The following is a 57,067-nucleotide window of genomic DNA, read 5'->3' as shown; positions in this document are numbered from 1 at the left end:
ATAGGACATGTGGTCACGGCAGCCATGCAAGCCATTACCATCATTGGTATTCCCTTGGCGATCGCCAATATCAAGATGATTCCGGTGACCTGTTTCCCATTCGGCAAGCGGATCGTGCCGTCCGACGCCATCCCATTCGGCTACCGGCCGATGGTGTCGATGTAGGGGTCACCGGCGACGCAATGCCCGAAGGCGATTCAATTTTTCAACTCGCGCACCGGCTGCAATTCATGGTGGGGCGAGAAGTCCTAGGCACCGACATTCGGGTACCCCGATTTGCCACAGTTGACTTCACCGCCACCACCTGTACCCGGGTGTGGCCTTATGGCAAGCACCTCTTCATGCAGTTTGGGTCGACCATCTTGCACACGCACCTGAAAATGGAAGGGTCGTGGTCGATGCACCGGCTTGGCGCGAAGTGGCGCAAGCCCGGCCACACGGCGCGGGTGGTGTTGCGCTTGGCTGATGCGGCAGGCCCGATCGAATTGGTGGGTCATTCCTTAGGCTTCGTTCGGGTCTTTCCCGCCATAGAATACGCCAACCACATCGCGCATCTCGGGCCGGATATTTTGAGCCCGGACTGGCCGGACTCCGGTGCCGCCGAAGCGTTACGACGCATCACGGCCGTCCCGGACCGGACGATCGGAACCGCGCTGTTGGATCAACGCAACGTGGCGGGCATTGGAAATGAATATCGGGCAGAAATCTGTTTCATCGCGGGCATCCATCCCGCCACCGTGGTGGCGGATACCGATGTCGCTGCGGTGCTTGGCATCGGGCGGAAGCTCATGTGGGCCAACCGAATGTCGCCGCTTAGGGTGACGACCGGGGTTCGGCGGGCAGGGGAATCCGCCTATGTGTTCGGCCGAAACGGAAAACCTTGCCGCCGATGCGGCACCAGCATCAAGAAAGGCGAATTGGGCGGGGATTATAACGATCTTGAACGCATCATCTGGTGGTGCCCTCATTGCCAACCGCAACAGGGTTTAGGACCAGCCGACCTGTAGGCGAGCGAGATCATGTTTCTTTTTATCTGGCGTTTCTGCCAGTTTGTTATCCAACGACACCAGGTACTTTCACGCATTCCGCCGGAATTGCGCCACCCGGCCTGCCGCGAACTAATCCAGCCACATAACCGCTGGGGGTTGTGGTATTTTCGAAGATTTCGAAACGCCGCCACCGAACCGATCCCACACGTGCAGCTGACCGAGCATGCGATCAATAGCGTCGGGGCAGAAATCACCGTAACCCAATACACCCCGGAATCGGTTCCTGTGGCAATGTCCGGTTCGCCGGTGGTGCTATGGATCCACGGTGGCGGTTTCATCATGGGGCGGGCAGCGGTCGATCATGCCTATTGCTCGGAAATGGCGCGGGATTTAGGCTGCGTGATTGTAAGCGTGGACTATCGGCTCGCCCCGGAACACCCCTATCCGATTCCCCTTGATGATTGCTACGCGGCACTTCAGTGGATACACTCCCACAACCCCAGCAAGATTATCATCGCGGGTAGCTCCGCTGGTGGTGGCCTGGCTGCGGCGGTGGTCCACCGGGCGGTTGACACCACCATCACCATCGATTTCCAGGCGTTGATATACCCAATGCTGGATGACATGACCGGCAGCACCCCGGGGAAGAACTCATTCGCACCTCTGTGGTGGCCAAGCGCGAACCGCTACGGGTGGCGCTGCTACCTGGGGGCGAACAGAAACCACGATTCAACCGGCACCTATGCGGTACCAGCGCGTCGCGATGATCTCCACGCAATGCCGCCGACATGGATAGGGGTTGGAACCCTCGACCTGTTCTATGACGAAGACGTGGCTTATGCGATGCGGCTACCGGAATGCGAATTAGTGACAGTACCGGGAATGTATCACGGTGCCGATATTTTAAACCCAGCTAACAGCCGCATGATCGCGTTTAGGGATTCGCTTCTTACAGCCATCCGGAGTTATCTGCACTAACGCACTGGTGGCAGCCTGCTCAGGACATTAGCAGACTGCCACCAGTGCGATTGCGTGATTAGTTCCGGTGAGCGCGGAACCACTTAATCAGCTCATCGGTGGAGCCGTCACCGGAATTGACATCTTCGGCGCCGGAAACCGCAGGGGCCAAATCATTGGCTTGCTGCTTGCCCAGCTCCACGCCCCACTGGTCGAAGGAATTCACGTCCCAAATGACACCCTGAACGAAGGTGATGTGCTCGTACAGCGCGATCAAAGCGCCGAGCACGGCTGGGGTGAGTTCTTCGGCAAGGATGGTGGTGGTCGGGCGATTGCCCGGCATGACCTTATGATTCACCAATTCTTCCGCCACGCCCTCGGCGGCGATTTCTTCGGCGGTCTTGCCGAAGGCGAGCACCTTGGTCTGGGCAAAGAAATTGCTCATCAGTAGATCGTGCATGCTGCCGGTTCCGTCAGCGGTGGGTAAATCCTGCTTTGGACGGGCAAAACCAATGAAGTCCGCCGGAATGAGTTTCGTACCCTGGTGCATCAACTGGAAGAACGCATGCTGACCGTTGGTTCCCGGTTCACCCCAGTAAATCTCGCCGGTGCCGCAGGTCACTGGGCTGCCGTCGTGGCGTACGGACTTGCCGTTGGACTCCATCGTCAACTGTTGCAGATAGGCCGGGAACCGACCGAGGTCCTCGGAATAGGGGAGAACCGCGTGGGTTTCTGCACCGAAAAAGTCGTTATATAACACTCCCAAAAGGCCCATGAGGACTGGGATGTTCTTTTCCAGGTCGGCGGTGCGGAAATGGACATCCATGGCGTGGAAACCCTCCAAAAACCGCATGAAATCCATAGGCCCAATGACAGCCATGAGCGACAAACCGATGGCGGAATCCACCGAATAGCGGCCGCCTACCCATTCCCAGAACCCAAACATGTTCTTGGTATCGATACCGAACTCCGCAACTTTTTCTGCATTGGTCGAAACCGCCACGAAGTGCTTCGCCACCGCATCTTCCGAACCGAGCTTTTCCACCAACCAGCGCTTCGCCGCGTGGGCATTCGCGAGGGTTTCCTGGGTGGTGAACGTCTTGGAAGCCACCACAAAAAGTGTCGATTCTGGATCGCACTCATCCAAAACAGACACCATATCTGCCGGGTCGACATTGGACACAAACTTCGCGGAGATACCCGCGGTGGCATAAGCACGCAGCGCCTTGACCGCCATTGCTGGGCCAAGATCGGAACCACCGATACCGATGTTCACCACGGTCTTAATGGTGCGACCGGTGTAGCCAAGCCACGAACCGGAACGCAGGGCGGTTGCGAAATCCCGCATCCGACCAAGCACCTCATGAACATCGGCGGCGACGTCTTGACCATCAACTACCAAATCGGCGCTCACCGGCAACCTCAGGGCGGTGTGGAGAACAGCTCGATCTTCAGTGTCGTTTATGTGAACACCGCTGTACATGTCTTCGATGCGGTCAGGGAGCTGGGCCGCCTGCGCGAGCTCCACCAACGCCGCGCGGGTGGCGTCGTCAAGCAAATTTTTGGAGAGATCAACATGCAACCCTGCGGCATCCAGGCTGTATTTCGTCGCACGATCAGGATCAGCTGCAAAAAGATCACGCAACGTGGTGGTGCTCAGTTGCTTCTGCGCTTGCACAACCTTGTGCCATTGGGGAGTTGAAGTGATGTCGAGGGACATAGTGAAAGAATCTCCATTTCTAAACAACGGTGCGTACGTGGCCGTAAGAAACCACAAACCTCTTCTAACGGTAGTCAATTATGCCGCCAGTTTCCGGCGCAGAACTTCGCAAGGTGGCAAAGGCCATAGTTTTCCCTGCCCAGGACGTGGCATGTGGGATCAACCACAGCCAACGGTGGGGCGGACGAATGTTAGCCTAACCGGCCGCGCCCCATTCGCAGCAGAATCTGCGCCAAGCCGGGGCCTTCGTCGCCCAATTCCTCCCGAAACTGATTGATAATCGCAACCTCGCGGGTGTGCACCAACCTCGTGCCACCGGAGGACATCCGGGTTTTACCAATCGCCTTCGAGATCTCCGTACGGCGTTTAACGGCGTCCAAAATAACCCGATCCAACCGATTGATTTCTTCCCGATATTGCTGGATTTCTGCATCCGACAACGGATCGTCGGTGCCCGATGGGGACCGAATATCAAAGTTTTCCGGCAAGGGCTGCGCATCAGTGCTCATGGCTGTTATTGTGCCAGAATTCACCTACGATCAGGTAGCGCATTCAACCAGTTAGGGGGAGTACGAACACCAGATTTTTAGCTGGCACAACGAGAACTTCAGAGGTGTTAGCCGCTCATGTCAGGGCGACGTTGTAAGTTGGAAGAACCATGAGTGAAAACAGCGCCTCCCCATTCCTGCCACACAACAACTCTGCCGCCGAACAGCCCGACCTTTTCTCCGCATTAGGCGGATTCGGCGAATTCACTACCGCGCCGAAACCCTCCGAAACGATGGCGGCGGAAAAGCCACCGCTGCCGGAAGAACCACCCGCACCGGAAGAACCATTTCCGGCCGTCCCGCCACCGCCGGAAGAACCACGCGACAGCGAAGCGTCATGGCACCAACCCAGCTATCCGGTTACCCCGCCGAACGTCGGCGCGCCCGCCCAGGATTCGCCGTTTAAACCAGCGAACCTGCCGCGCAGCCCGCTCGTGCCTGCCGAAGAACTGATCGCCGGTTTAAACCCCGAACAACGCAAAGCGGTGGAACACATCGGCACCCCGCTTCTGATTATCGCTGGCGCAGGCTCCGGAAAAACCGCCGTTTTGACACGGCGCATCGCGTACCTCATGGGTCAGCGAAGCGTCAGCCCCGGCCAAATTCTCGCCATCACCTTCACCAACAAGGCGGCCGCCGAAATGCGAGAACGCGTCACCGGGCTGGTCGGACCCGTCGCCAACCGGATGTGGGTGGCAACGTTTCACTCCACCTGTGTGCGGCTGCTTCGGGAACAAGCGCACCTTGTGCCCGGGCTAAACACCAATTTCACCATCTACGACACCGACGATTCCAAACGCCTGTTGGCCATGATCGCCAAAGACCTGGAATTAGACCCAAAGAAATTTCCGCCACGGCTGTTTGCAACCGGAATTTCGGCGCTGAAAAACGAATTAATCGACCCCGATTCCGCACGTGAGGAGGCCGAAACCACCCGCAACCCATACAATAAAGCGATCGCCTCGGTCTACCAGGAATACCAAAAGCGACTCCGGGCGGCTAATTCCCTCGACTTCGATGACCTCATCGGCGAGGTAGTGACAATATTCCGCAGCCATCCGGAGGTCACCGCCTATTACCGGCGCAGATTCCGCCACGTCCTCATCGACGAATACCAGGACACCAACCACGCCCAATACGTCCTCATCAACGAACTTGTCGGAACCGGCGAAGACGCCGCCGAATTATGCGTTGTCGGCGATTCCGACCAGTCGATCTACGCCTTCCGGGGTGCCACGATCCGCAACATCGAAGAGTTCGAACGCGACTACCCGCAGGCACGCACCATCATGCTGGAACAAAACTACCGTTCCACCCAAACAATCCTGTCGGCAGCCAACGCGGTGATCGCCCACAACGAAAACCGACGCGAAAAGAAACTCTGGACCGACCAAGGCGCTGGCAACAAAATCATCGGATACGTCGCCGACAACGAACACGACGAAGCACGATTCGTGGCACAAGAGATCGATCAGCTGATAGAGGACGGCACACACTTCGGCGACATCGCCGTCATGTACCGCACCAATAATTCCTCCCGCGCGGTCGAAGACGTCTTCATTCGCACCGGCATCCCCTACAAAGTTGTTGGCGGCACCCGATTTTACGAGCGCAAGGAAATCCGCGACATCATCGCCTACCTGCGGGTACTCGATAACCCCGACGATGAAGTGTCGATCCGCCGCATTATTAACACGCCGCGCCGGGGGATCGGGGACCGAGCTTTAGCGTTTATCCAATTGCATGTGGACAATGCTGGCGTGAGTTTCAGCCAAGCGCTTATCGACGCCAGCGCGGGCGAGATTTCGATGCTCGGCGGCCGGGCCAAAAACGCGGTCGCTGGTTTCGTCGAATTGATGGATAACCTGCGGGCCGAATCGCGCGAACTGGTCAATGACGTTACCGGGCTACCGGACATCGGAGCAGTGGTGTCGCGGATTTTGGATGCAACCGGCTATAAGGCTGAGCTGGAAGTGAGCAATGACCCGCAGGACGGTGCCAGGTTGGATAACCTCAACGAGTTGGTGTCCGTGGCTCGGGAATTTAGTTCCGAAGCCGCGAACCAATTGGCCTATGAGCAGTCAGAATCAGGCGACGACATCGCCCTATCCCGCGACATTGGTGAGCCGCAACCAGGATCTTTGCAGGCGTTCTTAGAAAAGGTATCGCTGGTGGCCGACGCCGACCAGATCCCAGAGAACGACCAAGGTGTTGTCACACTCATGACGTTGCACACCGCCAAAGGCTTGGAGTTTCCGGTGGTATTCCTACTGGGCTGGGAAGATGGGCAATTCCCACACCTACGCTCCCTGGGCAATCCGCGCGAGCTGGCGGAAGAACGTCGGCTAGCGTACGTGGGTATTACGCGGGCCCGAAAAACCCTCTATATCACCCGGGCGATGCTGCGCTCGTCGTGGGGCAATGCGGTGACCAACCCGGCGTCGCGGTTTTTGGAAGACATCCCAAGCGACCTGATTGATTGGCGTCGGGAAGAACCAACTGCGTCCTCGATGTGGGGTGAAGACTACAGCTACGGCGGGCTGAGCCAATCGGGGTATTTCTCCGGCGGTTCCGGCTCCCGCTATGGTTCGTCCAAACCGGCAACCCAGCGTTCGGGAATACCGAAGAAACCACTGAATCGCAGCGATGTGGAACTCGTCGCGGGCGATCGGGTCAACCATGCAAAATACGGGTTGGGAACGGTTTTGAGCGTGGATAATGCCGGGCCCTATCCTTCGGTGATGATTGACTTCGGCTCCGCTGGCAAGGTGCGGCTGATGCTCATCGGCGGGGTGCAGATAGAAAAGCTGTAACTGAAAAACCCACAGCGCCTTCCGGTAACCGGCTAGGCGCTGTGGGCATAACGGGGGTCGCTTGTCGACGCTCCTAGTCGTGCCGATAGCTTAGATACTTATTGCTTCTGGTTGCGAAGTACCCCATCAGCGCTGCGATGAGTGGCACAACCAGGCACAATATCGCCACTAGTTGCCATTGGATGTGCCAGAATTCCACACTTCCGACAGTAATGATCTCGCCATTTTCGTCATATTCTGAGGGATCGAGTAAGAAGAATGCCGCGATATGCCCCAGGATGACGGCTGGCACTGTTCCCGCCAACGCCATCATTCCCAGATAAAAGGCACCAACGCGACGCATGAGCTTCGTTGGGGCGCCCAGTGCGTATAGCTGCTCGTTTTGGGCACGTACCTGGGCAATGGAAAGCACGACGATGAGCCCTAGGATGGCGAGGATTATCGCGCTGATGATAAGGAGCGGAATAAGTGGAGACGGCATCGGGTTATTGAGCGCCCACGCTTCGACGAAATTGTGACGAGCATTGATGCGTTCCGAAATTTCGGTCATATCGTCATACGTGATTGCTCGGTCGCCAATGACGGCGTGGCCGATATAGCTTGCGGATAATTCGAGTTTCTTTGCAGCCTGTGGGCTAATGATCCAACCACCGAATTCTTCGGGTAACGCGGCGCTAAACGGTACCGTGGCTTTGACGGCAACTTTTGGTTCCGCATCATCGCTGGCGGGAAAAGTAGTCACAATGAAAGGCTGATCACCGCTAAGTGGGATAGCCGACGATCCGACGACACCACCGGCTTCGAGCACCTTGGTTGCTTCCGCCAGTTTGTCCTCAGACATGGCGGTTGGGTCGGTGTTTATTAACTGCAAGAGTTCCACCCCGCCGATAAGAACCGAGTCGCCACTCGGTAACCACGACGGAGTATAGCGGGTACTTAAGCGGTGATACCGACATTTACGTGCGGTTTCTGAATCGAGTTGCGCGTAAGGGTCAGTGGATTGATAAAATTCGTCGAGCTTTTTCGAGCAGCCATCATCGAGGCTAAAGTACAAAAGGTCGAGATCGGGAGACGGGAGTTCGTTCTCACTCATTGTGTAGAGCGGAATGGTGGGGAGGTTTTCGTCTCCTGGCGCAATCACTTTAGAAACGATGTCCAGTGCTTCCTTGATCTGCGGCGACGGTGTGTTGTTTTCATCGGCGGCGAGCTTTTCAGCAGGCACGGACGGTGCTGTTTCTTGGAACCTGCTGCTGGGCTTGGCCACGATAGCTTTTTCATTGAACGATGCTGAAGCATGTGCGTGATTGTCCAATGAGTACGTCGAATCCACAACAATGCTGGTAGTGGCGACAAAGACTATGCCTATGATCGCTGCGACGATCGATGAGGATTTTAGCGCTTGTCGACGTATCAGCCGTCCGGCAAGCTTCGCCGCCAGCGGTTTCCGCACGGTGCCCAAGGCGAAAATTAGCGCAGGGACGCTAGCGATAAGAAACGCAACAGTTCCTACGATGCCCAAGGATGATGCAATCGAATAAAGCGAAAACAGGATTTCATCGAATGTGGAGTGGAAATCCCAATCGTAGGTGATGGTGTTTTCCGCTACCTTGCCAATTGCAATGACCACTAAACCGATGGGCCCAATGGCCATCCACTTACGCCACCTGCGCAATCGGTCCGGTTGACTTCCTTCCACACCAGACATGATGCTGCCTCGGGCTGCGAGGATCGCTGGTACTGCAGCCGCAATGGTGGAGCCTACGACAGCAAGGACGAAACTCAGAATCAACCAACCAACGTTAAAAGCCATCGGCCATCCGACAAAGGCGGTCTTCCACCGGATCACTGCGGCGAGAACGCCAAGCATCACGCCGATGGCACCACCGATAAGACCGGAGATTGTGCCATACGCCATCACGGCTAACCGGATGTGCCGTCGGCTTGCGCCCTGGGAACGCATAAGCGCATACACCGCGGTTTGTCGGGACGTCGCAACGGCGAATACCGGACTGATCGCCGCCAAAATAAGCAGGCAGGCGATCGCGTAAACGGAAAGCATGAAAAGCGCAACTGTGAGGGTGAACGCGAATGGATCGTCCGGCACGAAATCGGTTTGGTCAGATTCCAGGGATGCCCGATACTGTTCGTACATGTCAGCAGGGTCGATGCGGTTCGGGTGCTGGGATACATCCTGAGATTGAACCACGAGCCCTAACCGGTTGAGAGCCTTGACATCCTGCCAAGTGAAGTCAGGTGCGCCGGAAATGCTCCACTTCGCCTCGTGCGCGGCGGAAACCTGTGCATCTGATACTAGTGTCGGTGCTAAAACGTAGTTATGCCAGCCTGGGCTGATGGCGGCGACGGTTAACGTTGTCGGTACGTTGGACTCAATGGCGTTATTGTCTTTATTATTGCCCCAGACAAGTGAAGCAATCCGGACCTTGTCACCGATGTGTGCACCTAGTCGATGGGCAGTTTCTTCGGTAAGAACGACGCCGTCGGCGGGGATATGTGGATTCCCCGGCAGAAGATGTGCACCATCTAATTGGGTCACCGTTTCCTGGATGGAACTATCACCAGCTTCAAAAACAGCGTTAGCTGTGGCGCGTAATTCCACATGAAAGTCCTCGCCCAACGCGGCAGCGATTTCGTCCCGGGATATTTTCTGGTTCGCTAACTCAGGGTCGGAGACTCCTTGCCGCGTCGTCTGAGCCCCGTGCCCCCGAGAATCACTCGAAATCCCGTTTTCGCAGGTGAAATCCCAACCCCTGTAATTCTGTTCGCAGCTAGATCCGTATTTGGTGGCGACCGTCTCAAGCGACGTCAATTGATCGAACTGGTTGCTTGATGCGTGAGAAACCAACAGAAATGACGCCAGCGCGACGGGAATAGCGATCAAAATGATCGCGGCTAGGCTGCTGAATGGGTGTTTTCGCACATCGCGTATGGTGGGGCGAATAGCGGCGGTGAGCGAACTCATGGTTGACTCACCTCCCGTGAAGTGATTTTTCCGTCACGAACGTGGATGACGCGGTCAGCCCAGCCCGCGAACCGGGGTTCGTGGGTAACAAGGATTCCGGCAGCGCCTTGGTCGATGCGATCGCGCAGTATGCGCAGGACTTCGTCGCCGGTGGCGGTGTCCAACGCGCCGGTTGGTTCGTCGGCAAGCAAAAGCCGACGCGGTCCGATGAGCGCCCGCGCGATAGCGACGCGTTGGGCCTGACCGCCCGAGATTTCGTCGGGGAAGCGGTCGGCTAATCCCGCTAACCCAACTGAGGCAAGAGCTTCTTCCACGTCGTCTCGTAGCTTGTCGACGTCGTGGCCGTCGAGTTCAAGCGGGAGCGCGATGTTCTCACCGACGGTGAGCGTCGGGACCAAATTGAAGCGCTGAAACACGACGCCGATGTGGGTGCGTCGTAGCTGTGCTGTCTTGGCGTCACTCATGGTCGATGTATCAATGCCATCGATGAGTACGCGACCTGAGGTGGGTGGTTGCAGCAAACCGGCAACGTTAAGCAGGGTGGATTTTCCGGAGCCGGATGGACCCATGACCGCTACCAGCTCGCCGGGTTGTACCGCCATGGATACGTGGTCGAGAGCCGTAACCGTGTGTGGTTCGGTGCCGAATACACAGCAGACATCTTGTAATTCAACGGGAAAAGTGCTCATTGTTGTTCTCCGTCACGATGAGAATTGGCGGGATTGGCTGTGTCAGCGGCAAGTGATTCGACGCGGTCGAGCCACCGTGCTTCCGCTTCAAGATCAAAGATCCTGCGTTCAATATGCAATCGTTCAGCGTTGCGGGTGTGGGGGAGTGTGCGGCTGTGAGCGTTGAGCGTGCGTAATTGCCCCAGGATGGCGGCGCGCTGGGTATCGAGAATATCGAGAAAATTGAGTTCTGGATTGGTGGTGGCGAGGATGATTTTTGTGACTAGTTCGTCGCGGTCGCTCAACGCCCTGGTTACCGGATCATTCCACCAATTCTGTAAAGCTTGGGTGCCGACTTCGGTGAGTGTATAGCTGTCGGCGTGATGGCCGTTTGGTCCGGTGATGGAACCTGCGGTTTGGATGAGTAAGTCGCGTTCTAAGCGGCTTAAGGTTTGCGACACTTGTCCAATATTGAGCTTCTGGGTTCCGGCAGTGCGCTCCAAAAATTCCTGTTGCAACCCGCTGGCGGTGCGCGGCTCATTGGATAGTAATGCTAGCAACGCAAATTTTATTGACATTTCTAGCTCCTAGCTGGGGAGATATGCGAAATGGGGTGATGGTTACTGGGTAACTTATCCTAAAGATTACTCGGTAACCATTTCCCTGTAAACGCCCGCGGAAAAAGTTAAGGTTTTTCTCATATTGCGGGATGGTGGGGGTGGGGACCGGGTGAACTCGCGCGGGGGTATTAGCTATTTTGCAGCAAATGCCCTGGTGTTGGGGCTGCGGCAAAAATAAAAACCTCGACACCTAAATGGGCGCCGAGGTTTTTGGAAGTTTAGGGCGTTAAGAAATCGTGATTCCGCGTTCTGCGAACCAGGAAACGGGGTCAACTGCGCCGTTACCGGTTGGGTGAATTTCGAAATGAAGGTGCGAACCGGTGGAGTAGCCACGGTTGCCCATACCTGCAATGTTCTGGCCTGCCTGGACCCGCTGGCCAACGGCAACAGCGAGGGTCTCCATGTGGCCGTACACGCTCATAGAGCCGTCATCGTGCTTGATGCGGATCCAGTTGCCGTAACCGGACGCTGGGCCGGAATCGATGACGGTGCCGTCCATAACGGCGAGGATTGGGGTGCCCACTGCGTTGGCGATGTCGATGCCAGCGTGGAAGCTGCCCCAACGGGGGCCGAAGCCGGAGGTGAATACGCCTTCTGCTGGGCGAGCGACGGAAACCTTAGGGGTGCGTGCCGCTTCGTCTGCCTGAGCAAGTTCTTGCGAGTAGGCGATAGCCTTGTTGAGCTGGTCGTGGAGGTTAACTACCGGCTTAAACTCGGCGATGGCTAGGATCTGCGGTGCTGATGAGCCTATCGCTGGGAGATCGTTAGATGCGAGTTGAATGCCTACGGTTTCGGCTTGCGCGGTGTGAGCCAGTGCGGCTCCTGTTGCGCCTGCGGTAGAAACAACACCGGTTGCTGCTGCTACGAAAGCGACCCGGCCCTTAATTGGGGTGGTCTGCTTGCGGTGCTTGCCACCATTGTTTGGTCGCGTCTGCTGCATGGAGCCCTACTTCCCTTACATTTATCAATCTTGGTTACGATCCGTTCGCGTTACGCTCCGAATCAGTTTGTAACCATCTTGTTATCTTCCGAGAGGTAACACTAGCGGGTTCTTTCAACTCAAGCAAGCCGTTTTGGAGACTCTATATGAATCTCCTTAACGTTTCCCATGGTTAAGCCTCAATGAAAATAGGTTACTACATGGCAGTTTGTTGATATGTAAAAAATTTACAAAAAGGTAATTTTTTCTTTAAATTCTTCCTCATTCGTACCCGCGTCACACCCAATTGAGTGGAGCGCTGTCGCTAGAGTGTAAAGAATGAGTAAAAAGTCGAACCTGAACATTGGAATGAGTCGACGTCCCCGGCGGGGGCCATCGGGGCAAGCTTCGGGTTCGACCGCGCGACCCGGTGGGGGGTTGCGGAAAACCGGCCGGAAAAATCCCACCGCCAGCGTTGATATCGTCGACCCGACGCTGGGTCGACGGTTGCGGCGCTACATTCCGGTTGTGTTGTTTCCGCTTGGCGTGGTGATTCTCCTCATTATTGCGCTGTCTATTGTGGGCTTACTGTTGGCTTCGGCGCCGATGTCGGCGTTGCCTGCAACTATTGCGCAATCGTGGCTGGCTGTTAATGGGTTGCCGGTCGCTGGTGGTGGTTATGTTGTCGGGGTAATGCCGTTGGTGCCATGTATGGTGCTGATCGCCGTGCTTTCCCGCCGAGTGCATGATGTTGTCAAAGACCGGGTGAGCATCGCTGATCTGGCTGTTCTGGGCGGCTGTGTTGTGGGTATTCCGCTGTTGCTCACGCTCACGGCGATTGCGATGTTATATGACGCTTCTTATGTCTTTGATGTAGCGGTACCACCGCTTCTTCCGACGCTGTTGAAGACCGTGCTCGTGCACTCGGTAGTGATGGCGTTCGGTATGGGGCGAAGGCTATGGAAGGCGATCGCTCGTCGACTCGGGGTGCCGTTATGGGTGGTGGACCAAGCTGTTTCCGCAGGCTGGATCATTATTATCGGGCTGATTCTGGCTGCCGTGGCTTATCTGGTTTCTATCGGTGTCCACCACGGAACCTTGCAACAGATTATGGATAATTACCACGGTTGGGGGCTGTTCGGCGCGCTGTTGCTTTCCGTTTTGTATCTGCCCAACGCCGCGATTGTCACGTTAGCTGTCACGGCCGGTTCGGAATTTGCTATGGGTGATGCCGTGGTGGGTTTGTTTGGCGTGACTTTGGTTCCGCTGCCGCCGTTGCCGCTTCTGGCAGGGGTGCCAGCCGCGCCCCATCCGCTCGGGGCAGGGTTGCTGGCGCTGCCTGCGGTGGCCGTCGTTATCGCGGTGTTTAAGTCGGTACCGCGTTTTACTGAATTGCCGGCGTTAATCACGTTCTCGGCGTTATGGATGCTTTTGTTAACGGTGATGACCCACGGCGACGTGGGGGTTTACGGCGTTACGGGCCCTAAAATTTTCTTGTCGACGGGGCTCTACGCCGCGTGGGTCGCCGTCGTGGGAGTCATCATGGCGACCGTCGGTTACATTATTCAAAAACCGCTGTTAGCGGCTGTACAATCGGCCGAATCGGAAGAGCACACCGCCGTTTCGGTGGAACCCGAAGGGATATCAGAATCCGACGATATCCCCGAGGGTGACGAATACGCAGAGTTTGACGAGGCGTTGGCTGTCGATGAGATAACGGCTGCTGAAGAGATGTCGGAGGTCGGCGTTTCTTCGCAGATTGAGACAATCTCTGCTCCAGACTTCGAAGAGGAAATGGCCGAGCCGGAAGATTTGAAGCCTCGTGATGTGCTTTTCGACGAAGTAGAATCCGGCCCCCTTATGACAAATGCCAAGGGTGAGGATGGCGAACTGGCGGATGTGGTCGAGCTAAGAACCTTTGAACAAGCTCAAGAGGGCGACAAGGAAGCTTCGGACGAACCTGTGACCAATGTTGAAAATGTGACTAAAGATAACAGTGTTACTGAAGGTGCAATATATATAAGGAATGAAACGGAGTCGGGGGAACCTGAAGTAGAAGGTTTAGAGGATAGGAACTAAAGTAAGTGGGCGTGACCCGCACCCATGCATCCCAACCCCATAATCACCTTTTGCCCATTGTCGTACTGGTTTCTGGTTCCGGCACCTTGCTGCAGTCCATTATCGATAATCAGGGAACCGGTTACACGGTAGTTGGGGTGGTTGCTGATGGTCAGTGCCCGGCGTTAGGGCGTGCCGAAGCTGCCGGAATACCCGCCGAATGTGTTCCGCTCACCCCTGGTGCGGACCGGGCGGAGTGGAACCGTCGGCTCGCTGGTGTCGTCGAAAAGCTGCAACCGCAATTGGTGGTATCGGCCGGTTTTATGAAAATTCTCGGCCCAGATTTCCTGGCAGTTTTCTCCGGGCGCATCATTAACACTCACCCCGCGTTGCTACCTGCGTTTCCGGGGGCGCATGCGGTACGAGATGCATTGGCATACGGCGTCAAAGTCACAGGCTCCACGGTTCATTTCGTTGACGAAGGGGTCGATACCGGGCCGATAATCGCCCAGGAACCAGTGAAGGTTATGCCCGGGGAGAGCGAAGCGGACCTGCACGAACGTATCAAACAGGTCGAACGTCAACTCATCGTGACAGTACTTAACTCCGCTACCTTAGGTCATGGCAGCGGAGGGAATCAACAAGGAGAGGTTAACTTCCGCCTATGAGCGATCGCAAGGAAATCAAACGCGCACTTATCAGCGTTTACGACAAAACCGGATTGGAAGAACTCGCCCGCACTTTAGATAACGCAGGCGTAGAAATCGTATCCACCGGCTCAACCGCCGCGAAGATCCAAGCGCTTGGGATCAACGTAACCCCAGTGGATAAGCTCACCGGTTTCCCGGAATGCCTAGAGGGGCGGGTAAAGACCCTCCACCCACGCGTACACGCCGGAATCCTTGCCGATACCCGCAAAGACGATCACCTGGAACAACTAGATAACCTCGAAATCGAACCATTCCAGCTGGTCGTCGTGAACCTCTATCCATTCTCTGAGACCGTTTCATCCGGCGCGGATTTCGACGCTTGCGTGGAACAAATCGACATTGGCGGCCCCTCTATGGTGCGGGCAGCAGCCAAAAACCACCCGTCGGTTGCGGTCATCGTTGATCCGAACCGCTATGGCGACGTCGCTGCGGCCATCGCTGCCGGTGGCTTCAGCCGCGCGGAACGCACAGCGCTTGCTGTCGACGCATTCCGCCACACCGCCAGCTACGATGTTGCCGTCGCGTCCTGGATGGGGGCGCAGATCGCCGACGACGCCGAGGTCTTCCCAACTTGGATCGGTGAAACCTTGGAGCGTAGCAACGTGCTGCGCTACGGCGAGAACCCGCACCAACAAGCTGCTCTTTATTCCACTGGCACCGGTTTGGCGGGGGCGAAGCAGCTGCACGGAAAAGAAATGAGCTACAACAACTACACCGATTCCGATGCTGCATGGCGGGCAGCGTGGGACCACGACCGCCCCTGCGTGGCGATCATCAAGCACGCGAACCCCTGCGGTATCGCCGTTTCCGATTCCTCAATCGCGCAGGCACACCGCAACGCTCATGCCTGCGACCCGGTGTCGGCCTTTGGCGGGGTAATCGCCGCGAACCGCGAAGTGACAACCGAGATGGCGCAGCAGGTCACCGACATTTTCACCGAGGTCATCATCGCCCCTAGCTACGAAGCCGAGGCGGTGGACATTCTCACGCAAAAGAAAAACATCCGGATTCTTCAGGCCCAGGCCCCGACCGGCCAGCAGCCGGTGGAACGCCGCGAAATCTCCGGTGGACTTCTGGTGCAACAACGCGACGTGATCGATGCCGACGGCGACAACCCGGCGAATTGGACGCTGGCGGCCGGAACCGCAGCCACACCAGAAGTATTGGCGGAACTCGAATTTGCTTGGCGGGCGGTGCGTGCGGTGAAATCCAACGCCATCCTGCTGGCCAAAGACGGCGCAACCGTTGGCGTGGGCATGGGGCAGGTAAACCGCGTTGATGCGGCGAAATTGGCCGTTGAACGCGCCAACACCCTTGCCGGTGACGCCGAGCGCGCAGTCGGTGCGGTTGCCGCCTCCGACGCCTTTTTCCCATTCGCAGATGGGTTCCAAATCCTCGCCGATGCTGGTGTCACGGCAGTGGTTCAACCCGGCGGCTCCATTAGGGACGCCGAGGTTATCGCCGCCGCCGAAGCTGCCGGTGTCACCATGTACTTAACAGGTGCACGCCACTTCGCCCACTAAAATGTGACGCTTCTTAACCGAACACCACTACAAAACAACTAAGATGTGGTGGTCTACAACGAGATAGCCCGTGTTGTAATGAACAAACCGTAGTTCATTACAACACGGGCTATCTTTGTCGTTAGTACTGGAGGTTTGCCGCCACTCCTGCCGAGTAGCGCGCCACCGGTTGGGGTGCTCGTGGCTTTTATTTGGTTGATTCCCACTTGAACAATACGGTTCCCAGGCCGCCGAAGACGACCGTGACGCCTAAAAGAACCACGACGGACACCCATGGCCAGGAGGTGCCAGACCATGATGCGCGAATGATTTCGGCCAGGTGGTAGCCCGGTGAGAACTTCATTACCGTGGACAATCCGTCCGGCATGACTTCGGTGGGAACCATGATCCCGGACGTCATGATGAGCGTGATAAGCAGCCCATTGCTGATGCCTGTTGCCGCGGCCACGCTGGGATAAACCGCCGCCAAGAAAGCGCCGATGGCTAGGAACGTGATTAAACCGAGCACTAAACCGCACAGTACCAAGAAGAAGTGCTTGGGCCAGTCAACGCCGAACGCCACAATTCCCAGGAGTAGGGTCACGATCGCGCCGATGAGTCCCAGCGCGAAATTCACCGTGAGATCTGCCGCCACGTAGGTACGTGCCTTCAGTGGGGTGGCACGCAGCCGGGTGAGGGCGCCGGTGGACCGCAACATGACCTGATTGAGCGGTGCGGAGGAGACACCCAAAATGAGGATTGACATTATGGTTAGCCCAGGCAGCATATTGTCGATGAATCCCCGATTGCCGAAGGCTGGGTTCGGGTCATTGCCAAAGATCAAGCCCAGGATTATTAACAACATGGGGGACAGGATGAGGAGGAAGAAAAAGCCGACCGGTTCGCGAAGCTGCGAGAGCAAAAACGCCCGGGTGAGGTGACCATAGCCGCGCATTGTTACTGCTCCTTCCGTGGGGTTAGAGGACGTCCAGTGAGGCCAAGGAAAACATCTTCCAAGGTGGCCTCGGTAAACGTCATGTTTGTTGCTGTGATGTTTTGTTCCGCCAGTGCTGTGATGACTGCTGGCGCAAAGTCCGCAGTGCCGGTTGCGGTGACCACGTTGTCGGTGCATTCAATGCGACGCAGTCCAGGGATTGCGGAGAGTAATTCGATTTGTGGTGGGGCTGAGACCTCTAGCCGTAGTGCGGAGCCGCCAGTGTGGGCCGCTATCAGCGCCTGAGGGGTATCTTCGGCGATGATTTTCCCTGCTTCCATGATTGCCACCCGGTCGCATAGCGCTTCCGCCTCGGCCATGGAGTGGGTGGTGAGCATAATGGTTCGACCCTCAGCCTTGAGGTTGCGCAGGATCTCCCAGATGGTCAGCCGCGACTGTGGGTCCAATGCGGAGGTGAGCTCGTCGAAAAATAGCAATTCGGGGTTGTGGATGAGGGCAAGGGCAATAAAGACCCGTTGCCGTTGGCCGCCGGATAGCTTATCGACGCGTCGGTTTTCAGTTCCCGCCAAGCCCACCGCAGCTAACAATTCCGAAGGGTCCGTTGTTGCTTCGCTGTAGAACGAGGCGTAGGTGCTTAATGCTTCACGCACCTTCAGTCGGGGGATGACTGCGGCTTCCTGTAGTTGGGTGCCAATCCGCGGCATGAGTTCTTCGCGTTGGTTTCGTGGATCTAGACCCAATACCGAGACGCTGCCTGCGGTGGGGGTGTCTAACCCTTGAATCTGGTTTAACAAGGTTGTTTTCCCGCAGCCGTTCGGGCCAAGGAGCCCGAAAATTTGATGCTTTTCGACGGTTAAAGTGACGTCGTCTACCGCACGTAGATCTTTAAACTTTCGGCTGAGGTTGGTGCACGATATTGCGGTCATGATTTTTGCTCCTTCACTACTGCTTAAGGGATGGGGACGTTGGGCAGGAAAGAATCAATGGCGGAGGCGGGCAGGATGACTATTCCGCGTTCTTGATCGGCAAGGAGGAGGACTTTGTCGCCTGGTTTATATCCGAAAAGTTCGCGCGCTCCTTGGGGGATGACGATTTGCCCTTTGGTGCCGATGGTGAGTGTGGCTGCGAATTTTCCCGCTGGTGGCTGTTCTTGTGGTGGGATCATCTCTCCGCCCTCCGTATTACTAGTATAACTTGTATAACTAATAATACTTGAACCTCAATAGCTTGTCACTGTCATCGGAAGTAATACACACCACAAAAACCGCGATAATACAGGTAAGAGATATATTCCACCGAAGCTACAGAAAGGAGGACATTCCGATGTCACAGCCATATGAGTCCGATTCCAAAAACCGAACCGCCGCACTGATCGCCGCCGTCGTGAGCCTAAGCGCAATCGTGCTTGTCCTAGCGTTGTTGTATGTGTTCAAAGGCAGCGAAGCCGACAACGTTAATGCCGGAAGCGATGCACCACCATCAGCCAGCGCCGTCGCGTCGAAAAGCAATAACGCGGCACACCCCGTCGCCCCACCGGTAAACCACGGGCAGCAGATTACACAACCACCCACCGCGACCCCGGGACATACTGGGAATAACCCGCCCGGTCCGAATAATCCCGGGCAAGGTAATCAAACTGGCGACGACACCAAGCAAGGGAACCAGTCGGGCGGTGGGGGAGACGGAGCATTCGACCCTAATAAACCGCCGCCAGCAGAGGTCCCGGATTTCTTACCGCCAACCGCGCGCATGGTTGAGAAAAAACCGATACAGGTTTATCTCGATTCGTGGAAACACAGCCGATACTATGCCGGAAACGATTCAACCAGTGACGGGTTTGCCCAAAGCGTCTACAACACCTTCCTGGTGCACCTGGATCAATTCGATGACGGCAGCGTAACCTTCATGGCCGTATCGCCTGAGACGAACTACCGCTACGAAATGACCTGCCTCGATCACGGACAATTCGTTGCCTGCAACGGCGGGTATAACGCCATGGTCTACATCGTGTAGCCCGGCTACTATAAGAAACTATGACACTGCACATTCCAGGTCCCGCCATTCTATTCGCACCAGCTGGAAGATCTGAGATCATCCCGAAAGCCGCCGCAGCTGCGGACATGGTGATCCTCGATTTGGAAGACGGGGCAGGCGATGTCGATCGGGACGTCGCCTATGCAAATATTCGAAACTGTGGGCTTGACCCAGCTGCAACCATCGTGCGGGTGGTCGGGCCCACCGATCCGCACTTCCTAGCCGACGTCGAATTTGTCGCAAGCACACCGTACACCACGGTCATGGTGCCGAAGGTGTACACCGAAATTCCGCAGTGCTTAGAAAAGTTCGACGTCATTGCCATGATTGAAACGCCACAAGCGGTGGTCAATATTCAAAAAATCGCCGAACACCCCTCGGTTGTCGGCCTGTTTTGGGGCGCGGAAGACCTCACGATGGGGTTAGGCGGCACTCACTCCCGGTTCGGGCGGGGTGAAGCGAATTCCGGAATGTATCGCGAGACGATGCGACTGACCCGATCGCTCATGCATATCCACGCCGCTGCGGCTGGGAAGATCACCATCGACGCGGTTCATTCCGATTTTCGGGATGAAGCGGGTATGTTTGCCGAAGCCGTCGACGCGGCGCGCTCCGGATTTGCGGCGTCGGCTTGCATTCACCCGAGCCAAGTAGCTACCGTGCGTGCTGCCTACCGCCCGGAAGATAGTCAGATTGAATGGGCGCAGGCGGTAGTGGCGGAAGCGAGGAATCATCCAGGGGCTTTTAAACTCGACGGCGAGATGATTGACGCACCGCTCATAGCTCAAGCGCGACGGATTTTAGATCGGGCCGGAAACTAGCGCACGTCGTGCTGTCGGGTTAGTGATATAGATACTAGCCCGACATTCTATTGTCACTGGATTGTTGACGGGGCAGCGGTGTGGAAGGCCTCAAGATACGACAAAACGCCCGACCCGAAGGTCGAGCGTTTTGCGCTGTTATCGCTTCCAGGAAAATCTGGAGCGTTGCGTCCCAGTTTCGGATTTACCGACTGGTGAACGGCAGGAGAGCCATCTCGCGTGCGTTCTTCACTGCGGTTGCGACCTGACGCTGCTGCTGCGGGGTCAGGCCGGTGACGCGGCGGGAACGGATCTTGTGGCGATCAGAAATGAACTGACGAAGAGTATTGATGTCTTTGTAGTCCACCTTCTCGATGCCTGCAGCTTTGAGAGGGTTCTTCTTAGGGCGGCGGGATTGTTCCATCCGCACCTTTTTCATGTTAGTGCGTTTCATTAGATACTCCCAAAAATTACCAGCTGGACTTGCGAACGCCAGGCAGCTCACCGCGGTGAGCCATCTCGCGCATACGGACACGGGACACGCCGAACTTGCGGAGGAAGCCGCGCGGACGACCGTCGTGAGCGTCGCGATTACGGACACGGACTGGGGAGGCGTCGCGTGGCTGGCGGTTCAGTTCGAACTGCGCATCCAGACGATCCTCATCAGAGGTATTTGGGTTCTTGATGATTGCCTTGAGCTCGTTACGGCGCTCCGCATAGCGGGCGACGATTTCCTTGCGCTGCTCGTTCTTGGCGATCTTGGACTTCTTAGCCATAGATTATCGCTCCTCGCGGAATTCGACGTGCTTGCGGACTACCGGATCGTACTTCTTTAAGGTAATGCGATCAGGATTATTGCGCTTGTTCTTACGGGTGACGTAGGTGTAACCGGTGCCAGCCGTAGACTTCAGCTTGATGATTGGACGAATGTCATTACGTGCCATCTTTAGACCTTCTCTCCACGGGCGCGGATCTTTGCAACAACAGCTTCGATGCCGTCGCGGTCGATGACCTTCAGACCCTTGGTGGATACGTTCAAAGTGATGGTACGGCCCTCGGAGGGCAGGTAGAACTTACGACGCTGCACGTTGGGGTTCCAACGGCGGGAAGTGCGTCGGTGCGAGTGCGAGACGGACTTGCCGTAACCCGGCTTGCGTCCCGTAACCTGGCAAATAGCCGACATGGACTTAAACTTTCTCCTAGCCGCCCACTGTTCAACCTGCGATTATGCGAGTTTGACCGGGGCGTAAAACGAACAATTTCGACAACAGCAAAAAACGATCTTACATAATGTGTGCGCATATGCCTAATTTTTGGCTGGCGGAGACGGATATTCGCTTTTCGACGGCCCTACCAAGGTGAAATTTCTGTTTTAGCCGCAAGGACGCTAAACTCTATCAAGTTGTCTCGACATCACTGTTGAGTCATATCCACTGTATGTTAAAACGAAACCCAACTCAGGCACGATCAATAACTCATTATTGAAGCGACCTGAAGTTTCAATCCTGAGGGAATCGGAGAAAAATGAAGAAGGATATCCACCCGGATTACCATCCGGTTGTGTTCCAGGACGCAGGTACTGGTTTTCAGTTCCTGACCCGTTCCACCGCAACCAGCGCCCGTACCGTTCAATGGGAAGATGGCAACGAATACCCACTCATCGTGGTTGACGTTACCAGCGAATCGCACCCATTCTGGACCGGTGCACAGCGCGTGATGGACACCGCAGGTCGTGTCGAGAAGTTCCAGCGTCGATTTGGTGGCATGGCTCGCCGCCAAAAGAAGTCTTAAGTAATAAGGAGGGAAATAAACAATGGCAGTTCCAAAGCGTCGTATGTCGCGTGCTAACACACGCTCCCGTCGTTCCCAGTGGAAGGCTGACAATGTCGCCCTTCAAGAGGTGACCATCGACGGTCAGGTCGTACGCATCCCGCGTCGTCTGGTCAAGGCGGCTCAGCTCGGACTGGTCGAGGTTGAGCAGTTCTAAGAACACCGCTTAATAATTGTATGCAATGGCAGACACCTAATGTATAGAGTGTCTGCCATTTTGTATTTTTTATATATAAGTGAATGACCGGCCAAAATACAGCAATTTCTTATGGTAAACGCGGTTTATTTTTATTGGTTTTCGGCGAATAACGCCGTTTTTTATATATAATTTGGTTGTTACCTTATCAATTATGTTTGGTTGCTTTTGTAAACAAACATTCGCTTTCCGCTCAAATAGAGCAGATGGGGCATACTTGGGAAGATGAAAATCGTTGTAGTAGATGATGAGCAGGCCGTACGCGATTCGCTGCGCCGCTCCCTGTCCTTTAATGGCTACGAAATCGTTACCGCCGAGGATGGTGAACAGGCCCTGGAAGTGATCGAGAAGGAACAACCAGATTTGGTTATTCTCGACGTGATGATGCCTAAGATGGATGGCCTTGAGGTGTGCCGCCACTTGCGCAGCCACGGCGATGACCGCCCGATCTTGGTTCTTACCGCTCGCGATGGGGTGAGCGATCGGGTTGCTGGCTTGGATGCAGGTGCGGACGATTACCTCCCGAAACCATTCGCATTGGAAGAACTCCTAGCGCGGGTGCGGTCCCTGCTACGCCGGGCAGCTGCCGAGGCCGTAGGGGCTACCAACCAAACCGAGATCACCTTTGAGGATCTCAAGCTCAATCCGGAAACTCGCGACGTGGTTCGTGGTAACCGCACCATCTCGCTCACTCGCACCGAGTTTGCGTTGCTGCAGTTGCTGATGACCAACCCACGCCGAGTGCTGAGCCGTTCCACAATCCTAGAAGAGGTGTGGGGCTACGATTTCCCAACCTCGGGTAACGCTCTGGAAGTGTATATCGGCTATCTGCGTCGTAAGACGGAGCAAGAGGGTGAACCTCGTTTGATCCACACGGTTCGCGGTGTAGGTTACGTGCTGCGAGATACTGCTCCGTGATATTGAGGAAACCGTCCCCCGAAGTTGAGCCAAATGCGCTCGACTGGGGGGCTTTTGCTGGTGACACCTACGACGGGTGGGGAAAACAGGCATCGCTTCGGTGGCGCGTCGCCATGCTCACTGCGAGCATGGTGGCTATCGCCGTTGGCGTAATGACGGTTCTTGCATATTGGTCTGTATCAGTAACCCTGACCAATAGCGTGGATAAGGACCTCCAAGCCAAGGCAAACGCGTTGCTTTCCCAAACAGTCGACCCAAGCTTTTTCAATAACGTAAAAAGCGAAGTGGATTACTTCCGGGCCTATAATGCCGATACCCGCATCTCGATTCGACTGCCAGGTTGGAACTTCACCGCTGGTGACGACTTGCCGCTGCTGGCGCTGCCCAAAGGGGAGAAAACAGCTGTTGCTACCGTCAATGGGGATCGAGTTTTCCGTGCTACCAATGACGCAGGTGCGACGGTCATCCTGTCGCGGGATATGACGGATACTCAAGGCCTGATTATCACACTCGGATTAGCGCTGTTGACCTTTGGCGGTTTGGGTATTTTGCTATCCATCATGACCGGCATCGTGGTAGCGTCCGCAGGTTTGCGCCCGCTAGTGCGGCTGCAGTCCGCGGTGGATCAAGTGACCAAAACCCAAAAGCTCACTCCGATCCCGGTGGTGGGCAACGACGAATTGGCATTGTTGACGGTTAGTTTTAACCAGATGTTGGCGGCACTCGACCAATCCCGGCAACGCCAAGCGCAATTGGTGGCCGATGCGGGCCATGAATTGAAAACCCCGTTGACCTCCATGCGCACCAATATCGAATTGCTGATGTTGATGCAAAAACCAGGCGCGCCACAGATCTCCGATGCGGAAAAGAAAGCATTAGAGCATGACGTCATGGCGCAAATGGAGGAACTTTCGACGCTCATTGGTGACTTGGTCGACCTCGCGCGCGAAGACGCGCCGGAACGGGAATTGGAAGAAACCGATCTTGCCGAAGTCGCCCAAACCGCTTTGGAGCGTGTGCGCAGGCGACGGCCGGATGTGGAATTCCGATTAAATACCATGCCGTGGTACATGTGGGGCGATAGCCACTCATTAGGACGTGCGATTCTCAATCTCATGGATAACGCGGCGAAATGGTCACCAGCAGACGGCGTGGTGCGCATCGATATGCAGCGTATTAGCGAGGACAAAGTCCAAATCACGGTGTCTGACTCGGGGCCTGGCATTCCGGTAGAAGACCGCGAGAAGGTTTTCGAGCGCTTCTATCGAAGCATCCAAGCGCGCAGTATGCCTGGTTCTGGTCTCGGCTTGGCCATCGTGCATCAGGTGGTGGAACGCCACGGTGGAACGATTACGGCCGAAGAATCAGACGACGGTGGCGCGATGTTCCGGTTGATAATGCCGGGTTACGAGCACCCGGAGGACTTGGCGCGTGCTCCTAAGAAGCCAAGCAAGGATCAGTTCATTGCTAATGCTCATGAGTCTCGGCCGAAACAAGGCCGCGCTACAATGTTCCGTAACGCACACGACTCGATTGAGAGTTAGTCAATTCCCTCACCCTGCGCATCATGGGTGAGGGAATATCGTCTTATTCACAGCTTCCTGTCAGGCTTTCACACGGTTTCTCCAACCGGGTGCCAGTCTGGCTCAATACATTAGGGGGATACTGACTCACTATGAACACACAATCTCATAATTTCGGCAATGATGAAACCCGTAGATTCCCGCAGCAATGGTCGCAGCCCACGAATGGGCACCAGCAGCCGTATAATCAGGTTTCTAATCCCTACACCGTGCAGCAACCAGTGAACCCGACCCCGCCGCAACCGGAAGCTGAGGGGGATGACTCACCGAAAACCACGAGTGACCGAACCATTGGTTTGGTGCCTGCACTAGCCTTAGCTTTGGTAGCTGCTATCGGGTCCGGCGCCATCACGGGGGTTTATGTTTCCAAGCAATCGTCGGTAGGCAATTCGCGGAATTCAGTTGTTGAGGCGTTAAAGCAGCCGGTAGGTAACAATGGTGCTGCCGAAGACGCTGGTGGGGTACAAGCTGTGGCCTCGGCAGTGTTGCCGACCGTGGTATCTATCCAGGTGCTTACGCGTTCGGAATCCAGCGAGGGATCCGGGTCGATTATTTCGCCAGACGGGTACGTTCTTACCAATAACCATGTGGTGGAGCTTGCGGGCCAAGAGACCGCCGAGATTAACGTCACCATGAGCGACGGTGCGACGCATTCTGCGCGGTTTGTCGCTGGCGATGTTACGACCGACGTTGCGGTGATCAAGATTGAGGGGGTTTCTGACCTTCCCACAATCAGCCTGGGGGATAGCGATGGTTTGGCAGTCGGCCAACAGGTCGTGGCAATCGGCTCACCATTAGGACTTTCTTCAACGGTGACCTCCGGTATCGTTTCTGCCCTGAACCGGCCGGTGCGGGCTGGTGGCGGCAGCTCCGGTGAGACTTCGCTTATCGACGCCATCCAAACGGATGCAGCCATTAACCCGGGCAATTCCGGTGGCCCGCTGGTGGACATGAGCGGTGCGTTGATCGGCATTAACTCGGTGATCGTGTCGAATTCTGTGACTCCTGATTCGGCCGGTTCGATCGGGTTAGGATTTGCAATTCCCGCGAATTTTGCCCGCCGAGTGGCTCAACAACTCATTGAGCACGGGAAAGCCACGCAACCAATGATCGGTATTCAGTTGTCGCAGAATGCTCGGGTTCACGGTGCCGAAATCGTCGAGGTTTCGCCCGATGGCCCAGGAGATCAGGCAGGATTGAAGAGTGGCGAGATCGTAACCGGAATGAATGGCCGGATCATCGACAGCGCCGACGCATTAATCGCAGCAGTTCGTAGCAGTGATTTTGGTGAAAAAATCTCATTAGAGGTTACGGATTCTGAAGGAAATAATTCGAGAACGGTAGAGGTTACGTTAACAACCGAGTAAGTTTCATATTGAAACGAATTGTTGATTCAAGAAAGACGGTACCCATGGATCCACACGACGTGCTCGCAGAAGTCGATGCAGTAGACGCCTCGGAAAAGCTGGCGGATATTGGCGAACCCGATGAGGATTTTTTCCGAGCCGAGGAAGCCGCTGACCAAGCTCGCGCAGAGGGGAAACGGCTGGCACCCCGGCGGGCACTGGTGATTCTGGTTGCAGATCACGCTGTGGGGGCTGGTCCTGATGCGGATCAATTGGTTGCGGAATTGCTATCTGAAGGCGGCTTCGTTGTTGATGCCGTCGTGCGGGTGCGTTCGAAGCGCTCCCAGATTCGAAAAGCCATAGAAATGGGCGTTATCGGTGGCGTTGACTTAGTCCTCACCGTCGGCGGGACCGGGGTGGGGCCGCGTGATAAAACGCCGGAGGCAACCCGCGATATTTTGGACCAATTAGTTCCCGGCATCGCCCAAGCGTTACGAAGTTCGGGACTGCAATGTGGGGCGGTGGACGCGGCGGTCTCCCGTGGTCTTTCCGGCGTCTCTGGCTCGACTGTTGTCATTAATTCCGCTGGTTCCCGCCAGGCTATTCGGGATGGTATGGCAACGATGACCCCACTGGTGCACCATTTGCTGGATCAACTACGCCGGGTGGAAATGACGTAATTTATGGCGCAGAAGAAAAAACGTCGGCGCATAACCCGGCTGTCCGATGCCGTTGATTACGATCGCACCGCCGACCGCGACAGCGGGCCGTCCCTGATTGATCACGACCGGATGGTGATCCTGGATTCTGAGCTTTTCGACGACGACATCGACGCCGATGCTCCCCAGCATTCGTTGGATTACTACAAGGAACAGCAACCACCGCACTATGGAATGTAAAAAAACCGGCTATAAAAGCCGGTTTTTGTTATTGTGCGAAAGCCCTTACAGGGTCTTCTGCTGCTTGAGCAGGTCGCGGATCTCGGTGAGAAGCTCGACCTCGATTGGAGCTGGCTCTTCTTCTTCGGTTTCAACCTGCTTGCGAGCTGCCATCATTTCGTTCAGCTTGTTCATCGGTGCAACCAAGATGAAGTACACAACAGCTGCGATAATCAGGAAGTTCAGCGCTGCAGTGATAACTGCACCGAAGTCAACGAAGGTGTTCGGGTTGCTGGAGATGATTTGGAAACCCAGACCAGAAACGTCTGCGCCACCAACAGCAGCCAACATTGGGTTGATGAGGTTGTCAGTGAAGGCGGTGACAATCGCGGTGAACGCGGTACCGATAACAACAGCGACGGCAAGTTCAACAACGTTACCGCGGAGGATGAAATCCTTAAATCCCTTAAGCATGATATTTCCAATCAAAAATAAACGGACAGTTAGCAGGATTATAGATTAGTCCAAATAATGCGAGATGGGGAGGACACCACACCTTATTCATGGGATCGATCGCCTGTAACGACCACCGCTAGTGGTAACGATAAACTAGCGGCAGCGACGTGTTGGGCGTCGGTTGCGGGCAATGAAACCAACACGGTGCCCGGTGTTGCACCGGGGAGTTCGCTGGCTTCAGTAACCGCGAAAATCACGCGGCCACCTGCGGCGATCATGACCGGATCGGAATGCTCCGATTCGGTTGTGAGAATGGAAATTACGTCACCTGGTCGCAATAAACCCACCAGTGTCGGTTCCGCTAATTTGATGGGAATTATGTTGGATTCCCCATCCCCAAATTCTTCTGTGTCGTTGGTCACTTTTGAGGATATTAGGGTCGTTTCAACAAAATCATGGTGCGTTGCAATGGATCCATTCGGGCGTGAAACCACAGTTACATTCCCAATAATTTCTTCCGGATTTGTGACACTGTCCTCAGGAACCAGCGAGCGCGGCATGCGGGTGAGTTTCACGTCGCCTTCGTGGAGACGATTGCCCGCAGTCACGGTCGTGGAATATACAACGACTGATGCTTCTTGTTGTGCGAAGTGGAGCGTCGAAAAGCAAACCGCGGCAAAAACGAGTGCTGCGGCAACGATGCGTCGAAAAGCAAGCGAACGACGGTAGCTCGGAGTAGTCAAAAAAGTCTTCATACTTTATTGGACTCATCCAGCACACCAAATGGTTCCCTTATCCGTCATAATCACAGAACATTTAATGTCGTGTGGTTGGGTAGGGACCATTCCTGCTGGCAGCACTTCTTCTGCGTAGACCACGCCCGCTATGAGGCCCGGAAACTTTTCCAATGCACGGTCGTAGAAACCCGCGCCCTGGCCAAGGCGGAACCCCGCCTCATCGATGGCCAACGCTGGCACGATGACCGCGTCGAACGAAGCTAACGCCGCCGAATCGGCCGCGGCGGCGACCGGCTCGAGAATGCCGAACGCCCCCGGCTGCAGCGAATCCGGCCCCGTATAACGGCCCCACTGCAGCTGATGGTTAGGGCGGCAGGCGGGCAGCCACAACTCTTCGCAGGCGTCGGCTAACGCGGGCAGCAAATGGGCACCACCCGGTTCCGATGCCATTGGCACAAACGCCGCAACCCGCGAATGGGGGAGGGCGGAAATAAGTGCTACAGTCCGCTCGGAAAGCTTCCTGTCGCGCTGCTCCTTTAATTCGGGGGTAATTTTCCCCCGAGATTCCCTAATACGGGAGCGCAACGCCGACTTTCGCTCAGGTACATCAGCTAACCTCATTCTTTGAGGAAAATTACTAATAAATCCTTGCGAAAAATCCGGATAAACCATGATCTGATTTTATAAAAAACGCTTTCTTAACTGCCAAGTTGCGGGTATTAGGCACCGGCGCGGCGTAAACTCTTTACTATGAGTTCTGCCAATACACATATCTCCGCAGCAGTGCGTACAGTTATCATTCCTGCTGCTGGTATGGGGACCCGATTCCTCCCAGCCACCAAAACGGTTCCAAAAGAACTGTTGCCCGTTGTCGACACCCCCGGTATCGAAATAATCGCAGAAGAAGCGGCCCATCTGGGAGCTACTCGATTGGCAATTATCACCGCGCCCAATAAACAAGAAGTGTTGGCACACTTCGACGATTGCCCGGAGTTAGAAAAAACCCTCGCTGAGCGCGGCAAGACAACTCAATTAGCCAAGGTACATCGGGCGGTGGAACTGCCGAAGCCGGTGGCAGTGGAACAAGCTAAACCATTAGGGCTCGGCCATGCGGTTGGGCTCGCCGAAGCCGTCCTTGACGACGACGAAGATGTCGTAGCCGTCATGTTGCCCGACGACCTGGTCCTGCCGATGGGGGTCGTGGAAAAGATGGTGGAGGTGCGCGCCAAGCTGGGTGGCTCCGTATTGTGCGCCTTCAACGTGCCGCAGGAAGAAGTCTATAACTACGGTGTGTTCGACATCGAAGAAGTGGAAAACTACGACGGCGAGTACGTCGTAAAGCGAGTGAAAGGCATGGTGGAAAAACCCGCCGTCGACGAAGCCCCTTCGACCTTCGTGGCAACAGGCCGCTACCTGCTCGACCGCGCCATCTTCGATGCGCTGCGCCGCATCACCCCAGGTGCCGGTGGCGAACTGCAACTCACCGACGCAATAGCCTTGCTTATCGACGAAGGCCACCCAGTGCACATCCTCGTGCACGAAGGAAAACGCCATGACCTCGGAAACCCCGGCGGATACATCCCAGCGGTCGTCGACTTTGGCCTCGCCGACCCAACCTACGGGCCCACGCTTAAGAAAGTCCTTCGCGAAATTCTCGACGAGCATCAGGCATAATACACTTAACAAAAAGGTGCCCGGCACCCACGCCGGGTACCTTTGACACATTAAGCACACACAGCGAGGGAGGCCAACCAGTGCGCTCAGTCGAGGAGCAACTCGCCCTAGTGACCCAAGCTGCAGTCACGCCCGAACCCGTGCGTATTGCCATAGCAGAAGCACTCGGAATGATGTGCGCCGAAGAAGTACAAGCTCAACGCCCACTACCCGGCTTCGACCAAGCCGCAATCGACGGCTACGCTATTAGGGCCGTCGACGTTGGTGGCGAACGCGGTCTCGGCCAAGACCCCAACGAACCGCCCCGCGCAACCGAAATATCCCTCCCCGTCGTCGGCGAAGTCGCCGCCGGCTCCGGCCGCCCCATGCGGCTCCAACCCAAACAAGCAGTCCGAGTACACACCGGTGCGCCGCTGCCTGCACTATCGGACGCCGTCATCCCGTTGGCCTGGACCGACCGTGGCCGCAAACGCATGACCGCCCTCAAACCCGTGCGCAGCGGCGAATTCGTGCGCAAACAAGGCGACGACATCCGCCCCGGCGACGTCGCCGTAACCCCCGGAATGATCCTAAGCCCAGCACACATTGGCCTGCTGGCGGCGGTGGGCCGCTCGAAAGTTCTCGTGTATCCGCGGCCGCGTATGTCGATTATCTCCATCGGGCACGAGCTAGTAGACATCGACCGGGAACCCTCATTAGGGCAAATCCTCGACGTGAACTCCTACGCGCTTGCCGCAGCCGGGCGAGCCGCAGGGGCTGACGTGCACCGGGTGGGAATCGCCACAGGCGAGCCGCGCCGACTGCGGGAAATCATCGAAGCCCAAATGCTGCGCAGCGAGATCATCGTTATTTCCGGCGCAGTAGGCGGAACCGGCTCCGCCCCTATTAGGGAAATTCTCAATGAATTAGGAACCATTGACACCACCCGAGTCGCCATGCACCCAGGTTCGGTCCAAGGCTTCGGCTTATTAGGGGATTCAAAAACGCCAGTGTTTCTGCTGCCAGCAAACCCGGTGTCATCGCTGATTATTTTCGAAATGTTCATTCGCCCCATGGTGCGGCTCAGCCTCGGCAAACCCAACACCCAACGCCGTACCGTGCGGGCACGGGCACTCAACCACGTCGGCTCCAAACTCGGCCGCCGCGGCTACGTGCGGGCTCGACTCATGCGCGACACCCAAACACAGGATTACCTCGTGGAAGGATTAGGCGGCGCCAACGGCGCGCCCGCACACCTGCTCGCTGGGCTTTCCGACGCCAACGCCCTCATCCGGATACCCGAAGACGTCACCCAAGTTCGCCCCGGCGACATCGTAGAAGTCATCTTCCTCAGCCAAACTTAACCGGTACATGCCCATTTTCTTCCCCACACCAAAACCCGCAGTCGGGCCGCGGCATCCACTCCACCCCGGCTGGCCCGAATACACCGCCACCCGTACAATCGGCAATCACGTATTAAGACTACGACCCCTTAATAAGGGCGACGGTGCCGAATGGTCCTGGCAGCGCATCGACGACCAACACATCCTGCAACCCGTTGAGCCCACCATCGCAACCGACTGGCACACCGCACACGACCACCAGCATTGGCGCGAATTCTATAAGCACATTCGTCGCGCGGCCCAGTCCGGGCAGATGGTGCCGCTGGTCATTGAAGTCGATGGCCGCTTTTACGGGCAGGTCACCATTGGGGGAATCCAGCACGGTACCGCTTCGGACTGCTGGATTGGATACTGGCTGCATTCGTCGAAAAGCGGAAACGGCATCGCCACCGCAGCCTGCCAATTAGGCGTCGAGCACGCTTTTCGACGCATCGGAGTGCATCGGATAACCGCGACCCATCTCCCCACTAATCCCGCATCGCGCCGCGTATTAGAGAAAACCGGATTCCGCCAAGAAGGCTACCTGCAACGCAACCTCCACATTGACGGGAAATGGCGCGATCATTACCTCATGGCGCTGACAATTGAGGAATACATAAACCCCTAATACACGGCGTGGCAGACAGCACCACCCACCCAACGTCGATACCCTTAATTGGATTAGGAGGAAGTCGTGACCGGAACAATAGCAATCGCACTGATCGCAGCAGTATGGATCTTCATGCTCGCACCGTGGATTCTGCGCAGCCACAAACCCATCAGCAAAGCAGGCGAAGCGTTCGACGAAACCCGCGTCATCCACGAAGGCGGCAGCAGTGCACTCACCCCGCGCAAACGCCCCCGCCCCGGGCCGCTTGACGGCAGCACGCTTTACGACGCCACCATCGACGAACCCGTCTCCATCGACGAACCGGAACCCGAGCTTGACGACGTCATCCTCGACGTCGAAGACCTCGAAGACGACACCTACCTCATCGACGAAGAGATTGACGATACTGCCCCCTACGACATCGACGACGCCTTCATCACCCCGGAAGACCTCCTCTACCCGACAGATGACACCATCACCTTATTAGAGGAAACCGGCGACTACGAAACTTACATCCCCGAAACTGAGGACGAAGAACTCACCGACGAAGAACTCCAATACGCCGCAGCCCGAAAAGGCCGAGGTGGATACGACCCCGAAGCTGACCGTAGCTACGCCAACGACCGTTACCAGCGGCGGCAACGGACCGTCATCACATTAGGGATTATCGTGGCGGTGACGACGATCGCCGCCCTCGTATTAGGGAATTTGGTGTGGATTGCCCCGGCAGTTGCGGTAGCGGTCACCACCTTGTACCTCATTGCGTTGCGAGCCCAGGTGAAAGCCGAAGAGCAACTCCGGCACCGGAGAATTCAACAGCTGCGACGCTCGCGGCTGGGGGTTCGTAACGCGTCCGACCGCGAATTAGGGATCCCGCAACGGCTCCGTCGGCCAGGTGCCGTGGTTCTCGAAATCGACGACGAATCGCCCGACTTTGTCCACCTTGATGTTGTCGACGCCAAGCACTATCTCACCGACGACGAGTTCAACAGTGGTTACGAAAACCTCCGGGTGAGCTAATTAGATGGATAAGCCTGTTGTTCGTGACGCTGCTTTGCTGATCTTCCGAATGGTATTAGGGGTTGTCTTTGTAGCACACGGTTGCAAAAAATTCCTGATTGACGGGATGGTAGAGACCACCGGCCAGTTCAGCGCATTAGGGATTCCGCAGCCAAAACTGTCGGCATACCTATCCGCTATTGGTGAAATAGCTGGTGGGGCTTTTCTCGTTGTTGGTTTTCTCACGACCTTGGTTGCGGGCGCACTAGCCCTAATGATGGTAGCCGCCCTATATTTCGTTCATTTGGATTCCGGTTTTTTCGTCTCCTCTGGTGGCTTCGAATTTGTTTTGGTCCTCATAAGTGGGTTATTCATGATTGTCGTCTTTGGTTCAGGCCGCGCCAGTGTCGACGCTATACTGCAACGTAATGATCAATTGTGAACAAATACAAGCTGCGGTTTCTGCTCGTTTAGATGGTGAGCGTCCAACAATTGACGACGACATCATAGATACTCACCTTCAAGCATGTGAGAGTTGCCGAACGTTCTTAGAGAATGCGGCTATCGTCAATCGAAAACTTGCCTTCAACGTCGCAGCTGATGTTCCAGCGCCGGATCTGTCAGAGGTGATTATTGCTGGGGTGGAGCCAGAGTGGCGAAGCTCTGCCAGCGCCCGTGCTTTAGGACTTGCTTTATCGCGGGTTGCAATGGCGATTGTTGGTGTGCTGTGGATGTTGTGGGCTGTCTACTTATTAGGGGTTTCTGGGGTGTCGGATTCTGATCCGCTGCTGGCAGAGTTGGTGGTGGAGACGGCAGCTATGCGGTGCGCTTTGGGATTCGGGTTGCTATTTGCAGCCTGGCAGACTCGCATCGTGGGTGGAGTTTTGCCGCTGTATGGGGCTTTGTGGATGTTTAGCCTCGGCTTCGAGGTTCGCGACTTGGTTGTTGGGACGGTCATGATGGATTCCCTAATAGGGTTGGGGTTGCTGCTCTTTTCCGTCATCGCCCTTGCGTGGTCGTGGATTGCTGCGCGTGGTTGGGCAACCGTGCGTTCTAATGTTTTACTGCTGGGCGCATCACCCATGCCCTAATAGGCCGATACCGGGGATATTAGGGCATGGGTATATATCACGTCGCGCTTTCGTAAATCCCGAATATCTGTTGCGCGTACGTTAGTGCATTGCGTTGATTTGCGGGGTGTAGATTACGGGCGATGGTGCCGTCGGGGTGTCGGAACCATACTGTTCCGGTGTCCGGGTCGGTGATTACTCGCCCGTGTTGGACGTGGTCGGGGTCGTCATCGTTGCGTAGGTTGTGGTAGCGGCATAGCGGACACAGATTGTCGTTTGTGGTTGTGCCGCCTTGCGAAAATGCGGTGATGTGGTGGATATTGCAGCGTACCGCCGGGGCGGTGCACTGCGGATTTTGGCATACAAGGTGGCTGACTACGCTGATGAGGCGGTCGTCGGCGTCGGCAAGCCGCTTAATTTCGAATGCTTTTTGCGGCCGGGGATGGCCGTTTTTGTCTTTGTAGATGGCGACGGCGAAGCCGTATTCATTAAGAGTTTCGGTCATGCGTTCATGGATGTCGATGATGCTTCCATTGCTGTCGGTGATCGTGCCGTCGATGTTTTCCTGAATGCCGAACAGCGGAATGAGATAGCAGGGCCGTTGCCGCAGGTCGCGTGGGTTGTCGGGATTTTCGCCGGGGCCGAGTTCCTCTAGCGTGGTTATGTCGTAGTGGCCGAGGGCACGCTCGATAAGGGCTTTGGCGTGCCCTTCTGCCTCGTCGACAGCTTGCTTTTCGACGACCAACCGGCGCGCTTGGGGCGTGAGGGATTCTTGAAGGCGGGTGGCGATCACGGTTGGTATCTTTGCGATGAGATATTTCATGCCGTCTTCATCGGCGATGGAGCTGTACCGTAACCATGATTTACGCGGCCGGTTGTGGCCGTCGTTAAGCTGCTTTATCTCGGCATTGATCTGCTGTTTGAGTTCGGCGCAAGTTTTCCCGCAGGCGTCGTGCATGAGGGTTTGACGATAGTTTCGAGGATCGACATCCGGATTGGATAGCCGCTTCGTTGTGGAGGAGATTGTGTGGAGTTTGGCGAAGCTGAGTTTAAGATCCTCAGCAAGCTGAAGCTCGTCGTCGTCAAAAACTTTTGCGACGGCAATCCGCAGGCTTGCCTCGGCGGTGGTGATGTCCAGCTTCGCGGCTAACTCAGCTTTGTCGAGACCCGCCGATTTGATTTCTCGCAGCATCGCGGCGGCCAGCGGTGCCATGGCGGCGAGTCTATCGAGGATCGGTGTGGTCGTCATAGCTTCAACGCTATGCCCTGTGAACTGCAGTTTTCAAGGGGTGCCGGGAAGTTTAATTGGAAATTTTTGCAGTTCAAAGGCTGTGTTCGATTTTTCCGTTTTTGGGAACCAATAGGGTGGTTCGGTGAGTCTAATATTAGATGGGGTTAGCGCCAACTCGGCAGCCACATAAGAGATTCATAAACGAAATCGGGGACTGGATAGCCGTAAAGAATCGGGGAAAAATACACAAACATTGCCAAAACGAGGCCAAGATAGGTTGCTACTGCCAAAGAACCGGTGTGAATCGGGGCGGGGAATACCCGGAGATGAACAAGCCGACCCCGTCCGAGCATGGTTCCTAATACGTAGGCGATCATGATGATCGTAAACGGGACCAGGGGGGTGGCGTAGAAGAAATACATCTGGCGGTCGTATCCGATTAGCCAGGGGAGGAAACCGGCAGCAAACGCTATTAGGGGAATCGCCATTCGGATGTTTTTCGTGGAGATCACGTGCCACGTGGTCCAGATAAGGACGGGAATAGTCAACCACCAGATGGCCGGGGTGCCGAAGAGGTAGATCATGCGTCGACAAGTCCCGGCGTAGCATTCGATGTCGGTGGCGGAGAAATAGAGAATGGGCCGACCTGCAACGAGCCAGGTCCACGGTTTGGAATCCCAGGGGTGAACGTGGCCTGCCGACGTGGTGAGCGAGGCGTGGAATTCTAATACGGATTGATGGTAGTAGAGCCAGCTGGCGAGTGTATCGGGGAGCGCACTCAGCCAGGAATCTGCGGCGATCGTGCCATCTGTCGCGGCGTGGCGATATACGGCGGTTTCCGAACTGAACCACGCGCGCCAACTCCACGCGTACACGGCAAGCGGAAGAAGAACAATCGAGGCAAAAGCAGTCACGGCGTCGCGAAGCAACATTCCCCTAATAGGGCGGGGGGTGTTGTATTTGCGGCGCAGGTAGGCGTCGAAAAACACACTCATAACACCGAAGAACGCCATGTAGTACAACCCGGACCACTTTACGGATAGTGCTAACCCGAGGCTTATCCCCGCAGCGAAGCGCCACCAACGGAAACCGAAACGGGGGCCATACGGGCTTGTGCCGAGGTTGTCGGCCTCCCACGCATCATGGAGGCGGTGGTGCAGCTGGTTAAAATCCCTAATAAGGCAGTAGGCGGCCGCGACTATGAAGAATGTTTGGAAAATATCCAGCATTCCGTAGCGGGATGCGATTAGCAGGACGCCGTCGAAAAGCCCTAATAGGCCAGCGAAGGTCGCCACCGTGGTGGAACCACTGATCTGCCGGGCCAGCCCCATGATGAGGAGGATCGTGGCGGAACCAAAAAGCGCGGCCATGAATCGCCAGCCGAGTGGGGTATAACCAAAGACCAGTTCGCCGAGTGCTTCTATTTGTTTCGCGAGCGGTGGGTGCACCACCAACCCGTAGCCCGGGTTGGATTCAATCCCGCCTATTAGGGGATTGATCCAGCTTTGCACCATGTCCCAAGCTTGGGGCACGTAGTGTTTTTCGTCGAAGATGGGGGTGCCTTGGGCGCTGGCGGAATTGAGCCAGGCGAACCGGGTGACAAGTGCCCATAAACCGATCAGGGTGAACGTGTGGGTGTCGTGTTTTGTCCACCTGAGGGTTTTGGGGGTGGCGGGAACGGCAGGTTTGGCGAATGTTCCGGTGTTCGTGGTGGAGAGTGTCACTTGTGCCATTGTAGGGGGCGCGGGTCGGCTTTGTCGTCTCGCACGGGTGATTCCCCTAATAGGGTGGAATTGTTACCTGTTTGTAATTCAGTTTTCTTATATTGCACGTTTCGGTGTTGTGACCTGGAAATAGGTGGCGGTGTCGGTTCTGCTATTGGTGGTCATTGTGGTTAACGTTAAGGTTTCAATAGGTTTTTCCTGTTGAATTTTGCGAGGTTCTCACGCACGGTGGATTTATGACCGAATCAATAAACTCACCGGATACACCTGTTTCGACGGAGAAAACTGAGGTAACTGCGACCCAGCAATTGGCTGAGATGTTGGAGTCACCGCCAGTCGAGGTGCCCGCGGAACCCGAGATCGTTTTCGAAGGCGAGGATTCCGAGGCGCGGATCGACTTTAAGGTGGTCATCCCGACTTTTATCATCGTCATTGCCATCGTTGCGTGGGGTTTGTTGGCGCCTGGTAGCTTCTCAGAATTCTCGGCGGGTGCATTGAGTTTTGTGATCGGTAATTTCGGCTGGGCCTTCGTTTTCTGCACGACGGTTTTCTTGGTTTTCGCCATCGTGATTGCCTTAAGTAATTTCGGGCAGATCAAGTTGGGTCGAAAAGACGAAGCACCAGAGTTTTCGACGGTCAGCTGGATCGCGATGATGTTCGCAGCAGGCATGGGCATCGGCTTGATGTTTTATGGGGTGGCGGAGCCGCTGAACCATTACCGTTCCGGCGTACCGGGCTACGACCCGCAGGACGTGGGCAAAGCAATGAGCTCCACCTTGCTGCACTGGACGTTGCACCCGTGGGCGATTTACGGAATTTTCGGCTTGGCGATCGCCTATTCGACGTTCCGGCTCGGCAGGCGGCAGCTTCTAAGTTCGGCGTTTATCCCGCTTATCGGGGAATACGGCGCCAAGGGGTGGCCGGGTCGGATCATCGACATTTTGGCGATCATTGCCACGATCTTCGGTACCGCCTGTTCCCTAGGGGTGGGCGCGACCCAGATCAGCGCGGGGTTGCGTGCCGCTGGGCTCGTGTCTAACCCTTCGATGTCGACGATCATCATGATCGTCTCGGTCCTGACACTGTGCTACCTCTTGTCCGCCATGTCCGGGGTGGGCAAGGGAATCCAATACGTCTCTAATGCGAATATGCTGCTTGCCGCCTTGTTGGCGATCTTCGTTTTCGTGTTGGGCCCAACGGTCACCATTTTGAATTTCATTCCCGGTTCCATCGGCGCGTATCTCTCCAATTTCTTCGAAATGGTGGGCCGTACCGCCGAGTCGGCTGACGGTACTGCTGGCGATTGGCTGGGCAGTTGGACGATCTTCTATTGGGCGTGGTGGATTTCGTGGAGCCCATTCGTCGGCATGTTCTTGGCCCGGATCTCCCGCGGTCGCACCATCAAGGAATTCCTCTTCGGCGTGATGCTGGTTCCATCTGCGGTGAGCGTGGTGTGGTTCGCCATCTTCGGCGGCACCGCGATTCACCTGGATCAGGCCGATAAGTCCATTTGGGGTGAAGGCGTGGCTCAAGATCAACTCTTTGCCCTGTTGCATACTTTCCCTGGCGGTCAGATCGTGGGTGTTCTGGCAGTGGTTCTGCTGGCGACGTTCTTCATCACCTCCGCGGATTCGGCCTCCACCGTCATGGGCTCGATGAGCCAAAGCGGACAAACCGACGCCAACAAGTACATTTCCGCAGGCTGGGGCATTATCGTTGCGCTAATCGGTATGACGATGCTGATCAGCGGCGGCGACGATGTCTTAAGTAATCTGCAAAACATCACGATCATCGCCGCCTCACCGTTCCTCGTCGTGATTTTCGTTTTGATGTTCGCCATCGTAGGCGATCTACGCAACGATGAGATCTATCTCGACTACCGCGAGCAGCAACGGTTCGCCGCGAAATTGGCCCGCGAGCGCCGTATCCACTTAGATCATGAGCGGCGACGCCGGATCGAGGAACGTCGAAAAGCGAAAAAACGGGTGAAAGGCTAAGCTTTTCGACGCCACCGTGCCACACTATAACCATGCACGAATTAGAACCCTTGCCGGTGGGCATCATTATTGTGGCAACCCCACTGGGCAATATTGCCGACGCTAGCCCCCGATTGGCCCAGGCTCTGGCGCAGGCGGATTTCATCGCGGCCGAAGATACCCGCCGCACCCGCAATCTGGCGCAGGCACTGGGCGTGACCATCAAAGGTAAAGTGGTGAGCAATTTCGACCACAACGAGCAAGGGCGGGTAGCGCAGCTCATAGAGCACGCGAAGCACGCCAGCGTCGCGGTCATCACTGACGCCGGAATGCCGATCGTCTCCGACCCCGGCTTCCCGTTGGTGCAAGCCGCCCACGACGCAGGCATCCCGGTGACCTGTTTCCCCGGGCCCTCAGCTGTTCCCACCGCGATCGCCTTATCGGGTTTAGCGGTGGGGAAATTCGCCTTCGACGGTTTCGCGCCGCGCAAGTCCGGGGCACGCCGGGCGTGGTTGGAGTCGTTGAAAACGGAGGAACGCGCGGTGTGTTTCTTCGAGTCGCCGCACCGTATTGCAGACACCTTGGCCGAGGCTGCCGATATTCTAGGCCCGGAGCGGTTAGCTGCGGTGGCGCGGGAATTAACCAAGAAATTTGAAGAGGTAAAGCGTGGCCCATTAGGGGAATTGGCGGCGTGGGCGGCGGATGGGCTCAAGGGGGAGATCACCTGTGTGATCGCGGGAGTGGATCGAAAAAAGGCGGTTGACGTGTTCGATCTGGTCGCCGAAGCCAACGCCCGAGTCGCAGAAGGGGAGCGGTTGAAAACCGTGTGCGCGGAGTTGGCGCAAACCCATGGGGTGAGCAAGAAAGAACTCTACAACGCTGTTTTGGAGTCACACTGATAAGGTAATAAACCATGAATAATGTGCTTGTCTCTGTTGCTTGGCCATACGCCAATGGCCCCCGCCACATCGGACATGTGGCGGGTTTCGGTGTTCCATCGGATGTTTTCGCTCGTTACCAGCGAATGTCAGGCGCAAACGTCTTGATGGTTTCCGGCACAGATGAGCACGGCACGCCGCTTCTGGTGCAGGCTGACAAGGAGGGCGTTTCTGTCAAAGAACTCGCCGACCGTTACAACCGACAGATCGTTGAAGATCTAGCCGGTTTGGGTTTGTCATACGATCTTTTCACCCGCACCACCACCCGCAATCACTACGCGGTGGTTCAGGAACTGTTCAAGGGACTGTACGACAACGGCTACATGATCAAGGAAACCACCTTTGGTGCAGTTTCGCCGTCGACGGGGCGAACATTGCCGGACCGGTATATCGAAGGAACCTGCCCGATCTGCGGTGCGGACGGTGCCCGGGGCGACCAGTGCGATAATTGCGGCAATCAGTTAGATCCGGCAGATTTGATCAATCCGGTGTCCAAGATCAATGGCGAAACCCCCAAGTTCATTGAAACTGAACACTTCCTGCTTGATCTGCCCGCCCTCGCGGATGCGCTGGCGCAGTGGCTGCAGGGCCGGGAAGATTGGCGGCCTAATGTGCTGAAGTTCTCCCTCAATCTGCTGGAAGATTTGCGGCCGCGCGCGATGTCACGGGATATTGACTGGGGCATTCCGATTCCGGTGGAAGGCTGGGAGGAAAACCCATCGAAGAAACTCTATGTTTGGTTCGATGCGGTGATCGGCTATTTGTCTGCCTCGATCGAATGGGCATTCCGGGTCGGTGAGCCCGAAGCCTGGAAGAAGTGGTGGACCGACCCTAGCGCTCGTTCCTTCTATTTCATGGGCAAGGATAATATCACCTTCCACTCGCAGATTTGGCCAGCGGAATTGCTGGGCTACCAGGGTAAAGGCGCTAAGGGTGGCGAGGTTCGCGCGTATGGCGAATTGAATCTGCCGACCGAGGTCGTCTCCTCCGAGTTTTTGACCATGTCCGGTTCTAAATTCTCCTCGTCCAAGGGCGTGGTGATTTATGTGAAGGATTTCTTGGCTGAATTTGGCCCCGATCCGCTGCGGTATTTCATCGCGACGGCGGGCCCGGAGAATAACGACACGGATTTCACCTGGGATGAGTTCGTCCGCCGGGTTAATAATGAACTGGCCAATGGTTGGGGCAATTTGATTAACCGCACGGTGTCCATGGCCCATAAGAATTTCGGGATGGTTCCGACCCCCGGCGAGCTTGTCGACGCCGACAAGGCGATCCTTGCAACCGCCGCCGATGCTTTTGACACGGTGGGGCAGGCGTTAGAACAGTCGCGTTTCAAAGAAGGAATCACCAAGGCGATGCACGTGGTAGGGGAGGCTAATGCCTATATCGCGGAGCAAGAGCCGTGGAAGTTGGCCAAGGATGAAACGCAGCGTGACCGGTTAGCGACCGTTTTGTGGACTGCGTTGCAGGTAGTCTCCGATATTAACGTGCTGCTTACCCCGTATCTGCCGCATATCGCCCAGTCGGTGCACGAAACCTTGGGCCGAGCCGGGGTGTGGGCCGCCAAGCCGCAGGTGGTTGAGGTGACCGACGACATGCCAACGGAACCGGTGGGTGTGGGACTGCCCGAACAGGGCGCGAGCTATCCGGTGATCATGGGTGACTACGCCGATCAGCAGGCGGTGTGGCGGCGGATCGAGATGGTCCCCGGTGTGGAATTGACCAAGCCGAAGCCGCTGATTGCCAAGTTAGATCCGGAATTGGCGGAGACCGGACCCGCCTGGGCCCCCGTCGAAAAGCAGTAACATGGCGAAGAAAAAACCCAGGCCAACGCCCTGCGCCGCGCAGCCGATCCCGCAGCTTATCGACGCCCACACGCACTTAGCCTCCTGCGGGGCGCGTTCTGCCGCGGAAGTTGCGGCGATTGTCGAGCGTGCCGCAGCGGCCGGAGTGACCAATATCTGCACCGTTGGCGATGGCCTGGCGGAGGCGGAATTAGCGCTTGCCGCCGCCCAGTCTCACCCGGCGGTGGTGGCCGCCTGCGCTATCCACCCGACCCGGGCTGGCGAATTGGATGATGCCGCACGACGCCGGTTACGCGAAATGGCGGCCGACCCGAAGTGCGTTGCCATCGGCGAAACCGGGCTGGATACCTATTGGATTACTCACGCACCCGAGACGACGGCACCGCTTAGTGTGCAGGAAGAGGCGCTGCGCTGGCACATCGATCTGGCGGTTGAGTCGGATAAGGCGTTGATGATTCATAATCGGGACGCGGACGCAGAGCTTTTCGACGTGCTTGCCAACGCCCCCACGCCTCGCGACACCATCCTGCATTGTTTTTCCTCCCCGATGCAGTATGCGCGGATGGCGCTTGATCGGGGATATGTGTTGAGCTTTGCCGGAAACGTCACCTTCAAACGCAATACCGAATTGCGGGAGATCGCAGCATTGGCACCGATTGAGCAGATTCTCATCGAGACGGATGCGCCGTATATGACGCCGGAGCCGTTCCGGGGCGGGCGTAATGAGCCGCAATTCATTGGCTATACCGCGCTGTGTATCGCTAAGGAGCGGGGGATGGCGGTAACGGAGCTGGCTACGCAGCTTAACCAAAACTTCCGTCGGGTATATCAATTAGCAGAGAATAATGAATGACATAAATGCGATTTTAAGCTGTTTCTTGTGATGTATATCCCATCGAGCTGCGAAAATGTCCAGAAACATAGCATCTGAGCAGCCCTTATAGTGGACAAGCTTAAAATGTTGCCGTATTGTTATAAACGTTAAATTCTTGTCCGCTAATTTTTGAAAGTGAATCAATGGCCATTCGCCAGAAAACCCGAATCAACGATTTGAACGCTACCCGTTCAGTCCCATTGCGGTTAGCCACCGGCGGAATGTTGGCGACTCTTGTTATTGGCGGCGTGACAGTAGCTGCTTATAAAAAAGACGTTGTTGTTGACCTCAATGGTGAAGAGATAACGCTTGCCACCTTGTCCGGTGATGTTGCTGGCGCATTGCGCGACGCAGGAATTGAGGTGCAAAAAGACGACATCGTCTCCCCGGCACCAAGCCAAAAACTGGCAGATGCCTCGACCATCACGGTTCGCACTTTAAAGCAAGTCGCCGTAGTGGTTGACGGTAAAGAAGAAGTAATTCGCACCAATGCCGTTACCGTCGGCGAATTGGTGGAGCAAATGGACTCCGTTCCGGCGGCGCTGAAAGCGCTGGGGCTCAGTGCGCCGGTTGATGCGAAGCTGCAAGACTCCGGGATGAGTGTGGACGTTGTAACGCCCAAGATCGTCTCGATCACCGACGGGACGAAAACCGCACACGTATCCCTAGCCGCGGCTACGGTGGCTGATGTGCTCAAGGAACGCGGCATCAAGCTGGGGAAGCACGACAAAGTAACGCCCGCCCTGGATTCCCCGGTGGGAAATAACGAGCGAATTTCGGTCGACCGGATCACGATCGAAGAGGTTAAGGGCGTTGAGGCTTATGAGGCGGAGCCGCAGTTTATCGACGATCCCAACGTTTTGCAGGGCATAGAGAAAGTCGTAACCGAAGCCGTCGCTGGGCAGCGGGATGTCACCCGAAAGATCACCAAAACCAATGGTGTTGAAACCGGCAATGAGATCGTCTCTGAACAGGTTCTGGTTCCGGCGGTAGCTGCGACGATTTCTCGTGGCACGAAGATCTCCACCGCGCCTGCTATTCCCGATGGTTCTGTGTGGGACACGCTAGCTCAGTGCGAATCCACGGGAAATTGGTCGATTAATACCGGTAATGGCTTCCACGGCGGTCTGCAATTCCATCCGCAGACCTGGACCGCGTATGGCGGTGGGGAATATGCGCCGTATGCGTACATGGCTACTCGTGAGGAGCAGATTGCTATAGCTAAGAAGGTTCAGGCCGCCCAGGGATGGGGTGCGTGGCCTGCCTGCACCGCGAAAATGGGCTTACGTTAAGTCCTATCAACCGCAGTTGCTACGACTGGTCTCGTGGCGGCTGTGGTTCATTTGTTATTAGTTAATCTTATTAAAAAATCTTCACTGATTTCCTCGGTTTAGTGCCGTAGATGAAAATCTTTTCATTCAAATTGGCCGGTAAAACTATATAGAGAATTTGGTGTAATGGGGTCATGTTTGGTCTAATGATAATTAGCCAAAAACTGTAGCGTGATTGCTAGATTGGATTAAAAAAAGCCCAGCTTATAGGTTTCACTTTGCAATCGTTACTGTTTTGTGATTATTGTAGCGGCCATGAGTACTTCAAAAAGCGCTAAGGTGCGCACGCTAGTAGCGGCGACCGCACTTGGTCTCATCAGTGTCCTTAATCCGGTTGCCGCAGTGCCTGCACAGGCACAGTCATCAGTTGGCGGCTTCATGAGCTCCGACGGAATCTCCGTCAATTCGCTCGTGCCGGAAATGTCGATTCCGAACGCTCAGGTCAACTACTCGGTTGGTGCTGACATGTCGGCGAACCCACAAGTTGATCGCGCTTTGGTACGGGATGGCGGCTGGCGAGAAGCTGCCCGCAATCAGATTGCACACGATGTCATCGCCTACCGGGCTGGCATTGCAAAGCCTTCCATTCGTGCGGCTCACTTGGATCGTTCGGCTCAAGACTGGGCAAATCACTTGGCTGCAACCGGTGCCTTCCATCACGGCACCCCAGGGGTCTGGAACTCCGAGAACATTGCAGCCGGTGGCGCCCCTAACACCATCGTGAACCGGTGGCACAATTCGCACGGCCACCGGGTCAACCTGCAGAGTGCCCACGGCTATGGCGATACGCCACACTTCGGCGTGGGGGTTGCCGAGCACCCAGTGTGGGGTGTTGTGTACGTCCTCCAATTCGCCAACTAGCGCACAACTTGCGTAACGAAAAAGACCACAAGTCCTAAGATCTAACCCTTTCCTGTGGGAAAGTTAAGGCCTGGCACCACAAGTGCCAGGCCTTTTTGGTTGCCGTAAAAGGGGTGGGAAAGGGGGTGCGGTCGTCCTGAAATTGATATGTGTATTTTATGGCATTGAACTGCGATAATGGGGTGAGTTTGTGAGGTGGCTAACTGATCAGGTTGAATTGTGATTGGCGTCCATTGTTTCATGCTGTGTCATTTAGTAAACTCACAGACAAGACATCAGACGTCCGACAACTCGGCTCACAGAGCGCAACTCATTAGGAGGTTGGAACATGACGAATACCGCAGACGGCATGAATCGCCGTGGTTTTCTCAAGATGGCTGGCGTATTCACCGCAGCCGCAGGAATCGCTGCCACTGTAAGTGCATGTGGCGGCGACAAAAAGACGGGCGATGGTAAGGCTGATTCCTCTAAGTCTGCAACTGGTTCCGGCTCTAGCAACGAAATCACCGCCGGTATCTCCTATGAGCTTGGCACCAACGGCTACGATCCGATGACGACCACCTCGGCATTGACCGTTGCTGCCAACTGGCACACCATGGAGGGGCTCTACGAAATCGCCCCAACCCCAGACCGCACCGTCTACGCTGCGCTGGCTAAGGGCGAGCCCACCAAGGTTGATGACACAACTGTAGAAGTTGCACTCCGCGACGGCGCAGTATTCCACAACGGTGAGAAGGTCACCGCCGAGGACGTTGTCTTCTCCTTCGAGCGGGTACTCAACCCGGACAACAACTCCCTCTACGCTTCTTTCATTCCGTTTATCGAGTCGGTAACCAAGAAGGATGACACCACCGTCACCTTTACCTTGAAGTACCCATTCAGCCTGATCAAGGAACGCCTGGCAACCGTCAAGATCGTTCCTAAGGCCGCAGTTGAAGCCGACGCCAAGGCTTTCGACGCCAATCCGGTCGGCACCGGTGCCTGGAAGATGGTCGACAACGGTGCGGCCTCCTCCACCGTCGTCTTTGAAAAGAACGCCGACTACACCGGCCCGAAGCCTGCTAAGGCAGAAAAGATGTCGTGGCGGATTCTTCCAGATGCTTCCACCCGCACCAATGCGATCGAATCCAAGTCGGTTCACGCAATCGATTCGGTTCCGTACCTGTCCATCGACCAGGTCAAGGCAAGCTCCGATGTTGATTCGGTACAGGGCTTTGGTTTGCTGTTCGTTATGTTCAATAACGGCGCAGATTCCGCCATGAAGGATAAGAAGAACCGTCAGGGCATCATGTACTCCTTCGACATGGACAAGGTCATTAAGACCGCGATGCTCGGCCAGGCCACCGCCGCCTCCTGCTTCGTCCAGGAAAACCACGATTCCTACAAGAAGGCAGCAACCGTCTACGCACTCGATGTAGCCAAGGCAACCGAGCTCTTCAGTGCTACCGGACTCAAAGACGTTAAGATGCTGGTCACCAACCACGACTGGGTAAAGCCATGTACCGCGGTTTTGAAGGAATCCATCGAGGCCGCTGGCGTGAAGGTTGATTTCACCGAAATGAAGTCCGCCGATCTGTACAACCAGATCGACGCCTCCTCCGATTGGGACATTGTTATTGCTCCTGGTGACCCATCCGTATTCGGCGCTGACGCCGACTTGCTCCTCCGGTGGTGGTACGCAGGCGACACCTGGACTGATTCCCGTATGCATTGGAAGGGCTCCGAGTCGTACACCAAGGTACAAACCCTGCTGGACGAGGCAGCTCGGGCGGAAGTCGCAGATCAGGAAGCCAAGTGGCACGAGATCTTCGACCTCATCTCCGATGAAGTGCCGCTCTACCCACTGTTCCACCGCAAGAACCCATCCGCATGGAACTCTGAAGCACTCGACGGCTTTGAGCCTATCTCGCTGACCGGCCTGTCCTTCGTCGACGTCGGATTGAAATAAATGACCGCCGGGCGGCGCTGCACCACCGCTAGCGCCGCCCGCACTGGTTACACAAGGGGGATTTTTAAACTTCTGGGGTACACAACTAAAAACACTTTCGTTCACTAGTGAACCTGCTAAAACCGACTATACAAACCAAAAGCTTCATTTCTCGCGAAGGGAGCATTTCGCTGTGTCAAATCTCATCCGACTGATCGGAAGAAGACTCGTGGCACTACCCATCATGGTCTTGGGTGTGACATTCCTCGTTTTCTTCGTCATGTCTTTCTCACCGGCTGACCCGGCGCGGTTGGCCTTGGGCGAATCCGCAACCAAGGAGGCTATCGACCAATACCGGGAGGATCACGGTCTCAATGATCCACTTTTAGTGCGGTACTTCCAATTCTTGTTGGGGTTGCTCCGTTTTGATCTGGGAACATCTAAGGGCAATACGGACGTGACCGAATTGGTTGCGGCGGCTTTCCCCATCACATTGCAGCTGACGTTTGTTGGTTTGATCATCGCGATGGTGATTTCTTTTACCCTCGGCGTGATCGCCGCGCTTTACCGGGACGGCTGGCCGGATCAGTTGATTCGGGTGCTGTCGATTGCATCCTTGGCAACCCCGTCGTTTTGGTTGGCGATCCTGCTCATTCAAGCTTTCGGTACCGTTCCGTCTGGTACTGGTTGGTTCCCGGCGCTGATTTCTGGGTGGGTGCCGTTCTCCGAGGATCCGGGCACATATATCAATAACATGTTCCTTCCGTCCTTTGCGCTGGCGGTTCCGGTTGCTGGTTCGTTGACCCGTGTGGTTCGTACCGCGATGGTGGAGGAGCTGGATAAGGATTACGTGCGCACGGCGATTGGTGCGGGTATTCCGAAGCCGGTTGTGATTGGGCGCAATGTTTTGCGCAATGCACTTATTACCCCGATTACTGTTCTAGGTTTGCGGGTGGGCTACCTGATGGGTGGCGCGGTGGTCATTGAGATCATCTTCAATATTCAGGCGATGGGCCAGTTGATTCTCGACGGTGTGACCCGTAACGATGTGTTCTTGGTGCAGGGCGTTACGTTGACGGTTTCGATCGCTTTCATTCTTATCAACATCATCGTTGACCTGTTGTATGTATTGGTCAACCCGCGGATTAGGAGCATCTAATGATTCGGCGGAAAATGACAGAAAAGTTAAGCGTACCGGGTCTTCGGTTTAACAAGTCGAAGATGTCCGTTGGATCGCGGATTGCCATTGGTGTGCTGTTTGTAGTGGTGTTGCTGGCTATTTTCGCTCCGGTGATTTCTAAGTTCGACCCGCTGGCCACATCTCTTCCACTAGACCCGGAGATTTATCCGGTTCCGGAGGATGGTTTGCTTAATCCCTCGGTGGCACCTGATTCCACGTTCTGGTTCGGTACGGATGGAACAGGCCGGGATATTTTCTCCCGGGTGGCGTACGGTGCGCGGTACTCTTTGGCTATTGGTTTGCTATCGACCGCTATGGCTTTAGCTATCGCGGCGGTGTTGGGTTCGATTGCGGCTACCGCTGGCAAGGTGGTTTCCGAAATCCTCATGCGTATCTTGGACATCATCATGTCCTTCCCTGGTATCGCGCTGGTGGCTGTATTCGTTGCCTCGCTGGGTAAGTCGGTGGGCGTGATCGTCTTCGCGATTGGCTTCCTGTATATTCCGCAGCTGTCTCGTATTGTGCGTGCGAATGTGCTGAGCCAGTTCGGCGAAGATTATGTCTCGGCCACCAAGGTCATGGGTGCTCGGACCTGGTGGATTCTGTTTAAGCATGTGGCCAGGAACTGTATCGCCCCGATCATGGTGTTTGCCACGGTGTTGGTTGCGGATGCCATCGTGTTGGAAGCGTCTTTGTCCTTCATCCAGGCTGGCGTCCAGCCGCCTAACCCGTCGTGGGGCAATATCTTGGCTGATGGTAAGCAATTGTTGACCACCGGTCGGTGGTGGCCAACCTTCTTCCCTGGGTTGATGATTCTGATTACCACGTTGTCGTTGAATGTTTTGTCGGAGGGGTTGACGGACGCATTGGCCGCGCCTCGCGCCCGGACGAACACGAACGCCGCGAAGCCGACCGCCGCCGAGATTGAAAAGACCAATGAGAAGATCGTTGCGGAATACGTTCGTCAGGAAGAATCTTTGGCGGAGCGGTTGAATGCCCTGCGGGTATCGGAGCTAAATCGCACAGATCGCCTGGTGCTTTCTGCGGAAGAGTTGGCTAAGGCCCCATTGTTGGAGGTTAAGAACCTTTCTATTAAGTTCCCGGCTGCACATGGCGATGTTGCCATCGTCGATAATGTGAGCTTCTCGGTGCGTCCAGGTGAAACCATGGGTCTGGTGGGCGAGTCTGGTTGCGGTAAATCGATTACGGCCATGACCATCATGGGTCTGCTGCCGGACACGGCGGAGATCACGGGTGAGATCAATTTCGATGGCAAGCAATTGGTGGGTATGGACCCCAAGGCGCACAACGCGCTGCGCGGCCACGAGATTGCCATGATCTATCAGGACGCATTGTCCTCGTTGAATCCGTCCATGCTGATTTCTGCCCAGATGAAGCAGTTGACAAAGCGGGGCGGTACCCGTACCGCTGAAGAGCTTTTGGAATTGGTGGGACTAGATCCGGTTCGTACCTTGAAGTCCTATCCCCACGAATTGTCCGGCGGCCAGCGGCAACGCGTGTTGATCGCCATGGCGCTGACCCGTGATCCGAAGCTGGTTATCGCCGACGAGCCGACCACCGCGCTGGATGTGACGGTGCAGAAGCAGGTCATCGACTTGCTGCACGAGCTGCAACAAAAGCTGGGCTTTGCCATGGTGTTCGTGTCCCACGATCTGGCGCTGGTCGCGTCGGTGTCGCACCGGGTGACGGTCATGTACGCCGGACAGATCGTGGAGCAAGCTCCGACGGCGGAATTGATGATGAACCCGACCCACGAATACACGAAGGGTCTGTTGGGTGCGGTGTTGTCCATCGAATCGGGTGCGGGTCACCTGCATCAGGTGCCGGGTACCGTGCCGAGCCCACGGGAATTCGTCGATGGCGATCGGTTTGCGCCGAGGTCTTCCCACCCAACCGTTGGACTTCATACCCCGACGGTCATGGTGGAAGTGGGGCCGGAGCATTGGTACGCCGAGCTGCCTGAGTTCGTCGAAAAGCATACGTAAGCGAAAACGAGGTAGAACGATAATGACTACTGCTAACACCGCTACGAGCAATGATGTCCCCGTCATTGAACTCAAAAACGTGCATGTCATCCACACGTCGCGCACCGGAAAGCTGTTTAGGCCGGACAAGGTCCACGCGGTTAATGATGTCAGCATGAAGATTTTTAAGGGTAAGACGCTCGGCATCGTGGGCGAATCCGGTTGCGGTAAATCGACCGCGGCGCGGGTCATGGTGGGCTTACAAAAACCTACCAAGGGCGAGGTGCTGTTTAGGGGTGCGCCCGCGAAATTCAATGCAGCTGGCCGCAAGGAGATCGGACGGGCGGTTTCCGTCGTGTTCCAGGATCCGGCGACTGCTTTGAATCCTCGAATGATTGTGCGCGATGCGTTGACGGACCCGTTGCGGATCCACGGCATTGGCACTCCGCAGTCGCGGGTGGAACGAGTCAAGGAATTGCTCGATCTGGTTGGCCTGCCACAGTCGGCGTTGGAGGTATTGCCGCGTCAGATTTCCGGCGGTCAGCGCCAGCGCGTCGCGATTGCGCGGGCATTGGTGCTGGAACCGGACATCATCATCGCTGACGAACCGACCTCCGCTTTGGATGTGTCGGTGCGCGCCCAGGTGCTTAATTTGCTCACGGAGTTAAAGGAGCAATTGGGGTTGGGGTTGGTGTTTATTTCCCACGACATCAACACGGTTCGGTTTATTTCGGATCGCATCGCGGTGATGAATAAGGGTTCGATCGTGGAGGAGCAATCCACCCACGATATCTTCACCAACGCTAAAGACGACTACACCAGGATGCTGCTGTCGGCGGTTCCGTCGCTGGTGCAAGAGCCGCATAGCGGGTTTTAAGCTTCACACGTTTGTTCACTAACTTATGAAAGGTTCGTTCATGTCTACGGATTTCCGTGGGGTCATTCCACCTGTTGTTACTCCGCTTACCGAAGCAGGGGAGTTTGACCGCGACAGTTACAAGCGGCTGATCGACAAGCTTGTCGACGCCGGGGTTTCCGGGCTCTTTGTTCTTGGTTCCTCCGGCGAGGTGGTTTTCTCCACCGATGCCCGTCGACGGGAAATCATCGCGGCGGCAGTAGAATTCGCCGCTGGCCGGGTGCCGGTCATGGTGGGCTGCATCGACACCGAAACCCTGCGGGTCATTGAGCACGCAAAGGTTGCCCAGGAACTCGGCGCCGATGCCATCGTGGTCACCGCCCCGTTCTATGCGCTGCAGGGATTAGAGGAGGTGGAACGGCACTTCCGCATGGTCAAAGAAGCGGTGGATCTGCCGCTGTTCGCCTACGACATTCCGGTGTGCGTGCACACGAAGCTTCCAGGTTCGCTGTTGGTGAAGCTCGGCACCGAAGGAGTGCTCGCGGGGGTCAAGGATTCCTCCGGCGATGACGTTGCCTTCCGCTTCCTGTGCCAAGACAACGAGGAAGCCGGACATCCGCTAACGATTCTCACCGGCCACGAGGTAGTGGTCGACGGCGCTTATCTCTCCGGCGCGGATGGCTGCGTGCCCGGGTTGGGCAACGTCGATCCGGTTGGCTACGTCAAGCAGTGGCAGGCCTACCAGGCTGGGGATTGGGAGACGGTACGCAGCGAGCAAGACCGATTGGCACAGCTCATGCGCATTGTGTTCGCTCCGGAAGGCATTCAAGGTTTCGGCGCCGGGGTAGGGTCGTTCAAGACCGCACTGATGGTACAAGGCGTCTTCGCCTCGAACACCATGCCCGCACCGGTTCGCACCCTAGAAGGCGAGGCCGTCGACCGCATCGCGGACATTCTGCGCGCGACAGGCGTGCTGGATTAACGGATAGGAAAGTGAAGCAATGAGCACCGATCTTTCGAGAATTATCGCCCAGACCAAAGGGTTGATTGTCAGCTGCCAGGCATATCCCGGCGAACCGCTACGAACACCAGAGGTCACCGCCCGGATGTGCCAGGCGGTAGTCGAAGGCGGTGCCGTTGCGGTGCGGGTGCAAGGCGTGGTGGATATCGCCGCCGCCCGGCAAGCTGTGGAAACCCCCGTGATCGGCCTGATCAAATACGGACACGAGGGCGTGTACATCACCCCGTCGGTAGCACACGCTCGGGCGTGCGCCATGGCGGGCGCGTCGGTAGTCGCCATCGACGCAACCTCACGCCCCCGGCTGGGCGGAACGTTTGCCGACGCGTGCCGCGCGATCCACGAGGAGTTTCCGGGTGTTGCGGTGATGGCGGATTGCGGTAGCCTTGACGACGCCCTGGCGGCCGAGGAGGCGGGCGCTGATTTCATCGGCACCACCTTGGCTGGCTATACCGGGGATCGTCCGAAGACACCGGGGCCCGATTTTGAGCTTATCGACGCCGTATGCGAGCGGATTTCCGCCCCGATCATCGTCGAAGGCCGGATTCACACGGTGGCTGATATCGCGGAAGTTTTCACCCGCCCGATTCACGCTGCCTGTGTCGGAACCGCTATAACTCACCCCACATCGATCACTCGCTGGTTTAACGAGGCCATTTCACGCTAACCTCAAAAGAAGACATCATATCGGTACGGTTTGGTTTAAGGATGATGAAAAGATGACGAAAGCACTGGCGCAAAGCACCACTCAATCTGCCGTCGAAGGCATCGAAAAATACATCCGCGACCACCGACTACAGATCGGCGACGTATTACCGAGCGAAACCGTGCTCTGCCAAGAATTGGATTGCTCCAGGTCCTCGGTCCGTGAAGCGATGCGTACTCTCCAATCCCTCGATATCGTGGAAATCCGGCGGGGGCAAGGCACCTTTATTTCCAAAATGTCCCTTTCCCCCCTGGTGCGCGGCATGGTGTTGCGGGTTACGCTCGATACCGCGCATTCGGCGGCGCATCTGCTTGAGGTCGTCGACACTCGGCAGGCCTTCGAGATTTCGGTCGCCGAGGAATTAATGCGGGTGCACACCGCAGAAACGATCGGTGAGCTCATGGGGATCGTCGCCAATATGCGTTCTTCCTTTGAAGATCACGGAAATTTTGCCAAGGAAGACCAGCAGTTCCACTCGTTGCTGTTAAAACCCATCAGCAATGCATTCATTCGGGAGCTGTCCGAAGCGCTGTGGCTGATCCATTCTGAAGTGGTACCGATGTTGAATATTTCAGTATCAGCCGATGTGGAACGTACTATCGAAAGCCACGGCGACATCGTGCGCGCCCTGCACTCCCAAGATGTTGAGGCATTCCGCGCCGCCGTGTACAACCATTACACGCCACTGCGGGAAGCAGTAGCAAAGCTATAACAAAAACGTCAGGTTAATCATGGTCACTATCGCCGTCGACATCGGTGGCACCAAAATTGCCACTGGCATTGTCCAAGACTCACAACCAACAATTGTTCATAATCGACAGGTACGCCCCACCCGAGCCAAGGAAGGCGGGGAAGTGGTGGTGGCCGAAACTATTGCAGCTATTACCGAACAGCAAGAATTTGCCCGCACAAAGGGGTGGGAAGTCCAACGGATCGGAGTTGGCGCCCCGGGGGTTGTCGGTGATGGGGTTATTCTTCACTCTGGTGTCACCATGCCTAACTGGCAGGGCACCGACGTTCAGGATCGGATTCAATCCATTTGTGGCCTGCCCACCGCCGTTAACAATGATGTTCGGGTGATGGGCCTAGGCGAAGCCGTCTACGGTATCGGCGCCGATAAAGAAGTGTTGTTTGTTTCCATCGGCACAGGAATCGGCGGAGCGATCGTTCGTTCTGGTCAACTGATAGATTCGCCGCATTTCAGTCGTGGCGAGATCGCATATTTATTAGGGCCAACGCCAGATGGCGGTTGCGATCGTATTGAAAACGTCGGTTCCGGCCCAGCTATGGCTAAAGCCTACGGGACTGACCGGTTGGAAGACGTCATGGCGGATTACCGATCCGGTGTCTCAGCTGCTATTTCTACCATCACCGACGCCATGCGGTGTGTTGGTGCGGCGTTAGGTGGTTTCATCACTGCTTACGACGTTGACGCGGTGGTCGTGGGCGGGGGAGTAGGTACCTTGCCGGAAATCCTAGAGCCGTTTGCAGCCGGCATTCATTCCCAGCTGCTTAATTCCCATTCATCAGTAACCTGCACGCAAGCAACGCTAGGAACCAACGCTCCCCTGGTAGGGGCAGCGCACTTGGCACGCAACGTGCTGTCGAAAGAACTCTCATGACTACTATCACTGGCAAGATTGTCCGGCGCGGATACCCGGAACCGACGCCAGCAACACTGACTATATCGGGCGGAAAGATTACGGAAATTACTGAATTAGCCGCTGATACAGAGCATGACAACCTGCCGATTATTTTCCCTGGCTTCACCGATATCCATAACCATGGTGGCGCTGGTGAATCATTTCCCAATTCTGATCGTGAAGGATGCCGCCGCGCAGCCCGACATCACCTCGCGTTTGGCACGACTCAATTGCTCGCTTCGCTAGTTTCTGCACCAAGGGAGGTGTTGCTGCGACAAACCGACATTTTGGCAGGTCTTGCCGAGGAAGGCGAAATTGTTGGGGTGCACATGGAAGGCCCGTTTGTTAATCACAGTAGATGTGGGGCTCAGGACCCAGCCGCTATTATCCCAGGCGATCCCGAATTGTTGGAGAAGGTAGCACGAGCTGGCCGGGGGTTTTTGCGGTCGGTCACCTTCGCGCCCGAAACCGACAATGCGTTAGAGCTTATCGACGTCTGCGCCGACTACAACATCATCGCATCGTTGGGACATACTGACGCTAGTGTGGATCTCACCTGGCAGGTGATAGAGCATGCGATTGCAAAAGGCGTGACAGTAACCGCTACCCATTTGTTTAACGCAATGCCACAGATTCATCACCGGCAACCAGGAGCCGCGGCGGCATTACTTGATGCTGCGGCGCGGGGTAAGGCTGTGGTGGAGTTGGTGGCCGATGGGGTGCATTTGCATGATGGGATCGTCGAAATGGTGCGCAACTGCGCCCCGGAAAATTCAATGTTCATTACGGATGCAATGGCAGCCGCGGGAATGACTGACGGTGATTATCAGTTAGGGGCGCTAGCGGTTACCGTGGCTGATGGTGTGGCGCGACTGAGCGATGGGGGCGCCATAGCGGGCGGTACCTCCACTATTTATGAGCAGCTGCGGCGGCATACCACCAACGGTTGGGCGTTAAGCGACATGGTGGGTCTGGTCAGTTCTACGGCTGCTGACCTATTGGGTCTTAATGCTGGTGATATTGCGGTTGGAAAAGACGCCAATGTTGTCGTCATGGAAGAGGATTTAACGCTGCGTGAAGTGTATCGGCGCGGCGAACTTATAGAGGCATTACCTAATGAAAGGTGAGAAAATCACATGGAAATAATCATCGCCCAGGATGGGGCTGCTGTTGCGCAGTTCGCTGCCAATATCTTCGAAAAATACATCCGAGGTGGAAAAACGTTGGGGCTAGCCACCGGATCAACACCGGTTGCCATGTACCAAGAACTCATCCGGCGGCATAAGGAAGAGGGCTTGAGTTTTAGCGACTGCACTGCCTTCCTGTTGGATGAATATGTCGGATTGGATAAAGAACACGAACAAAGCTACTACGCCACCATCCGGAGGGAACTAACCAGTCACGTTGATATTGATGATGCTCAGGTGTTTAGCCCGGACGGCACCAATCCGGATCCGGCTGCTATTGCCGCAGCGGGCCAAGCCTACGATGCTGCGATTCGGGATGCTGGGGGTATCGACATCCAATTGCTGGGGATCGGCACCGATGGTCATATCGGTTTCAACGAGCCTGGTTCCTCGCTCAGTTCTCGTACTCGGATGAAAATTCTCCATCCACAAACCATCGCCGATAATTCCCGGTTTTTTGGCTCGGCTGAAGATGTGCCGGTTCGGGTTCTCACCCAGGGCTTGGGCACCATCGGTGAAGCCGGACACCTGCTCTTGCTGGCAACTGGCGAGAATAAGGCCGATGCGATTGCGGCAACAGTTGAAGGTGCGGTATCAGCACACTGCCCAGCCTCAATTTTGCAGCTACATCAGCACGCAACCGTGATTTGTGATGAAGCAGCCGCTGCCAAACTTAAGCACAAGGAGTACTATCGCTTCGCGTTTGAAAACAATCCGGCCTGGCGGTAGTTCGATCCGTCAGTAGCTTTGGTAGGGTGCCCTCTTCCCGTGCTAAGCACTAGGGCACCGACCAATCCCATGGCCCTTTGATACGGGTTTATGATTGATAGATAAAATTCTGATAGGTGCATTTCACCAGCGGATATTCTGAATACAAAGTGTTATCAAGACATGCTGGGGATAATACCCATCGTTCGTGGTTGGCGGGTAAATTAGACTCTCATGGACAATATACAATTATTGGGACCAGCCGACATTCGGGCGTTGGCGGATACGTTGGATGTCACGCCCACCAAAAAGCTTGGCCAAAATTTTCTCCATGATCCCAATACTGTCCGGATGATCATCGCCGCCGCTGAATTAGATGATGAAACCAGTAGCCACATCGTCGAAATTGGCCCTGGACTCGGGTCGCTCACGCTAGGGTTAATAGAAAAATCCCCTAAAGTAACGGCAGTGGAGATCGACCATCGACTAGCTGCACAGTTACCGCAAACCGTCGAAAAGCACGCACCCGACTACGCCGATCGACTGAGTGTTATCGAACGCAACGCTTTAGACATCACAGCCGACGACATTGAAAACCCCACTGCGTTGGTAGCTAACCTGCCATATAATGTCTCTGTACCAGTACTTCTGCACTTTTTGGAAACTTTTCCCACCATTGTGCGAGTGCTGGTGATGGTGCAAGCCGAAGTCGCTGACCGGCTAGCTGCGCGACCAGGAAATAAAATATATGGCGTCCCCAGTGTCAAGGCGGCCTTCTACGGTGACGTGCGCAGAGCCGGCGCGATTGGCAAGAACGTCTTCTGGCCCGCACCGAAAATCGATTCCGGTCTGGTACGCATCGACTGCGTGCGACCGTATCCAGCCGAGTTAAAGGCACGAGTGTTTCCGCTTATCGACGCCGCATTCCTGCAACGACGCAAAACGCTGCGTGCGGCGCTCACCGGCATCTATGGCTCCGGAGCTGCCGCCGAAGAGGCGCTAATTGCCGCCGGAATTAACCCGACTCTACGAGGCGAAACACTCACCATTGCCGACTACATCCGACTAGCACAAGGGCATCCATAAAAATCATGTACCCCCCAACCACTGTTACCGCCTACGCTCACGGGAAAATCAATTTACACCTTGGCGTCGGATCGCTACGCAGCGACGGTTACCACGA

General features: G+C 55.9%; 58 protein-coding genes (2 of these 58 cut by a window edge). 40 read left to right on the top strand and 18 right to left on the bottom strand.

The genetic code is table 11. The annotated features are described in order from the left end of the window. The 3 genes in view from Q4D85_RS01085 to Q4D85_RS01075 are tightly spaced (at most 17 nt apart) and all read left to right on the top strand, a layout consistent with a single transcriptional unit that may run on beyond the window. Positions 1-165, top strand: partial view of a YccF domain-containing protein gene (locus Q4D85_RS01085; RefSeq protein WP_303197614.1) — the final stretch only. Its footprint begins 249 nt before the window's first position; only the last 165 of its 414 coding nucleotides appear in the window; its start codon lies off the left edge, out of view; the stop codon is at positions 163-165. Between the two features lie 17 nt (positions 166-182). Next, positions 183-1,007, top strand: coding sequence for a DNA-formamidopyrimidine glycosylase family protein (locus tag Q4D85_RS01080; protein WP_303197613.1), 825 nt, complete (start codon positions 183-185; stop codon positions 1,005-1,007). Positions 1,008-1,019: 12 nt separating this feature from the next. Then, positions 1,020-1,967, top strand: a complete 948-nt coding sequence (locus tag Q4D85_RS01075; protein WP_303197611.1) for an alpha/beta hydrolase — start codon at positions 1,020-1,022, stop codon at positions 1,965-1,967. Between the two features lie 58 nt (positions 1,968-2,025). Here the strand turns inward: Q4D85_RS01075 and pgi are convergent, their stop codons facing one another. Continuing rightward, on the bottom strand, positions 2,026-3,666 hold the full coding sequence (pgi, locus tag Q4D85_RS01070) for a glucose-6-phosphate isomerase (protein WP_303197609.1): 1,641 nt from the start codon (positions 3,664-3,666) through the stop codon (positions 2,026-2,028). A gap of 191 nt (positions 3,667-3,857) precedes the next feature. Further along, entirely contained in the window at positions 3,858-4,175 is a 318-nt protein-coding gene (locus Q4D85_RS01065; RefSeq protein ID WP_303197607.1) for a chorismate mutase, read from the bottom strand. A gap of 488 nt (positions 4,176-4,663) precedes the next feature. On the opposite strand from Q4D85_RS01065, the gene pcrA reads away from it, so the two are divergent. After that, a complete protein-coding gene (gene pcrA, locus Q4D85_RS01060; protein WP_303197696.1) occupies positions 4,664-7,027 on the top strand; it encodes a DNA helicase PcrA in 2,364 nt (787 codons plus the stop codon). A 73-nt stretch (positions 7,028-7,100) separates the two neighbouring features. Here pcrA and Q4D85_RS01055 read toward each other — a convergent pair whose 3' ends face one another. The 4 genes from Q4D85_RS01055 to Q4D85_RS01040 form a co-directional block, all read right to left on the bottom strand. After that, entirely contained in the window at positions 7,101-10,007 is a 2,907-nt protein-coding gene (locus Q4D85_RS01055; RefSeq protein ID WP_303197606.1) for an FtsX-like permease family protein, read from the bottom strand. Next, a complete protein-coding gene (locus Q4D85_RS01050; RefSeq protein WP_303197604.1) occupies positions 10,004-10,696 on the bottom strand; it encodes an ABC transporter ATP-binding protein in 693 nt (230 codons plus the stop codon). Before Q4D85_RS01050 ends, Q4D85_RS01055 begins: the two co-directional genes overlap by 4 nt. After that, on the bottom strand, positions 10,693-11,253 hold the full coding sequence (locus Q4D85_RS01045; protein WP_303197602.1) for a PadR family transcriptional regulator: 561 nt from the start codon (positions 11,251-11,253) through the stop codon (positions 10,693-10,695). The genes Q4D85_RS01050 and Q4D85_RS01045 overlap by 4 nt, the downstream gene beginning before the upstream one ends. 268 nt (positions 11,254-11,521) lie before the next feature. Further along, positions 11,522-12,235, bottom strand: a complete 714-nt coding sequence (locus Q4D85_RS01040; protein WP_047261550.1) for a M23 family metallopeptidase — start codon at positions 12,233-12,235, stop codon at positions 11,522-11,524. 318 nt (positions 12,236-12,553) lie between these two features. On the opposite strand from Q4D85_RS01040, the gene Q4D85_RS01035 reads away from it, so the two are divergent. From Q4D85_RS01035 to purH, 3 genes are read left to right on the top strand one after another with little or no spacing between them, the layout of a single operon-like run. Next, positions 12,554-14,293 carry a DUF6350 family protein gene (locus Q4D85_RS01035; RefSeq protein WP_303197601.1) on the top strand — a complete coding sequence of 580 codons (1,740 nt, stop codon included), beginning with the start codon at positions 12,554-12,556 and terminating at the stop codon, positions 14,291-14,293. An 11-nt stretch (positions 14,294-14,304) separates the two neighbouring features. Continuing rightward, positions 14,305-14,940 carry a phosphoribosylglycinamide formyltransferase gene (gene purN / locus Q4D85_RS01030; protein ID WP_303197600.1) on the top strand — a complete coding sequence of 212 codons (636 nt, stop codon included), beginning with the start codon at positions 14,305-14,307 and terminating at the stop codon, positions 14,938-14,940. Further along, entirely contained in the window at positions 14,937-16,505 is a 1,569-nt protein-coding gene (purH, locus tag Q4D85_RS01025) for a bifunctional phosphoribosylaminoimidazolecarboxamide formyltransferase/IMP cyclohydrolase (RefSeq protein WP_303197599.1), read from the top strand. The genes purN and purH overlap by 4 nt, the downstream gene beginning before the upstream one ends. 187 nt (positions 16,506-16,692) lie before the next feature. Here the strand turns inward: purH and Q4D85_RS01020 are convergent, their stop codons facing one another. The 3 genes from Q4D85_RS01020 to Q4D85_RS01010 are packed head-to-tail and all read right to left on the bottom strand — an operon-like array spanning position 16,693 to position 18,604. Then, on the bottom strand, positions 16,693-17,439 hold the full coding sequence (locus tag Q4D85_RS01020) for an ABC transporter permease (protein ID WP_303197598.1): 747 nt from the start codon (positions 17,437-17,439) through the stop codon (positions 16,693-16,695). A 2-nt stretch (positions 17,440-17,441) separates the two neighbouring features. Further along, positions 17,442-18,365 (bottom strand): ABC transporter ATP-binding protein, encoded by a 924-nt coding sequence (locus tag Q4D85_RS01015; protein ID WP_303197597.1) that lies wholly within the window; start codon positions 18,363-18,365, stop codon positions 17,442-17,444. A gap of 23 nt (positions 18,366-18,388) precedes the next feature. After that, complete coding sequence (locus tag Q4D85_RS01010; protein WP_303197595.1) at positions 18,389-18,604, bottom strand: AbrB/MazE/SpoVT family DNA-binding domain-containing protein; 216 nt, start codon at positions 18,602-18,604, stop codon at positions 18,389-18,391. Positions 18,605-18,762: 158 nt separating this feature from the next. Here Q4D85_RS01010 and Q4D85_RS01005 point away from each other — a divergent pair, with 158 nt between their 5' ends. Together Q4D85_RS01005 and Q4D85_RS01000 are read left to right on the top strand one after the other, a co-directional pair. Further along, positions 18,763-19,452, top strand: a complete 690-nt coding sequence (locus Q4D85_RS01005) for a hypothetical protein (protein ID WP_303197593.1) — start codon at positions 18,763-18,765, stop codon at positions 19,450-19,452. A 20-nt stretch (positions 19,453-19,472) separates the two neighbouring features. Beyond that, the gene (locus Q4D85_RS01000) at positions 19,473-20,294 is read left to right on the top strand and encodes a CoA ester lyase (RefSeq protein ID WP_303197591.1); all 822 of its coding nucleotides are present in this window, start codon (positions 19,473-19,475) and stop codon (positions 20,292-20,294) included. 184 nt (positions 20,295-20,478) lie between these two features. Here Q4D85_RS01000 and rpsR read toward each other — a convergent pair whose 3' ends face one another. From rpsR to rpmB, 4 genes are read right to left on the bottom strand one after another with little or no spacing between them, the layout of a single operon-like run. Next, positions 20,479-20,727 carry a 30S ribosomal protein S18 gene (gene rpsR / locus Q4D85_RS00995; RefSeq protein ID WP_047261561.1) on the bottom strand — a complete coding sequence of 83 codons (249 nt, stop codon included), beginning with the start codon at positions 20,725-20,727 and terminating at the stop codon, positions 20,479-20,481. A gap of 16 nt (positions 20,728-20,743) precedes the next feature. Further along, positions 20,744-21,049, bottom strand: coding sequence for a 30S ribosomal protein S14 (rpsN, locus tag Q4D85_RS00990; RefSeq protein WP_303197590.1), 306 nt, complete (start codon positions 21,047-21,049; stop codon positions 20,744-20,746). A gap of 3 nt (positions 21,050-21,052) precedes the next feature. Beyond that, entirely contained in the window at positions 21,053-21,217 is a 165-nt protein-coding gene (gene rpmG / locus Q4D85_RS00985; protein ID WP_006063179.1) for a 50S ribosomal protein L33, read from the bottom strand. A 2-nt stretch (positions 21,218-21,219) separates the two neighbouring features. Beyond that, complete coding sequence (gene rpmB, locus Q4D85_RS00980) at positions 21,220-21,456, bottom strand: 50S ribosomal protein L28 (protein WP_047261563.1); 237 nt, start codon at positions 21,454-21,456, stop codon at positions 21,220-21,222. Between the two features lie 341 nt (positions 21,457-21,797). On the opposite strand from rpmB, the gene Q4D85_RS00975 reads away from it, so the two are divergent. The 7 genes from Q4D85_RS00975 to Q4D85_RS00945 all read left to right on the top strand — a co-directional run bounded on the left by Q4D85_RS00975 (position 21,798) and on the right by Q4D85_RS00945 (position 27,045). Further along, positions 21,798-22,064 (top strand): type B 50S ribosomal protein L31, encoded by a 267-nt coding sequence (locus tag Q4D85_RS00975; protein ID WP_303197589.1) that lies wholly within the window; start codon positions 21,798-21,800, stop codon positions 22,062-22,064. A 22-nt stretch (positions 22,065-22,086) separates the two neighbouring features. After that, positions 22,087-22,260 (top strand): 50S ribosomal protein L32, encoded by a 174-nt coding sequence (gene rpmF, locus Q4D85_RS00970; RefSeq protein WP_047261565.1) that lies wholly within the window; start codon positions 22,087-22,089, stop codon positions 22,258-22,260. Positions 22,261-22,524: 264 nt separating this feature from the next. Beyond that, positions 22,525-23,217, top strand: coding sequence for a response regulator transcription factor (locus Q4D85_RS00965; RefSeq protein ID WP_047261566.1), 693 nt, complete (start codon positions 22,525-22,527; stop codon positions 23,215-23,217). A 113-nt stretch (positions 23,218-23,330) separates the two neighbouring features. After that, a complete protein-coding gene (locus Q4D85_RS00960) occupies positions 23,331-24,761 on the top strand; it encodes a HAMP domain-containing sensor histidine kinase (protein WP_303197695.1) in 1,431 nt (476 codons plus the stop codon). Positions 24,762-24,892: 131 nt separating this feature from the next. Beyond that, positions 24,893-26,167: a trypsin-like peptidase domain-containing protein gene (locus Q4D85_RS00955; protein WP_303197588.1), complete on the top strand. Its 1,275-nt coding sequence runs from the start codon at positions 24,893-24,895 to the stop codon at positions 26,165-26,167. 44 nt (positions 26,168-26,211) lie between these two features. Beyond that, positions 26,212-26,826 carry a molybdenum cofactor biosynthesis protein B gene (locus tag Q4D85_RS00950; RefSeq protein ID WP_303197587.1) on the top strand — a complete coding sequence of 205 codons (615 nt, stop codon included), beginning with the start codon at positions 26,212-26,214 and terminating at the stop codon, positions 26,824-26,826. A 3-nt stretch (positions 26,827-26,829) separates the two neighbouring features. Further along, positions 26,830-27,045, top strand: coding sequence for a hypothetical protein (locus tag Q4D85_RS00945; RefSeq protein ID WP_303197585.1), 216 nt, complete (start codon positions 26,830-26,832; stop codon positions 27,043-27,045). Between the two features lie 45 nt (positions 27,046-27,090). Here Q4D85_RS00945 and mscL read toward each other — a convergent pair whose 3' ends face one another. The 3 genes from mscL to Q4D85_RS00930 all read right to left on the bottom strand — a co-directional run bounded on the left by mscL (position 27,091) and on the right by Q4D85_RS00930 (position 28,838). After that, a complete protein-coding gene (mscL, locus tag Q4D85_RS00940) occupies positions 27,091-27,498 on the bottom strand; it encodes a large conductance mechanosensitive channel protein MscL (protein ID WP_303197583.1) in 408 nt (135 codons plus the stop codon). A gap of 83 nt (positions 27,499-27,581) precedes the next feature. Further along, positions 27,582-28,235 (bottom strand): SAF domain-containing protein, encoded by a 654-nt coding sequence (locus tag Q4D85_RS00935; protein ID WP_303197581.1) that lies wholly within the window; start codon positions 28,233-28,235, stop codon positions 27,582-27,584. Positions 28,236-28,247: 12 nt separating this feature from the next. Next, positions 28,248-28,838, bottom strand: coding sequence for a 5-formyltetrahydrofolate cyclo-ligase (locus Q4D85_RS00930; protein ID WP_303197579.1), 591 nt, complete (start codon positions 28,836-28,838; stop codon positions 28,248-28,250). Positions 28,839-28,967: 129 nt separating this feature from the next. Between Q4D85_RS00930 and Q4D85_RS00925 the strand changes: the two genes are divergently transcribed. The 6 genes from Q4D85_RS00925 to Q4D85_RS00900 all read left to right on the top strand — a co-directional run bounded on the left by Q4D85_RS00925 (position 28,968) and on the right by Q4D85_RS00900 (position 33,952). After that, positions 28,968-29,891, top strand: coding sequence for a UTP--glucose-1-phosphate uridylyltransferase (locus Q4D85_RS00925; protein ID WP_303197577.1), 924 nt, complete (start codon positions 28,968-28,970; stop codon positions 29,889-29,891). A gap of 80 nt (positions 29,892-29,971) precedes the next feature. Further along, on the top strand, positions 29,972-31,234 hold the full coding sequence (gene glp / locus Q4D85_RS00920; RefSeq protein WP_303197576.1) for a gephyrin-like molybdotransferase Glp: 1,263 nt from the start codon (positions 29,972-29,974) through the stop codon (positions 31,232-31,234). 7 nt (positions 31,235-31,241) lie between these two features. Next, positions 31,242-31,880: a GNAT family N-acetyltransferase gene (locus Q4D85_RS00915; protein WP_303197575.1), complete on the top strand. Its 639-nt coding sequence runs from the start codon at positions 31,242-31,244 to the stop codon at positions 31,878-31,880. Between the two features lie 66 nt (positions 31,881-31,946). Beyond that, positions 31,947-32,882, top strand: a complete 936-nt coding sequence (glpR, locus tag Q4D85_RS00910; RefSeq protein ID WP_303197574.1) for a gephyrin-like molybdotransferase receptor GlpR — start codon at positions 31,947-31,949, stop codon at positions 32,880-32,882. Positions 32,883-32,886: 4 nt separating this feature from the next. Continuing rightward, on the top strand, positions 32,887-33,303 hold the full coding sequence (locus tag Q4D85_RS00905) for a DoxX family protein (protein WP_303197573.1): 417 nt from the start codon (positions 32,887-32,889) through the stop codon (positions 33,301-33,303). Continuing rightward, on the top strand, positions 33,290-33,952 hold the full coding sequence (locus Q4D85_RS00900; RefSeq protein ID WP_303197572.1) for a zf-HC2 domain-containing protein: 663 nt from the start codon (positions 33,290-33,292) through the stop codon (positions 33,950-33,952). Before Q4D85_RS00905 ends, Q4D85_RS00900 begins: the two co-directional genes overlap by 14 nt. Before the next feature lie 37 nt (positions 33,953-33,989). Here the strand turns inward: Q4D85_RS00900 and Q4D85_RS00895 are convergent, their stop codons facing one another. Next, positions 33,990-35,180: an HNH endonuclease gene (locus tag Q4D85_RS00895; protein ID WP_303197571.1), complete on the bottom strand. Its 1,191-nt coding sequence runs from the start codon at positions 35,178-35,180 to the stop codon at positions 33,990-33,992. Between the two features lie 146 nt (positions 35,181-35,326). Further along, the gene (locus Q4D85_RS00890) at positions 35,327-36,886 is read right to left on the bottom strand and encodes a dolichyl-phosphate-mannose--protein mannosyltransferase (RefSeq protein WP_303197570.1); all 1,560 of its coding nucleotides are present in this window, start codon (positions 36,884-36,886) and stop codon (positions 35,327-35,329) included. A gap of 317 nt (positions 36,887-37,203) precedes the next feature. Between Q4D85_RS00890 and Q4D85_RS00885 the strand changes: the two genes are divergently transcribed. The 18 genes from Q4D85_RS00885 to Q4D85_RS00800 all read left to right on the top strand — a co-directional run. Further along, complete coding sequence (locus tag Q4D85_RS00885; RefSeq protein WP_303197694.1) at positions 37,204-38,883, top strand: BCCT family transporter; 1,680 nt, start codon at positions 37,204-37,206, stop codon at positions 38,881-38,883. Positions 38,884-38,915: 32 nt separating this feature from the next. Beyond that, the gene (gene rsmI / locus Q4D85_RS00880; protein ID WP_303197568.1) at positions 38,916-39,761 is read left to right on the top strand and encodes a 16S rRNA (cytidine(1402)-2'-O)-methyltransferase; all 846 of its coding nucleotides are present in this window, start codon (positions 38,916-38,918) and stop codon (positions 39,759-39,761) included. 14 nt (positions 39,762-39,775) lie between these two features. Continuing rightward, positions 39,776-41,608, top strand: coding sequence for a methionine--tRNA ligase (gene metG, locus Q4D85_RS00875; protein ID WP_303197566.1), 1,833 nt, complete (start codon positions 39,776-39,778; stop codon positions 41,606-41,608). 1 nt (position 41,609) lies between these two features. Then, positions 41,610-42,461 (top strand): TatD family hydrolase, encoded by an 852-nt coding sequence (locus Q4D85_RS00870; RefSeq protein ID WP_303197565.1) that lies wholly within the window; start codon positions 41,610-41,612, stop codon positions 42,459-42,461. 164 nt (positions 42,462-42,625) lie between these two features. Further along, positions 42,626-43,774, top strand: coding sequence for a resuscitation-promoting factor (locus tag Q4D85_RS00865; RefSeq protein ID WP_303197564.1), 1,149 nt, complete (start codon positions 42,626-42,628; stop codon positions 43,772-43,774). Between the two features lie 294 nt (positions 43,775-44,068). Continuing rightward, the gene (locus Q4D85_RS00860; protein WP_303197562.1) at positions 44,069-44,674 is read left to right on the top strand and encodes a CAP domain-containing protein; all 606 of its coding nucleotides are present in this window, start codon (positions 44,069-44,071) and stop codon (positions 44,672-44,674) included. Between the two features lie 328 nt (positions 44,675-45,002). Then, a complete protein-coding gene (locus Q4D85_RS00855) occupies positions 45,003-46,622 on the top strand; it encodes an ABC transporter substrate-binding protein (protein WP_303197560.1) in 1,620 nt (539 codons plus the stop codon). A gap of 172 nt (positions 46,623-46,794) precedes the next feature. Further along, positions 46,795-47,760, top strand: a complete 966-nt coding sequence (locus tag Q4D85_RS00850) for an ABC transporter permease (RefSeq protein WP_303197559.1) — start codon at positions 46,795-46,797, stop codon at positions 47,758-47,760. Positions 47,761-47,762: 2 nt separating this feature from the next. After that, entirely contained in the window at positions 47,763-49,787 is a 2,025-nt protein-coding gene (locus Q4D85_RS00845) for a dipeptide/oligopeptide/nickel ABC transporter permease/ATP-binding protein (protein WP_303197693.1), read from the top strand. A gap of 22 nt (positions 49,788-49,809) precedes the next feature. Then, complete coding sequence (locus Q4D85_RS00840) at positions 49,810-50,643, top strand: ABC transporter ATP-binding protein (RefSeq protein WP_303197558.1); 834 nt, start codon at positions 49,810-49,812, stop codon at positions 50,641-50,643. Positions 50,644-50,683: 40 nt separating this feature from the next. After that, positions 50,684-51,604, top strand: a complete 921-nt coding sequence (locus Q4D85_RS00835; RefSeq protein ID WP_303197556.1) for a dihydrodipicolinate synthase family protein — start codon at positions 50,684-50,686, stop codon at positions 51,602-51,604. Between the two features lie 19 nt (positions 51,605-51,623). Further along, the gene (locus Q4D85_RS00830) at positions 51,624-52,307 is read left to right on the top strand and encodes an N-acetylmannosamine-6-phosphate 2-epimerase (RefSeq protein WP_303197555.1); all 684 of its coding nucleotides are present in this window, start codon (positions 51,624-51,626) and stop codon (positions 52,305-52,307) included. A 52-nt stretch (positions 52,308-52,359) separates the two neighbouring features. Continuing rightward, positions 52,360-53,058, top strand: coding sequence for a FadR/GntR family transcriptional regulator (locus Q4D85_RS00825; protein ID WP_303197553.1), 699 nt, complete (start codon positions 52,360-52,362; stop codon positions 53,056-53,058). 19 nt (positions 53,059-53,077) lie between these two features. After that, positions 53,078-53,968 (top strand): ROK family protein, encoded by an 891-nt coding sequence (locus Q4D85_RS00820; RefSeq protein ID WP_047261593.1) that lies wholly within the window; start codon positions 53,078-53,080, stop codon positions 53,966-53,968. After that, positions 53,965-55,116, top strand: coding sequence for an N-acetylglucosamine-6-phosphate deacetylase (locus Q4D85_RS00815; RefSeq protein WP_303197549.1), 1,152 nt, complete (start codon positions 53,965-53,967; stop codon positions 55,114-55,116). The genes Q4D85_RS00820 and Q4D85_RS00815 overlap by 4 nt, the downstream gene beginning before the upstream one ends. Positions 55,117-55,125: 9 nt before the next feature. Next, the gene (gene nagB, locus Q4D85_RS00810; protein ID WP_303197546.1) at positions 55,126-55,905 is read left to right on the top strand and encodes a glucosamine-6-phosphate deaminase; all 780 of its coding nucleotides are present in this window, start codon (positions 55,126-55,128) and stop codon (positions 55,903-55,905) included. Between the two features lie 213 nt (positions 55,906-56,118). Beyond that, the gene (rsmA, locus tag Q4D85_RS00805) at positions 56,119-56,970 is read left to right on the top strand and encodes a 16S rRNA (adenine(1518)-N(6)/adenine(1519)-N(6))-dimethyltransferase RsmA (protein WP_303197544.1); all 852 of its coding nucleotides are present in this window, start codon (positions 56,119-56,121) and stop codon (positions 56,968-56,970) included. A gap of 5 nt (positions 56,971-56,975) precedes the next feature. After that, positions 56,976-57,067, top strand: partial view of a 4-(cytidine 5'-diphospho)-2-C-methyl-D-erythritol kinase gene (locus Q4D85_RS00800; protein ID WP_303197543.1) — the beginning only. 814 nt of this gene lie beyond the right edge of the window; the window shows 92 of its 906 coding nt (coding positions 1-92); its start codon is at positions 56,976-56,978; its stop codon lies off the right edge, out of view.

The sequence above is a fragment of the Corynebacterium sp. genome (assembly GCF_030532965.1).
Taxonomy (GTDB): domain Bacteria; phylum Actinomycetota; class Actinomycetes; order Mycobacteriales; family Mycobacteriaceae; genus Corynebacterium.
This window is presented reverse-complemented; position numbering and strand designations above follow the sequence as displayed.

Excerpts from the sequence above, each read along its gene's own strand:
- Q4D85_RS00905 (WP_303197573.1), top strand. The coding sequence starts at position 32,887 with ATGGATAAGCCTGTTGTTCGTGACGCTGCTTTGCTGATCTTCCGAATG.
- rsmI (WP_303197568.1), top strand. The coding sequence starts at position 38,916 with ATGCACGAATTAGAACCCTTGCCGGTGGGCATCATTATTGTGGCAACC.
- Q4D85_RS01035 (WP_303197601.1), top strand. The coding sequence starts at position 12,554 with ATGAGTAAAAAGTCGAACCTGAACATTGGAATGAGTCGACGTCCCCGG.
- rpmF (WP_047261565.1), top strand. The coding sequence starts at position 22,087 with ATGGCAGTTCCAAAGCGTCGTATGTCGCGTGCTAACACACGCTCCCGT.
- Q4D85_RS00955 (WP_303197588.1), top strand. The coding sequence starts at position 24,893 with ATGAACACACAATCTCATAATTTCGGCAATGATGAAACCCGTAGATTC.
- mscL (WP_303197583.1), bottom strand. The coding sequence starts at position 27,498 with ATGCTTAAGGGATTTAAGGATTTCATCCTCCGCGGTAACGTTGTTGAA.
- Q4D85_RS00820 (WP_047261593.1), top strand. The coding sequence starts at position 53,078 with ATGGTCACTATCGCCGTCGACATCGGTGGCACCAAAATTGCCACTGGC.
- Q4D85_RS00950 (WP_303197587.1), top strand. The coding sequence starts at position 26,212 with ATGGATCCACACGACGTGCTCGCAGAAGTCGATGCAGTAGACGCCTCG.
- Q4D85_RS01045 (WP_303197602.1), bottom strand. The coding sequence starts at position 11,253 with ATGTCAATAAAATTTGCGTTGCTAGCATTACTATCCAATGAGCCGCGC.
- rpmB (WP_047261563.1), bottom strand. The coding sequence starts at position 21,456 with ATGTCGGCTATTTGCCAGGTTACGGGACGCAAGCCGGGTTACGGCAAG.
- Q4D85_RS00975 (WP_303197589.1), top strand. The coding sequence starts at position 21,798 with ATGAAGAAGGATATCCACCCGGATTACCATCCGGTTGTGTTCCAGGAC.
- Q4D85_RS01075 (WP_303197611.1), top strand. The coding sequence starts at position 1,020 with ATGTTTCTTTTTATCTGGCGTTTCTGCCAGTTTGTTATCCAACGACAC.
- Q4D85_RS01050 (WP_303197604.1), bottom strand. The coding sequence starts at position 10,696 with ATGAGCACTTTTCCCGTTGAATTACAAGATGTCTGCTGTGTATTCGGC.
- Q4D85_RS00945 (WP_303197585.1), top strand. The coding sequence starts at position 26,830 with ATGGCGCAGAAGAAAAAACGTCGGCGCATAACCCGGCTGTCCGATGCC.
- Q4D85_RS00830 (WP_303197555.1), top strand. The coding sequence starts at position 51,624 with ATGAGCACCGATCTTTCGAGAATTATCGCCCAGACCAAAGGGTTGATT.
- Q4D85_RS01065 (WP_303197607.1), bottom strand. The coding sequence starts at position 4,175 with ATGAGCACTGATGCGCAGCCCTTGCCGGAAAACTTTGATATTCGGTCC.
- Q4D85_RS00835 (WP_303197556.1), top strand. The coding sequence starts at position 50,684 with ATGTCTACGGATTTCCGTGGGGTCATTCCACCTGTTGTTACTCCGCTT.
- Q4D85_RS01000 (WP_303197591.1), top strand. The coding sequence starts at position 19,473 with ATGACACTGCACATTCCAGGTCCCGCCATTCTATTCGCACCAGCTGGA.
- Q4D85_RS00965 (WP_047261566.1), top strand. The coding sequence starts at position 22,525 with ATGAAAATCGTTGTAGTAGATGATGAGCAGGCCGTACGCGATTCGCTG.
- rsmA (WP_303197544.1), top strand. The coding sequence starts at position 56,119 with ATGGACAATATACAATTATTGGGACCAGCCGACATTCGGGCGTTGGCG.
- Q4D85_RS00885 (WP_303197694.1), top strand. The coding sequence starts at position 37,204 with ATGTTGGAGTCACCGCCAGTCGAGGTGCCCGCGGAACCCGAGATCGTT.
- Q4D85_RS01015 (WP_303197597.1), bottom strand. The coding sequence starts at position 18,365 with ATGACCGCAATATCGTGCACCAACCTCAGCCGAAAGTTTAAAGATCTA.
- Q4D85_RS00915 (WP_303197575.1), top strand. The coding sequence starts at position 31,242 with ATGCCCATTTTCTTCCCCACACCAAAACCCGCAGTCGGGCCGCGGCAT.
- Q4D85_RS00960 (WP_303197695.1), top strand. The coding sequence starts at position 23,331 with ATGCTCACTGCGAGCATGGTGGCTATCGCCGTTGGCGTAATGACGGTT.
- Q4D85_RS00865 (WP_303197564.1), top strand. The coding sequence starts at position 42,626 with ATGGCCATTCGCCAGAAAACCCGAATCAACGATTTGAACGCTACCCGT.
- rpsR (WP_047261561.1), bottom strand. The coding sequence starts at position 20,727 with ATGAAACGCACTAACATGAAAAAGGTGCGGATGGAACAATCCCGCCGC.
- Q4D85_RS01055 (WP_303197606.1), bottom strand. The coding sequence starts at position 10,007 with ATGAGTTCGCTCACCGCCGCTATTCGCCCCACCATACGCGATGTGCGA.
- Q4D85_RS00925 (WP_303197577.1), top strand. The coding sequence starts at position 28,968 with ATGAGTTCTGCCAATACACATATCTCCGCAGCAGTGCGTACAGTTATC.
- Q4D85_RS00900 (WP_303197572.1), top strand. The coding sequence starts at position 33,290 with ATGATCAATTGTGAACAAATACAAGCTGCGGTTTCTGCTCGTTTAGAT.
- Q4D85_RS01005 (WP_303197593.1), top strand. The coding sequence starts at position 18,763 with ATGTCACAGCCATATGAGTCCGATTCCAAAAACCGAACCGCCGCACTG.
- Q4D85_RS00870 (WP_303197565.1), top strand. The coding sequence starts at position 41,610 with ATGGCGAAGAAAAAACCCAGGCCAACGCCCTGCGCCGCGCAGCCGATC.
- Q4D85_RS00815 (WP_303197549.1), top strand. The coding sequence starts at position 53,965 with ATGACTACTATCACTGGCAAGATTGTCCGGCGCGGATACCCGGAACCG.
- Q4D85_RS01080 (WP_303197613.1), top strand. The coding sequence starts at position 183 with ATGCCCGAAGGCGATTCAATTTTTCAACTCGCGCACCGGCTGCAATTC.
- Q4D85_RS00930 (WP_303197579.1), bottom strand. The coding sequence starts at position 28,838 with ATGAGGTTAGCTGATGTACCTGAGCGAAAGTCGGCGTTGCGCTCCCGT.
- Q4D85_RS00825 (WP_303197553.1), top strand. The coding sequence starts at position 52,360 with ATGACGAAAGCACTGGCGCAAAGCACCACTCAATCTGCCGTCGAAGGC.
- Q4D85_RS01020 (WP_303197598.1), bottom strand. The coding sequence starts at position 17,439 with ATGCGCGGCTATGGTCACCTCACCCGGGCGTTTTTGCTCTCGCAGCTT.
- purH (WP_303197599.1), top strand. The coding sequence starts at position 14,937 with ATGAGCGATCGCAAGGAAATCAAACGCGCACTTATCAGCGTTTACGAC.
- pgi (WP_303197609.1), bottom strand. The coding sequence starts at position 3,666 with ATGTCCCTCGACATCACTTCAACTCCCCAATGGCACAAGGTTGTGCAA.
- Q4D85_RS01010 (WP_303197595.1), bottom strand. The coding sequence starts at position 18,604 with ATGATCCCACCACAAGAACAGCCACCAGCGGGAAAATTCGCAGCCACA.
- Q4D85_RS01040 (WP_047261550.1), bottom strand. The coding sequence starts at position 12,235 with ATGCAGCAGACGCGACCAAACAATGGTGGCAAGCACCGCAAGCAGACC.
- Q4D85_RS00840 (WP_303197558.1), top strand. The coding sequence starts at position 49,810 with ATGACTACTGCTAACACCGCTACGAGCAATGATGTCCCCGTCATTGAA.
- rpmG (WP_006063179.1), bottom strand. The coding sequence starts at position 21,217 with ATGGCACGTAATGACATTCGTCCAATCATCAAGCTGAAGTCTACGGCT.
- metG (WP_303197566.1), top strand. The coding sequence starts at position 39,776 with ATGAATAATGTGCTTGTCTCTGTTGCTTGGCCATACGCCAATGGCCCC.
- Q4D85_RS00895 (WP_303197571.1), bottom strand. The coding sequence starts at position 35,180 with ATGACGACCACACCGATCCTCGATAGACTCGCCGCCATGGCACCGCTG.
- nagB (WP_303197546.1), top strand. The coding sequence starts at position 55,126 with ATGGAAATAATCATCGCCCAGGATGGGGCTGCTGTTGCGCAGTTCGCT.
- Q4D85_RS00860 (WP_303197562.1), top strand. The coding sequence starts at position 44,069 with ATGAGTACTTCAAAAAGCGCTAAGGTGCGCACGCTAGTAGCGGCGACC.
- rpsN (WP_303197590.1), bottom strand. The coding sequence starts at position 21,049 with ATGGCTAAGAAGTCCAAGATCGCCAAGAACGAGCAGCGCAAGGAAATC.
- Q4D85_RS00935 (WP_303197581.1), bottom strand. The coding sequence starts at position 28,235 with ATGAAGACTTTTTTGACTACTCCGAGCTACCGTCGTTCGCTTGCTTTT.
- Q4D85_RS00855 (WP_303197560.1), top strand. The coding sequence starts at position 45,003 with ATGACGAATACCGCAGACGGCATGAATCGCCGTGGTTTTCTCAAGATG.